This window comes from Acrocarpospora phusangensis (genome assembly GCF_016862995.1).
In the GTDB taxonomy this organism is placed as follows: Bacteria; Actinomycetota; Actinomycetes; order Streptosporangiales; family Streptosporangiaceae; genus Acrocarpospora; species Acrocarpospora phusangensis.
The window spans coordinates 1-57671 of record NZ_BOOA01000042.1 but is presented as its reverse complement, the minus strand read 5'-3'; the positions used below and the strand labels follow the sequence as shown (position 1 = coordinate 57671).

The 57671-nt window shown below is 72.0% G+C and carries 45 protein-coding genes (1 of these 45 running past the window's edge); 21 read left to right on the top strand and 24 right to left on the bottom strand.

Annotated features, from left to right (window positions below; all coding sequences use genetic code 11):
- The 9 genes from Aph01nite_RS24275 to Aph01nite_RS24235 all read left to right on the top strand — a co-directional run.
- Positions 1 to 955, top strand: partial view of a uroporphyrinogen decarboxylase/cobalamine-independent methonine synthase family protein gene (locus tag Aph01nite_RS24275; protein WP_204043276.1) — the 3' portion only. Its footprint begins 131 nt before the window's first position; 955 of the gene's 1086 nt are visible here — the last part of the coding sequence; the start codon falls outside the window, past its left edge; it ends in the stop codon at positions 953 to 955.
- On the top strand, positions 952 to 2181 hold the full coding sequence (metK, locus tag Aph01nite_RS24270) for a methionine adenosyltransferase (RefSeq protein ID WP_204043275.1): 1230 nt from the start codon (positions 952 to 954) through the stop codon (positions 2179 to 2181). The genes Aph01nite_RS24275 and metK overlap by 4 nt, the downstream gene beginning before the upstream one ends.
- Before the next feature lie 17 nt (positions 2182 to 2198).
- Positions 2199 to 3110: a formyltetrahydrofolate deformylase gene (gene purU / locus Aph01nite_RS24265; RefSeq protein WP_275419280.1), complete on the top strand. Its 912-nt coding sequence runs from the start codon at positions 2199 to 2201 to the stop codon at positions 3108 to 3110.
- A gap of 26 nt (positions 3111 to 3136) precedes the next feature.
- Positions 3137 to 4141, top strand: a complete 1005-nt coding sequence (locus Aph01nite_RS24260) for a carbohydrate kinase family protein (protein ID WP_204043274.1) — start codon at positions 3137 to 3139, stop codon at positions 4139 to 4141.
- The gene (gene folD / locus Aph01nite_RS24255; RefSeq protein ID WP_204043273.1) at positions 4138 to 4971 is read left to right on the top strand and encodes a bifunctional methylenetetrahydrofolate dehydrogenase/methenyltetrahydrofolate cyclohydrolase FolD; all 834 of its coding nucleotides are present in this window, start codon (positions 4138 to 4140) and stop codon (positions 4969 to 4971) included. Before Aph01nite_RS24260 ends, folD begins: the two co-directional genes overlap by 4 nt.
- 91 nt (positions 4972 to 5062) lie before the next feature.
- Positions 5063 to 5635, top strand: a complete 573-nt coding sequence (locus Aph01nite_RS24250; RefSeq protein WP_204043272.1) for a carboxymuconolactone decarboxylase family protein — start codon at positions 5063 to 5065, stop codon at positions 5633 to 5635.
- A gap of 112 nt (positions 5636 to 5747) precedes the next feature.
- Positions 5748 to 6077, top strand: a complete 330-nt coding sequence (locus Aph01nite_RS24245) for a PadR family transcriptional regulator (protein ID WP_307836797.1) — start codon at positions 5748 to 5750, stop codon at positions 6075 to 6077.
- Positions 6074 to 7096 (top strand): permease prefix domain 1-containing protein, encoded by a 1023-nt coding sequence (locus Aph01nite_RS24240; RefSeq protein ID WP_204043270.1) that lies wholly within the window; start codon positions 6074 to 6076, stop codon positions 7094 to 7096. Before Aph01nite_RS24245 ends, Aph01nite_RS24240 begins: the two co-directional genes overlap by 4 nt.
- A gap of 83 nt (positions 7097 to 7179) precedes the next feature.
- On the top strand, positions 7180 to 7911 hold the full coding sequence (locus tag Aph01nite_RS24235) for an SDR family oxidoreductase (protein ID WP_204043269.1): 732 nt from the start codon (positions 7180 to 7182) through the stop codon (positions 7909 to 7911).
- 5 nt (positions 7912 to 7916) lie between these two features.
- Here the strand turns inward: Aph01nite_RS24235 and Aph01nite_RS24230 are convergent, their stop codons facing one another.
- Entirely contained in the window at positions 7917 to 8765 is an 849-nt protein-coding gene (locus Aph01nite_RS24230) for an LLM class flavin-dependent oxidoreductase (protein WP_373872318.1), read from the bottom strand.
- A 271-nt stretch (positions 8766 to 9036) separates the two neighbouring features.
- On the opposite strand from Aph01nite_RS24230, the gene Aph01nite_RS24225 reads away from it, so the two are divergent.
- Complete coding sequence (locus Aph01nite_RS24225; protein WP_204043267.1) at positions 9037 to 9420, top strand: hypothetical protein; 384 nt, start codon at positions 9037 to 9039, stop codon at positions 9418 to 9420.
- Between the two features lie 105 nt (positions 9421 to 9525).
- On the opposite strand, the gene Aph01nite_RS24220 is transcribed toward Aph01nite_RS24225, so the two are convergent.
- The gene (locus Aph01nite_RS24220) at positions 9526 to 13806 is read right to left on the bottom strand and encodes a glycosyl hydrolase family 95 catalytic domain-containing protein (protein ID WP_204043266.1); all 4281 of its coding nucleotides are present in this window, start codon (positions 13804 to 13806) and stop codon (positions 9526 to 9528) included.
- 626 nt (positions 13807 to 14432) lie between these two features.
- Between Aph01nite_RS24220 and Aph01nite_RS24215 the strand changes: the two genes are divergently transcribed.
- The 4 genes from Aph01nite_RS24215 (at position 14433) to Aph01nite_RS24200 (ending at position 18005) form a co-directional block, all read left to right on the top strand.
- The gene (locus Aph01nite_RS24215; protein WP_204043265.1) at positions 14433 to 15230 is read left to right on the top strand and encodes an alpha/beta fold hydrolase; all 798 of its coding nucleotides are present in this window, start codon (positions 14433 to 14435) and stop codon (positions 15228 to 15230) included.
- A 49-nt stretch (positions 15231 to 15279) separates the two neighbouring features.
- The gene (locus tag Aph01nite_RS24210; RefSeq protein ID WP_204043264.1) at positions 15280 to 15768 is read left to right on the top strand and encodes a low molecular weight protein-tyrosine-phosphatase; all 489 of its coding nucleotides are present in this window, start codon (positions 15280 to 15282) and stop codon (positions 15766 to 15768) included.
- A gap of 7 nt (positions 15769 to 15775) precedes the next feature.
- The gene (locus Aph01nite_RS24205; RefSeq protein WP_204043263.1) at positions 15776 to 16714 is read left to right on the top strand and encodes a hypothetical protein; all 939 of its coding nucleotides are present in this window, start codon (positions 15776 to 15778) and stop codon (positions 16712 to 16714) included.
- Positions 16715 to 17147: 433 nt separating this feature from the next.
- Complete coding sequence (locus tag Aph01nite_RS24200; protein ID WP_239161921.1) at positions 17148 to 18005, top strand: hypothetical protein; 858 nt, start codon at positions 17148 to 17150, stop codon at positions 18003 to 18005.
- Between the two features lie 52 nt (positions 18006 to 18057).
- On the opposite strand, the gene Aph01nite_RS24195 is transcribed toward Aph01nite_RS24200, so the two are convergent.
- The 7 genes from Aph01nite_RS24195 to Aph01nite_RS24165 are packed head-to-tail and all read right to left on the bottom strand — an operon-like array spanning position 18058 to position 33824.
- The gene (locus Aph01nite_RS24195; RefSeq protein ID WP_204043261.1) at positions 18058 to 19716 is read right to left on the bottom strand and encodes a hypothetical protein; all 1659 of its coding nucleotides are present in this window, start codon (positions 19714 to 19716) and stop codon (positions 18058 to 18060) included.
- Positions 19709 to 22111 (bottom strand): hypothetical protein, encoded by a 2403-nt coding sequence (locus tag Aph01nite_RS24190; protein WP_204043260.1) that lies wholly within the window; start codon positions 22109 to 22111, stop codon positions 19709 to 19711. The genes Aph01nite_RS24195 and Aph01nite_RS24190 overlap by 8 nt, the downstream gene beginning before the upstream one ends.
- 43 nt (positions 22112 to 22154) lie before the next feature.
- On the bottom strand, positions 22155 to 25259 hold the full coding sequence (locus Aph01nite_RS24185; protein ID WP_204043259.1) for a hypothetical protein: 3105 nt from the start codon (positions 25257 to 25259) through the stop codon (positions 22155 to 22157).
- On the bottom strand, positions 25259 to 26326 hold the full coding sequence (locus Aph01nite_RS24180; RefSeq protein ID WP_204043258.1) for a coiled-coil domain-containing protein: 1068 nt from the start codon (positions 26324 to 26326) through the stop codon (positions 25259 to 25261). The genes Aph01nite_RS24185 and Aph01nite_RS24180 overlap by 1 nt, the downstream gene beginning before the upstream one ends.
- 16 nt (positions 26327 to 26342) lie before the next feature.
- Complete coding sequence (locus tag Aph01nite_RS24175) at positions 26343 to 28619, bottom strand: hypothetical protein (protein ID WP_204043257.1); 2277 nt, start codon at positions 28617 to 28619, stop codon at positions 26343 to 26345.
- On the bottom strand, positions 28616 to 31921 hold the full coding sequence (locus Aph01nite_RS24170) for a DUF6603 domain-containing protein (protein WP_204043256.1): 3306 nt from the start codon (positions 31919 to 31921) through the stop codon (positions 28616 to 28618). The genes Aph01nite_RS24175 and Aph01nite_RS24170 overlap by 4 nt, the downstream gene beginning before the upstream one ends.
- A 1-nt stretch (position 31922) precedes the next feature.
- Positions 31923 to 33824, bottom strand: coding sequence for a hypothetical protein (locus Aph01nite_RS24165; protein WP_204043255.1), 1902 nt, complete (start codon positions 33822 to 33824; stop codon positions 31923 to 31925).
- 155 nt (positions 33825 to 33979) lie between these two features.
- Here Aph01nite_RS24165 and Aph01nite_RS24160 point away from each other — a divergent pair, with 155 nt between their 5' ends.
- The 3 genes from Aph01nite_RS24160 to Aph01nite_RS24150 all read left to right on the top strand — a co-directional run bounded on the left by Aph01nite_RS24160 (position 33980) and on the right by Aph01nite_RS24150 (position 37346).
- Positions 33980 to 35530 carry a gamma-glutamyltransferase family protein gene (locus tag Aph01nite_RS24160; protein ID WP_204043254.1) on the top strand — a complete coding sequence of 517 codons (1551 nt, stop codon included), beginning with the start codon at positions 33980 to 33982 and terminating at the stop codon, positions 35528 to 35530.
- Between the two features lie 63 nt (positions 35531 to 35593).
- Entirely contained in the window at positions 35594 to 36109 is a 516-nt protein-coding gene (locus Aph01nite_RS24155) for a hypothetical protein (protein ID WP_204043253.1), read from the top strand.
- Entirely contained in the window at positions 36102 to 37346 is a 1245-nt protein-coding gene (locus Aph01nite_RS24150; protein ID WP_204043252.1) for an MAB_1171c family putative transporter, read from the top strand. The genes Aph01nite_RS24155 and Aph01nite_RS24150 overlap by 8 nt, the downstream gene beginning before the upstream one ends.
- Here Aph01nite_RS24150 and Aph01nite_RS24145 read toward each other — a convergent pair.
- The 4 genes from Aph01nite_RS24145 to Aph01nite_RS24130 all read right to left on the bottom strand — a co-directional run bounded on the left by Aph01nite_RS24145 (position 37285) and on the right by Aph01nite_RS24130 (position 41005).
- The gene (locus Aph01nite_RS24145; protein ID WP_204043251.1) at positions 37285 to 37713 is read right to left on the bottom strand and encodes a helix-turn-helix domain-containing protein; all 429 of its coding nucleotides are present in this window, start codon (positions 37711 to 37713) and stop codon (positions 37285 to 37287) included. The two genes, Aph01nite_RS24150 and Aph01nite_RS24145, sit on opposite strands and share 62 nt — an antisense overlap.
- Before the next feature lie 70 nt (positions 37714 to 37783).
- Positions 37784 to 39667 (bottom strand): FtsX-like permease family protein, encoded by a 1884-nt coding sequence (locus tag Aph01nite_RS24140; protein WP_204043250.1) that lies wholly within the window; start codon positions 39665 to 39667, stop codon positions 37784 to 37786.
- A gap of 4 nt (positions 39668 to 39671) precedes the next feature.
- Positions 39672 to 40424 (bottom strand): ABC transporter ATP-binding protein, encoded by a 753-nt coding sequence (locus tag Aph01nite_RS24135; RefSeq protein ID WP_204043249.1) that lies wholly within the window; start codon positions 40422 to 40424, stop codon positions 39672 to 39674.
- Positions 40424 to 41005: a PadR family transcriptional regulator gene (locus tag Aph01nite_RS24130; RefSeq protein ID WP_239161920.1), complete on the bottom strand. Its 582-nt coding sequence runs from the start codon at positions 41003 to 41005 to the stop codon at positions 40424 to 40426. The genes Aph01nite_RS24135 and Aph01nite_RS24130 overlap by 1 nt, the downstream gene beginning before the upstream one ends.
- Before the next feature lie 218 nt (positions 41006 to 41223).
- Between Aph01nite_RS24130 and Aph01nite_RS24125 the strand changes: the two genes are divergently transcribed.
- Positions 41224 to 42729, top strand: coding sequence for a M28 family metallopeptidase (locus tag Aph01nite_RS24125; protein WP_204043248.1), 1506 nt, complete (start codon positions 41224 to 41226; stop codon positions 42727 to 42729).
- Positions 42730 to 42778: 49 nt separating this feature from the next.
- Here the strand turns inward: Aph01nite_RS24125 and Aph01nite_RS42245 are convergent, their stop codons facing one another.
- The 5 genes from Aph01nite_RS42245 to Aph01nite_RS24105 all read right to left on the bottom strand — a co-directional run bounded on the left by Aph01nite_RS42245 (position 42779) and on the right by Aph01nite_RS24105 (position 48363).
- Positions 42779 to 42910: a hypothetical protein gene (locus Aph01nite_RS42245; RefSeq protein ID WP_275419279.1), complete on the bottom strand. Its 132-nt coding sequence runs from the start codon at positions 42908 to 42910 to the stop codon at positions 42779 to 42781.
- 133 nt (positions 42911 to 43043) lie between these two features.
- Positions 43044 to 44456, bottom strand: a complete 1413-nt coding sequence (locus Aph01nite_RS24120; protein WP_204043247.1) for an aldehyde dehydrogenase family protein — start codon at positions 44454 to 44456, stop codon at positions 43044 to 43046.
- On the bottom strand, positions 44440 to 45378 hold the full coding sequence (locus Aph01nite_RS24115) for an N-acetylglucosamine kinase (protein WP_204043246.1): 939 nt from the start codon (positions 45376 to 45378) through the stop codon (positions 44440 to 44442). The genes Aph01nite_RS24120 and Aph01nite_RS24115 overlap by 17 nt, the downstream gene beginning before the upstream one ends.
- On the bottom strand, positions 45375 to 46403 hold the full coding sequence (locus Aph01nite_RS24110) for an SIS domain-containing protein (RefSeq protein ID WP_204043245.1): 1029 nt from the start codon (positions 46401 to 46403) through the stop codon (positions 45375 to 45377). The genes Aph01nite_RS24115 and Aph01nite_RS24110 overlap by 4 nt, the downstream gene beginning before the upstream one ends.
- Positions 46404 to 46422: 19 nt before the next feature.
- Positions 46423 to 48363 (bottom strand): primary-amine oxidase, encoded by a 1941-nt coding sequence (locus Aph01nite_RS24105; RefSeq protein WP_239161919.1) that lies wholly within the window; start codon positions 48361 to 48363, stop codon positions 46423 to 46425.
- Between the two features lie 226 nt (positions 48364 to 48589).
- On the opposite strand from Aph01nite_RS24105, the gene Aph01nite_RS24100 reads away from it, so the two are divergent.
- On the top strand, positions 48590 to 49384 hold the full coding sequence (locus tag Aph01nite_RS24100; RefSeq protein ID WP_204043243.1) for a GntR family transcriptional regulator: 795 nt from the start codon (positions 48590 to 48592) through the stop codon (positions 49382 to 49384).
- Positions 49385 to 49394: 10 nt separating this feature from the next.
- On the opposite strand, the gene Aph01nite_RS24095 is transcribed toward Aph01nite_RS24100, so the two are convergent.
- Genes Aph01nite_RS24095 through Aph01nite_RS24085 form a run of 3 tightly spaced genes read right to left on the bottom strand, consistent with a single transcriptional unit; the run spans position 49395 to position 52564 of the window.
- Positions 49395 to 50285 (bottom strand): carbohydrate ABC transporter permease, encoded by an 891-nt coding sequence (locus Aph01nite_RS24095; RefSeq protein ID WP_204043242.1) that lies wholly within the window; start codon positions 50283 to 50285, stop codon positions 49395 to 49397.
- Positions 50286 to 50293: 8 nt separating this feature from the next.
- Positions 50294 to 51211: a carbohydrate ABC transporter permease gene (locus Aph01nite_RS24090; RefSeq protein WP_204043241.1), complete on the bottom strand. Its 918-nt coding sequence runs from the start codon at positions 51209 to 51211 to the stop codon at positions 50294 to 50296.
- Between the two features lie 42 nt (positions 51212 to 51253).
- Positions 51254 to 52564, bottom strand: coding sequence for an ABC transporter substrate-binding protein (locus Aph01nite_RS24085; protein WP_204043240.1), 1311 nt, complete (start codon positions 52562 to 52564; stop codon positions 51254 to 51256).
- A gap of 177 nt (positions 52565 to 52741) precedes the next feature.
- Here Aph01nite_RS24085 and Aph01nite_RS24080 point away from each other — a divergent pair, with 177 nt between their 5' ends.
- Complete coding sequence (locus Aph01nite_RS24080; protein WP_204043239.1) at positions 52742 to 53779, top strand: Gfo/Idh/MocA family protein; 1038 nt, start codon at positions 52742 to 52744, stop codon at positions 53777 to 53779.
- Here the strand turns inward: Aph01nite_RS24080 and Aph01nite_RS24075 are convergent.
- The 3 genes from Aph01nite_RS24075 to Aph01nite_RS42240 all read right to left on the bottom strand — a co-directional run bounded on the left by Aph01nite_RS24075 (position 53774) and on the right by Aph01nite_RS42240 (position 56387).
- On the bottom strand, positions 53774 to 54979 hold the full coding sequence (locus tag Aph01nite_RS24075; RefSeq protein ID WP_204043238.1) for a lipase/acyltransferase domain-containing protein: 1206 nt from the start codon (positions 54977 to 54979) through the stop codon (positions 53774 to 53776). The genes Aph01nite_RS24080 and Aph01nite_RS24075 overlap by 6 nt on opposite strands.
- An 86-nt stretch (positions 54980 to 55065) precedes the next feature.
- Entirely contained in the window at positions 55066 to 56169 is a 1104-nt protein-coding gene (locus Aph01nite_RS24070; protein ID WP_204043237.1) for a DUF5685 family protein, read from the bottom strand.
- 47 nt (positions 56170 to 56216) lie between these two features.
- Positions 56217 to 56387 carry an ATP-binding protein gene (locus Aph01nite_RS42240; RefSeq protein WP_275419281.1) on the bottom strand — a complete coding sequence of 57 codons (171 nt, stop codon included), beginning with the start codon at positions 56385 to 56387 and terminating at the stop codon, positions 56217 to 56219.
- Between the two features lie 53 nt (positions 56388 to 56440).
- Here Aph01nite_RS42240 and Aph01nite_RS24060 point away from each other — a divergent pair, with 53 nt between their 5' ends.
- Positions 56441 to 57358: a fumarylacetoacetate hydrolase family protein gene (locus tag Aph01nite_RS24060; RefSeq protein WP_204043236.1), complete on the top strand. Its 918-nt coding sequence runs from the start codon at positions 56441 to 56443 to the stop codon at positions 57356 to 57358.
- Positions 57359 to 57671: the final 313 nt, after the last annotated feature.

Genomic DNA, 57671 nt, shown 5'->3' with positions numbered 1-57671 from the left:
CTACAGCCAGCTCCAGGACGTGCACGACATGGCCATCAAGGCCGCGCTGCGCGACCAGGACCTGGCGGGCATCGACATCGTCTCCGACGGCGAGCTGCGCCGGGACAACGACATCGACTACACGCTGGCCCGCATGCCCGGCATCGAGATCCCGGACCCGGTCAAGGACTTCTACTTCGACTACCACGAGGCGAGGGTCGCCGCCCTGCCCGCGCCGACGGGTCCCTCGCCGCTCGGCCTGGCCGCCGACTACGCGTTCACCTCCGGCCAGACCGCCGCGCCGATCAAGTTCTCCTTCACCGGCCCGTTCTCGCTCGCCTGCCGGGTACACGAACGCGGCCCGGTGAGCCGGCGGGACCTGGTCATGGCGATGGCCGCCGTACTCAACGCCGAGGCCCGCGCGCTGGCCGAGCAGGGCGCGGAGCTGCTCCAGATCGACGAGCCGTTCCTGGCCGGCCACACCGGCCAGATCGGGCTGGCCGTCGACGCCGTCAACGTGGTCACCGCCGGCGTGGACGTCACCTGGGCGCTGCACGTCTGCTACGGCAACCGGTACGCCCGCCCGTCCTGGGAGGGCCACTACGACTTCCTGTTCCCCGAGGTCCTGGACGCCGACATCGACCAGCTGGTCCTGGAGTTCGCCCGCAAGGGCGACGACGACCTCACCATCATCGAGAAGTTCGGCTGGCGCGGCGACCTGGGGCTCGGCGTCGTGGACGTCAAGACCTCCGGCGTCGAGCCGCCCGAGCTCATCGCGACCCGCATCCGCCGCGCCCTGCGGCACGTCCCGGCCGAACGGCTGATGATCAACCCCGACTGCGGGCTGCGCAACGTCACCGGCGCGACCGCCCGGGCGAAGCTGGCCGCCATGGTCCGCGGCACCCGCATCGTCCGGGACGAACTGACCGCTTCCACGGAAACCACCGAGGCGATCCTCGAAGGAGTAACGTCATGAAGAAGAACGACTTCCTGTTCACGTCCGAGTCGGTCACCGAAGGCCACCCGGACAAGATCGCCGACGCGATCTCCGACGCCGTCCTGGACGCCGCGCTGACCGCCGACCCGTACTCCCGGGTGGCCTGCGAGACCATGATCACGACTGGCATGGTGGTGCTCGCCGGTGAGATCACCACGCCCGAGCAGCTGGACTACACGCGCATCGTCCGCGACACGGTCACCCGCATCGGCTACGACGACGGCGCGTACGGCTTCGACGGCCACCACTGCGCCGTCCTGGTCGCGCTGGACAAGCAGTCCCCCGACATCGCCCAGGGCGTCGACCGGGCCCACGAGCACCGTGAGGGCCTGTCCGACGACGCGTTCGACCGGGTCGGCGCGGGCGACCAGGGCATGATGTTCGGCTACGCCTGCGACGACACGCCCGAGCTGATGCCGATGCCGATCACGCTCGCCCACCGCCTGTCCCGCCGGCTGGCGTTCGTGCGCACCAGCGGCGCGGCCGGCTACCTGCGGCCGGACGGCAAGACGCAGGTCACCATCCGCTACCGCGACGGCGTCCCGGCCGGCATCGAACGCGTGCTCCTCTCCACCCAGCACGCCGAGGAGGCGACCGCCGCCCAGATCCGCGAGGACATGTGGCGCACCGTCGTCGCCCCCGTCCTCCCCGAGGGCCTGTACGACCCCGACGAGCTGCACCGCGGCCTCCTCGTCAACCCGACGGGGCGTTTCGTCATCGGCGGCCCCGTGGGCGACGCCGGCCTCACCGGCCGCAAGATCATCATCGACACGTACGGCGGGTTCGCCCGGCACGGCGGGGGCGCGTTCTCCGGCAAGGACCCGTCCAAGGTCGACCGCTCGGCCGCGTACGCCGCCCGCCACGTCGCCAAGAACGTCGTCGCCGCCGGTCTCGCGCGCCGGGCCGAGGTGCAGGTCGCGTACGCGATCGGGGTGGCCAGGCCGGTCTCCCTGCTGATCGACACGTTCGGGACCGAGCGCGTGGACCCCGCGCTGATCGAAAAGCTCGTCACGGACTGCTTCGACCTGCGTCCCGCCGCGTTCCGCAGCTACCTCGACCTGCACCGGCCCATCTACGGGGCGACCTCCGCGTACGGACACTTCGGCCGTACCGACGTGGACCTGCCCTGGGAGCGTACCGACCGGGCCGGCGAGCTGCGGGCGGCCGCCGGGCTGAGCGCCGACGCCACGCCCTCGATGGTCTGAACCGGAGGGAAGACATCGTGTCGATCGCCCTCACCGCGCAACCCGTCGCGGCCTCCCCCGCCGAACCGGCCGCTCCGGACGAGATCGGGCGCCTGGTCGTCTCGTGCCCGGACGGGCCCGGCATCGTGGCCCTCATCAGCTCCTTCCTCTACCGGCAGGGCGCCAACATCCTCCAGTCGGACCAGTTCTCCACCGGCTCCCGCGGCGGCCGGTTCATGCTGCGCACCGAGTTCCAGCTGGGCCGGGTGCGGGAACGCCTGCCCGAGCTGGAGCGGCAGTTCGAGTTCGAGGTGGCGCGCCGCCTGCGGGCCACCTTCCGGGTACGGGCGGCGGCGACGCCCGCCCGCGTCGCGATCTTCGTGTCCCGGCACGACCACTGCCTGCTCGACCTGCTGTGGCGGCAGCGGCGCGGCGAACTGCCGATCGAGGTCGTCACGGTCATCTCCAACCACGCCGACCTGGAGCGGGACGTCGCCGGATTCGGCACGCCCTTCCTGCACATCCCGGTCAACCCGGCGATGAAGGCGGAGGCCGAGCTGGCCCAGCTGGACGCCGTCGCGGGCAAGGTCGATCTGGTGGTGCTGGCCCGGTACATGCAGATCCTGTCCGCGGACTTCCTGGACGACGTGGGCGTACCGGTGATCAACATTCACCATTCGTTCCTGCCGGCGTTCGCGGGGGCCGGCCCGTACGAGCGGGCGAAGGCGCGCGGGGTCAAGCTCATCGGCGCGACCGCGCACTACGCCACCGAGGACCTCGACGAGGGGCCGATCATCGAGCAGGACGTCGTACGCGTGTCCCACAAGACCGGCATCCGCGACCTGATCCGCAGGGGCGCGGACATCGAGCGGTCCGTGCTCGCCCGCGCGGTCGACTGGCACTGCGCCGACCGCGTGTTCGTCGACGGCTCCACCACCGTCGTCTTCTGACCGCTGTACGCCCAGGAGGCACAGACATGGCCATCGGCCCCATCGCGGTCACCGGTTCGATCGCGACCGACCATCTCACCCACTTCCCCGGCCGGTTCAGCGAGCACCTGATCGCCGAGCGGCTCGACCGGGTCTCGCTCAGCTTCCTCGTGGACGACCTGGAGATCCGGCGTGGCGGCGTCGCCGCCAACATCGCCTTCTCGCTGGGCGTCCTCGGCAAGAACCCCGTGCTCGCGGGGGCCGTGGGCGCCGACTTCGCCGACTACCGCTCCTGGCTGGAACGGCACGGCGTGGACTGCGGCGGCGTGCTGACCGTCGCCGGCGCGCACACCCCGCGCTTCAGCTGCATGACCGACGACGACCAGTGCCAGATCGCCTCGTTCTACCCGGGCGCGATGGCCGCCTCGCGTTCCATCGACCTGGCGCCGGTCATCGAGTCCCGGGGCGTCGCCCTGGTGCTCGTCGGGGCCAGCGACCCGGAGGCCATGCTGGCCCACACCGCCCAGGCCCGCCGGCTGGGCGTGGCGGTCGCCGCCGACCCGTCGCAGCAGCTGCCCCGGCTGGACCGCGACGACTGCCGGGCCCTGGTGGACGGGGCGAGGTACCTGTTCACCAACGAGTACGAGTGGGAGCTGCTCGTCCGCCGTACCGGGTGGTCCGAGCGCGAGGTCACCGAACGGGTGGGGCTGCGGATCACCACGCTCGGCGACAAGGGCGCGCTGCTCGCCGGGCGGGACGGCGCCGAGATCCGGGTGGACGCCGTGCCGGCGCGGGAGATCCTCGACCCGACCGGCGTGGGCGACGCCTTCCGGGCCGGATTCCTCGCCGGGATCGACGACGGGCTCCCCGTCGAGCAGGCGGCCCAGCTGGCCTCGCTGATCGCCACCGCCGTACTGGAGAGCGTCGGCAGCCAGGAGTGGACGCTCACCGCCCTCGACGCCGCCGAGCGACTCTCCGACGCGTACGGCCCCGCGGCCGCCGCGGCGATCGCGCCCTCGCTGCGTGCGGTCTTCGGCGAGGTGCCCGCATGACGGCGGCGATCCTGGACGGCCGGCTCCTCGCCGAGAAGGTCGTGGCGCGCGCGACGGGCGACATCGCCGCCCTCGGCCGCGCGCCGGGCCTCGCCACCGTGCTCGTCGGCGACGACCCCGCCTCCGCCCTCTACGTACGCAACAAGCGGCGGCAGTGCGTCGCGGTGGGCATCCGCGACCTGCACCGCAGGTTCGACGCGGACGTCACCCAGGACGAGCTCGCCGAGGCGATCCGCGCGCTCGGCGACGATCCCGGCGTCACCGGCATCCTGCTCCAGTTACCGCTGCCACCGCATCTGGACGCCGACGCGCTGCTGGCGCTCATCCCGCCGGACAAGGACGTGGACGGCCTGACCGAGACCAGCGCCGGACGGCTCGCCCTCGGCCGTCCGGGGCTGCGTCCCTGCACCCCGCTCGGCGTCCTCGAACTCCTGGACGCCCACGGGGCCACGCTGTCCGGCGCCGAGGCCGTCGTCGTCGGCCGCTCCTCCCTGGTCGGCAAACCGATGGCGCAGCTGCTGCTGGGCCGCGACGCCACGGTGACCGTCTGCCACTCGCGTACGCGCGACCTCGCGGCGGTCTGCCGGCGCGCGGACGTCCTCGTCGTCGCGGCCGGCATCCGCGGGCTGGTCGCCGCCGACGCGGTGAAGCCCGGCGCGACCGTCATCGACGTCGGCATCCACCGCACCCCCGGCGGCCTGCGCGGCGACGTCGACTTCCCCGCCGTCAGCGCGGTCGCCGGCGCGATCACGCCCGTGCCCGGCGGCGTCGGCCCGATGACCATCGCCATGCTCCTCGCCAACACGGTCACCGCCGCCCGCACCCTCTAGTTCTTGCTCTGTACGGCCGGAATCGTTGACGCGGCACGGACGATCCCGAATCCTGCGTCCGGAGTGTTCGCGACCCGAGGGAGACAAGCCCATGCCGCACATCGCGCTGCTGTCCGACGAACCGGGAATCCGGGGACTTTTCACGTTCCGTCCGGAGACGGCCCGGCCGTTGAACGAGCTGGTCGAAGCCCTGTTGCGCGCGGACAACACCCTCACGCGCGGCGAGCGTGAGCTGATCGCGGCGTACGTGTCGGCGCTCAACGAATGCCGCTACTGCTACTCCTCCCACGCGGCGTACGCGGCGGCCCAGCTCGACGGCGGCATGGACCTCGTCGAACAGGTCCGCGACGACCTCGGCGCCGCCCCCATCTCCCCCAAACTGCGCGCCCTGCTGAACATCGCGGCAGCCGTCCAGCAGGGCGGCCTCCGCGTCACCGGCCAGCTCGTCTCGGCCGCCCGCGACACGGGCGCCACCGACGTCGAAATCCACGACACCGTCCTCATCGCGGCCGCGTTCTGCATGTACAACCGGTACGTCGACGGCCTCGGCACCTTCGCCCCGGACGACCCCGCCTCCTACGCCACCCGAGCCAAGCGCATCGTCTCCGACGGCTACCTCGCCCTCCTGTCCGAATCCCAGCGCAACGCCGGCACCCAGGCCTGAGCCACGCCGCCGGGCCCCCGCGACGCATGTCGCGGGGGCCCGGTCGCGTTTTCCCGAGGCGTACATCATTGTGCGTCTTGCAATAGTGTGTGACGCACACTAATGTGTGGTCATGCCGGAGCTGTACGCACTGCACCAACAGGAACTGCGGCGGGGGACCATCGTCCTGGCCTGCCTGCTCATCCTGAAGAAGCCCAACTACGGATACGCCCTGCTGGGCCAGCTCGACCGGTCCGGGTTCGCCGTCGACGCCGACACCCTCTACCCGCTGCTGCGCCGCCTGGAAAAGCAGGAACTGCTCACCAGCGACTGGAACACCGAGGAATCCCGGCCCCGCAAGTTCTACCGGACCAGCGATCAAGGCGCCGCGCTCGCCGACACCCTGAGCCGCGACTGGGAAGAGCTGAACGCCGCCTTTCACGCCTTGAAGGAGGAATCATGACCGCCACCACCCTCACCGATCGTTACGTCGACCTCACCCTGCGCCGCTTACCCGCCAGGCAGCGCCCGGACATCGAACGAGAGCTGCGCGCCTCGATCGCGGACGCCATCGACGACCGCACCGACGCCGGAAGCGACCCCGCCGAGGCGGAGCACGCGGTGCTCACCGAGCTCGGCGACCCGGCGCGGCTGGCCGCCGGCTACGCCGACCGCCCCCTGCACCTCATCGGCCCCGGCCTGTATCTCGACTACATCCGGCTTGTGGTGGCCATCCTGGTGATCGTCGTGCCCGCCACCGCGGGAGCCACCGGATTCCTCGGCATCCTGCGCGGTGAGAGCGCCGGATCGGTGATCGCGGGGACGCTCGGCACGGCGGTCACCACGGCCGTCCACATCGTCTTCTGGACCACGCTGCTGTTCGCCGTCATCGAACGGACCGCCAGCCTGCGAACCGTACCGGCCCGGCAGTGGACGCCCGACGCGCTCCCGCAGCCGCCCAGCCGCCGCGCCCGCCACGGCACGGTGATCGCCGAGAGCGTGGTGGCGGTCCTGTTCACCACGTTCGTCCTGCTCTCCCCGGTCGTCAGCACCCAGACCGACGCCGCCGGCGACCCCGTCGGCATCCTCTCGCCCTGGCTGTGGGAGACCGGTGTGGTGTACGTGTTCCTCGGCCTCGCGCTCGCCGGCCTCGGCGTCACCGTCGCCAAGAGCTACCTCCGCTGGAGCGTCCCCGTCGCGGTCGCCGCCGTCCTGCTCAGCGTCGCCGGCACCACCCTCCTGATCTGGATCGCGGCCGGCGACCGGCTGCTCAACCCCGCCTTCACGGACGCGGCCGGATGGAACTCCGACGTGGCCTACTGGACCAACGCGGGCCTCATCATCGCCGCCGTGCTCACGGTCGTCCACGCCGTCGTCGAAACGGCCGCCGGCTTCGCGGCCCGGTCCTGGGTGACCCCCAGCTGGAAGTCAATGATCCACACCATCGTCGATGGGGTCTCGCTCCGAACTTCTCGCCGCTGACGTGCAAGCACCCCTCGCAGCCGGTCAAACCGATCCCTTTTCGCCGCATATCCCTTGTTGCGGCCCTTCCCCAAGGAGCGCTCATGAACACAGTCGCACTGATCACCGGAGCGGCCAGCGGTATCGGAGCCGCGGTAGCCCGGCGCCTGTCGGCGAACGGAGTCGCCTGCGTCCTGGTCGATCGCGACGGCGAAGGCGTCGAGCGGATCGCCCAGGAGGTGCGCGGCGTGCCGGTGGCGGGTGACGTCAGTTCACCGGAGACCTCGCTGCGGGCCGTCGCGCTCGCGCAGGAACGGTACGGCCGCCTCGACCTCGTCCATCTCAACGCCGGGACCAACGGCGGCCTCGACATGTCGGCCTTCGACGCCGAGCGGTACCGGACCGTGATGGGCGTCAACGTCGACGCCGTCGTCTACGGCGTGGCGGCCGCCCTCCCCCTGCTCAAGAACTCCGGTGGCGGCTCGATCGTGGTCACCTCCTCTCTGGCCGGCCTCGTCGGCTTCGGCATCGACCCGATCTACTCCATGAGCAAACACGCCACAGTCGGCCTGGTACGGGCCCTGGCCGAGCCGCTCTCCCGGGACGGAGTCAGGATCGGCGCCGTCTGCCCGGGCTTCACCGACACCCCGCTGGTCGCGCCCGTCAAGGACATGATGGTCCAGGCGGGCATCCCGATGCTGACAGCCGAGGACGTCGCGTCCGCCGTGGAAGCGGCCCTGTACGCCGACACCTCGGGCACGACCCTGGTCGTCCAGCCCGGAATGGCCCCGACGCCCTACCAGCACGCCGCCCTCCCCGCCCCCGCGGCCGGGTGACCCGCTCAAGGCGTTCGCCGTGCGCCCGCGATCTGTTCCAGAACTCGAAGGTCGGCGGCGAACCTCCCCTCCGGCAGAGGCCAATGCACCACGATGTCCGTGATGCCGAGCTCCTCGTAGCGACCGGCATAGTCGTCGAACGCCTGCACCGAGGCCAGCGGCCGTTCATCGGTCACCCCCGACAGCAGCAGCCGGTCAAGTCCCCCCGGATCGCGGCCGATCTCCGCACACGCCTCGCCGAGCAGGGCCGACTGACGCCGTACTGCAGCCTCCGCCGTCCCCGTACGGCGGTACCGATTGCCCAAAGTCACCCACGTCCGCGCATGACGGGCGGCCACCCGCATTCCCAGCGGGCCTCCGGCGGCGATCGCGAACGGCGGCCGCGGCCCGCCCACCAGGGTCCGCGTCGTCGACCAGGTGTGACCTTGCCGACTGACCGGCTCGTCAGCGAAGGCCAGATCGAGCAGGTCCACCCATTCGGCGAAACGCCGGGCGCGTTCACGTGAATCCGGCGGAGCCGCACCCAGCACCCCCAGGTCGTCCACGTCGCTACCCGCACCCAGACCCACCGTCAGCCGGCCACCGGATATGTCGTCGACCGTCTTGAGAGCATGCGCGGCCGGGACGGGATGCCGGAAGTTCGGCGTGGTCACCAACGGCCCCAAACCGACCCTCGAAGTGACCGCAGCGGCCGCGGCCAGCACCGCGTACGCGTCGAACCACGGCCGGACACCACGCCACTCGACATGGTCATACACCCACGCGTGCGAGAACCCCCACTCCTCCACACGACGCCACACCTCAACCCCCGCCGACCACACCTCGCCACCCCAGACCAACACGCCAACCCGCACACCCATCTCCTCATGAAACCCCACTCGACCCGGCGTGTGTAGCGGGAAGAAACTGATGGACGATGGACTTATCCAGAAACGCTGAAACCTGAAGCGGTTCAGGCCTTGATGGCTTGGCAGACCCTACACGCCTGGGGGATCCATGAGGACGACAATAGAGAACTCGCGTTATCGCGTAGTCATTGAACAGGATCGACTATCAGCCAGATTCGATTCGACTGACTCCCTCACTTCCGCTCAACCACGGGAGCCGCTTGATTCAATCACAACCGTGAGGGCTCTTGTGGAGCTGAAACGGTTCTTCGGCACGGGACCATACGCGCTGGTCGGCGGCGAGTTCATCCCTGATCGAGGTGGCTTCCTCAATGTCGAACTACATGTGTCCGCAGATATCGGAGCAGATTTGCAAGCCCCGGCGACAAGGGCCGGCCTGCCAATGGAATTCGCCAGGCCGCTCCTTTCTGGCCTACTGGAGCAACCGTCGGAATTCGATGTTCCAGCAGGTGTTCTCCGTATAGACCGCGGCGTCTATAGCGAAATCTCTTCTTCGCCGCGAATCTTCCAGACCACAGGCCGGCTGTTTCGCGCCGTACTCGGCGCCATGGCACGGGGCGCGGAGGTCGAATCGGTCGTCCACCAGAAGCTGAAGGAATAGACCGCCGGGACGGCGGGCGAGGGTTCGCCGGGGCGGACATGCGGCAGGCCCCCGCGACGTGAGTCGCGGGGGCCTGGGTTTGCTTGGGGCTTATGCCCCCTTATGTCAGCCCTCTGGGGTGTTTTCGGCGATCAGGGCCTGGGCGTCGCGGAGGAGCAGCGCCTTGACCTGGGCGTCGGAGACGATCTTCGGGTCGTTGACCGCCTCGATGAACCTGTTGAGCTTCTTGACGATCTTCTTCTTGTCGCGTTCGCGGCCCTTGTCCTCCGAGACCATGACCTTGGAGATGTCGTCCTGGAGCTTGAAGGCGCCGGTCGCGGAGAGCTTCCCGGCGGCCTCGAAGCGGGTGATCAGGGCGGAGATGTCGTCGGTCGAGGTCCAGACGGAGAACTTCACCGTCTGCACCGTCTGCTTGCCGGCGTTGTTGACGGCCGTGACGACGAGCGTGTGCTCGCCCAGGGCCAGCTGGTGGAGCGGCTGGACCGTGCCCTGCTGGAACGGCTGGCCGTCCAGGGTGCCGGTGACCGTCTTCACGCCGGAGCCCGCGTCGACGACGTCCCAGCCGATGGCCAGGTCGAGGCTGTCGCCGTACTCGGTGCCGTCGGCGACGCCGGTGACGAGGACGGTGGGCGCGCTGTCGTCGATCTTGACCGTGACGGCCTTGATCTCCTCGGCGTTGCCGGCCTTGTCGGTCGAGCGGTAGCGCAGCTCGTGCTCGCCCTCGCCGGTGATGCTCACCGTCGTGGTGTACGGCGTCCAGGCGGCGCCGTCCAGCGAGTACTCGGTGCCCGCCACACCGGACGTGGCGTCCGTCGCGGTGAGGACCACGGGCACGCTGCCGTTGTGCCAGCCGGTGTCCCCGGCCGGGGCGGCGTCCGCGGTGGTGACCGGCGCGGTCGCGTCCACCTTGACCGCGAGGGTCTTGGCGGTCTCGACGTTGCCGGCCTTGTCGGTGGAGCGGTAGGCCAGCGTGTGCGGGCCGTCGCCGGTGATGGCGACCGAGTCCGCGTACGCGGTCCAGGCGCCGCCGTCGAGCTGGAACTCGCTGCGGTCGTACCCGCTGCCCTGCGCCTCGTCGACGCCGGTCAGCGTGGCCAGCACCGGGCCGGTGAACCAGCCGCCGGCCGGCGGGGACGGGGTGGTCGTCGCGGCCGTGACCGGCGGGAACTTGTCGGCCGACACCTTCCAGGTGCGGATCTCGTCGGCGGACAGCTTCTTGGCGATGATGACGGCGCGGTCCACGGCGCCGGTCATGCGCTGGCCGCCGCCCTGGTCGGCGGCGAACCGGAGCGACCGGGAGGTGCAGCCGGTGATGCCGTCGGAGGTGACCTGCGCGGTGGCCCGCTGCACGCCGTCCCAGTAGGCGGTGACCAGGCCGGTGCGGTCCAGGGTGACGACCACGTCGACCCAGCGGCCGGTCGGCAGGGTGGTGTTCAGGGTGACGCCCGCGCCCGCGCCGATGAACCGCAGCTGGTTGCTGGGGGTCACGTCGATGAGGACGCCGTCGTTGCCGGGGTTGCCGGACGGCTGGGAGTCGAACAGACGGCGGTACCCGCTGCCGCCGATCTTCACCTCGGCCGCGAAGGTGGCCTCGGGCAGGTATCCGAGCAGGGTGTTGCCGGTGACCATGTAGGTGTTGCCGGTGAGCGTCAGCCCGCTGCCGGTCGGCGCGGTGGTGTCGTAGGCGGCGGCGCCGCCCGCGACGGTGGCGTTGCGGTTGTTGCCCGAGTAGTCGAGCACGGTGGAGCCCGAGGTCGGGTCCCACGCGACCACCACGGATCCGGGCGCGGGGCTCGCGCACGGGACCAGGGCGAGCACGGCCGTGGCCGAGCCCGTCCAGCCCTCACCGGTCACCTTGGCGGCGAGCTGCGCCTGGCGCGTCCCGTCGGCCGGTCCCGGCGTGACGGTGAACTTCACCGTACGGGGCGAACCGGGCGCGGCCTCCGGCACGTGCGCGGAAGCCGGGGCGACGGTCCAGCCCGCGGGCGCGGTCAGGGTCACGTCGGAGGCCGGCACCGTGCGGTCGCGCAGGGCGGTCACGGTGACCTCCGCCTCGAACGGCACAGAGGGCGAGGCCGAGGCCGGCGCCTTCATGGTGACGGCGGACTCGTTCTCGATCGTGTACGCCTTGCCCGCCTGCGCCGTCCACGTCAGGGTGTCGCCGTCGCGCTGCGCCGTGACGGTGTCGCCCTGCTCGTCGTACAGGCGGTAGTGGCCGAGGACGATGGACGACTTGACCTTGATCGGGCCGGTCTTGCCGGGCCGGATGGTGGCCGTGTCGGGGGCGCCGTTCTTCCAGGCGGCGTCCACGGTCACGTCACCGCGGGCGCGCAGGCCCGTCACCGAGCCGTCCTTCCAGGTGCTGGGCAGCGCGGGCAGGATGTGCACCACGTCGTGCTGGCTCTGCAGCAGCATCTCGGCGATGCCGGAGGTGGCGCCGAAGTTGCCGTCGATCTGGAACGGCGGGTGGGTGTCCCACAGGTTGTCCAGCGTGGAGGACTTGAGCTGCTCGGCGAGGAGCTTCTGGGCGCGGTCGCCGTCCAGCAGGCGAGCCCAGAAGTTGATCTTCCAGGCCTTGGACCAGCCGGTGCCGCCGTCGCCGCGCGCGTTCAGGGAGATCTTGGCGGCGTCGCCCGCCGGGGTGCCCGCGGTGATCTGGTTGCCCGGGTGCAGCCCGAACAGGTGGGAGACGTGCCGGTGGGTGTCGGACGGGGAGTCCCAGTCCGTCTTCCACTCCTGGAGCTGGCCCCAGGAGCCGATCCGGATGCCCGGGTCGAGCTTGCTCAGCGTCTCGGTCACCTCGGCCTGGAACTCGGGGTCCACATCCAGCTTCTTGGCCGAGGCCAGCGCGTTGGTGAGGACCTCGCGGACGATCTGCTGCGACATGGAGGCGCCGGCCGAGAACTGGCCGTTCTCCGGGGAGAAGCTGGGCGAGACGACCAGCTTGCCGTCGCGGGGGTCGGTGTGCAGGAAGTCCAGCCAGAACTCCGCCGCGCCCTTGACCACCGGGTAGACGGTGTCACGCAGGTAGTCGACGTCGCCGGTGAAGCGGTAGGTGTCGTACATGTGCTGGGTCGTCCAGGCCGCGGCCTCGGGGAACCAGAACGAGGCCGGGTAGTTGTGCAGGCCGGTGAAACCGTACGGGTTGGTCTCGTTGTTGACGACCCAGCCGCGGGCGCCGTACATGTCCTGCGCGGTCTTGGTCCCGGGGGCGACCATCGCGGAGATGTACTTGTCGTACGGCTTGGTGGTCTCGTGCAGGTTGGTCTGCTCGGCCAGCCAGTAGTTCATCTGCAGGTTGATGTTGACGTGGTAGTCGGCGTCCCACGGCGGGTTCGTGACGTTGTTCCACACGCCCTGCAGGTTGGCGGGCAGGATGTCGTTCTCGCGGGAGGACGAGATCAGCAGGTAGCGGCCGTACGCGAAGAACATCGCCTCGAGGGCGCGGTCCTGGGTGGAGGAGCCGCCCGTGTAGTTGGCGCGCAGCTGGTTGGTGGGAACCGTCGGCGTGGTGCCGCCGAGGTCCAGCTTGACCCGGTCGAACAGCTTCTTGTAGTCGGCGACGTGGGCCGCCTTCAGCTGGTCGTAGGTCTTGGCCGCGGCGCCGTCCACCGCGCCGGTGACGGCCGCGTGCGGGTCGGCGCCCCGGTAGGCCGGGTACGACCCGGCGTAGTCGGTCCCCGCCGAGAGCACGAACACCGCGCTGTCGGCGCCGTTCACCGTGATCCGGTCGCCGGCGTCGACCCGGGTGCCGCCCTGGGTGAGGACCTGGACCTGGGCCTCGAAGTTCATCTTGTTGCCGCTCAGCTGGCCCCGGATGGTGAGGCGGCCGTTGGCGGCGGTGACGGTCTTGTCGTTGCGCGGCGAGGTGTGCCGCAGCGTGAAGGAGACCTTGCCGGCCTGGTCGGCGGAGAGCCGGCCGACGATCACGTTGCCGGGGTTGCTGGCGAAGTATTCGCGGGAGTACGTCACACCGTCGGCGGTGTAGCCGACCTTGGCCACGGCGTCGCGCAGGCTCAGCTCACGGCGGTAGCCGGTGGAGCTCTGCGGCGCGTTGGGGATGTCCAGGAACAGGTCGCCAAAAGTCTGGTACGAGCCGAATCCGGTCTTGCCCTGCCCCAGCTTGGCGGCCACGGCGTCCGGCGTCATCCTGCCGTCACGGTCGAGCTGCGCCTGGACTTCGGCGATGGCGCCGGGACGCGGCGTCCGCCAGTTGCCGAAGTCGTACCCGGACGTGCCGGGGCCACCGGTCCACAGGGTCTTCTCGTTGAACTGGATCTGCTCGCTGGCCAGTCCACCGAAGATCTTGGCCCCCAGTGGCCCGTTGCCGATCGGCAGCGCCTGGGTCTCCCAGTTGGTCGCGGGGGTGTCGTACCACAAGGTCAAGTCATCGGGTGTCTGCACTGCGTTGGCTGCCACAGCGGGGTCTGCCTGCGCCTGGACCGGCACAGTTAACCCGACAGCCAGGGTTAACGCGGCGACAAGGGAGATCCCTAGTCTTCGTCGCGGAGAGATGATCACAGATTCCTCCGATCACATGGGGGGTCCGAAATAAGGAAATAGCACCGAAACCTGCCCGCAACAAGACTCATGGTCCGATGTTCTCCCACTCGTGATCAGATCCCAGCGATCTCCTCCCGGCCCTCGTCTCGACCCGCGAGATCCGCCCGCCGCAGCTCACCATCCCTTTGCGAGACCATCCGAGCGGGCGCCAGCCCTCCACGACCTCGGCGGCTCAGAACTTTGCTCTGCACGTATGTGATCAGACCGAGGACAAACATCCGATGTGTCCGGAGTGGGTCGGGATGGCCAGGCCCCCTCCAGCGATCTGTGACATACACCCAAAATCCTACGTTTTAATCCTGTTTGACTTATTTGCGTAGTTTTCCGAGGCATGATGGGCGCATGCGATATGGCTTGATCATCTAATGGGCCGTCATCGGAGGGGGAAACCCATGAAGGCTTCACATTCCCGACGAAGACGGCAGGTCATCACACCACTGGCCCTTTCGATGATCGCCACGGCAGGGACGGCGAGCGCCCACGCGGCCACCGCCGCAAGCAGCCCGTTCCCCTGCCAGCCAACGGGCGCCGACAAGCCCACGATCATCCTGGTCCACGGCGCGTGGACCGGCACGTCAAGCTGGAACGAGGAGGTGAACACGCTTCAGGAGGCCGGGTACGTGGCCCGGGCCGTACCGAATCCGCTGCGGAACCTGACGACCGACTCCGCGGCCGTGGCGGGCTATCTGAAGACCATCTCGGGCCCGATCGTGCTCGTCGGGCACTCCTACGGCGGCTCGGTGATCACGAACGCGGCCTCGGACAACCCCAACGTCAAGGCCCTGGTGTACGTGGACGCCGCCGCGCCCGACGTCGGGGAGACGACCGGGCAGCTCAACGGCTCCGGATCCGTGCTCAACAGGAACCCCGCCACTCTGTACTACGACGTCACCTATCCGGGCGCCCCGCAGGGAGTGAAGGACCTCTACCTCAAACAGGACGTCTTCGAGCGTTCGTTCGCCTCCGACCAGCCGCCCAACGTCGCGAGGCGGCTGTGGGCGTCCCAGCGCCCGGTCTCGAACAGCGCGTTCACGTCGCCGTCCAGAACGGCCGCGTGGAAGAAGATCCCGTCCTGGTTCTTCATCAGCAGCGAGGACCAGATCATCACGCCGGCGTCGAAGCTGGCGATGGCGCAACGGGCCCACGCGAAGATCACACAGTTCGACGGGGGGTCCCATCTGACGTTGATCTCGCATCCCGAAGCGGTGACCGAGGTGATCGGTTCCGCGGTCTGCGCCGTCCGGTAGGGGGACCGGCCGTCCCGGGCGGCCGTGGGCGTGCAGCACACTGGATCACATGGTCTATCGGGTCACCTTCGTCTGCACGGGCAACATCTGCCGCTCTCCCATGGCCGAGCACATCGTCCGGCGGCGGTTCGCGGACGCGGGGCTGGACGCCGAGGTGGACAGCTCCGGCACGGGCGGCTGGCACGAGGGCGACCCGGCCGACAGCCGTACGGTGGCGGTCCTGCGCCGGGCCGGCTACACCTCGGCGCACCGGGCCCGCCAGTTCCTCCCGGCCTGGTTCGACCGGTACGACCTGGTCGTCGCCCTCGACCGGGGACACCACCGCGCCCTGCGCGCGATGGCGGCGACCGAGCGGGACCGGGCGAAGGTGCGCCTGCTGCGCGAGTTCGACCCTGACGCGGACTCGCTGGACGTGCCCGACCCCTACTACGGCGGCAACGCCGGTTTCGATCTCGTACGGGCCCAGATCGAGGCGGCCGTACCCGGCCTGATCGCGGAGATCCGCGCCCACCGCGCCAGCGACCCGCTGCCCGGCTGACACGATCGTGGAGACCGCGGACGCGGAGGAGCTGGCCTCGGCGGACCGGGCCGACGGCGGCTGGGTCCGGCGGCATCTGACCGCGCTGGTCGCCGTCGGCATCGTCGGCGTGATCCTGGCGGCCGGGTGGATCCCCCGGCTCGGCGGGTCCGAGCCCGTGCCCACGCCGGCTCCGGCCCCGGAGGTGGACCTGGCGGACGGGATCGCGGGCGAGGTTCCGGGCATGTCTCCCCTGCCGGAGGACTGGCCGGTTCAGGACCGTTTCGCCGTCCAGATGTGCACGAAGAGCACGCTCACCGTCCCGGCCTGCGGCGGCAGGGAATCGGTGCTCGAGGACGCCGACGCGATCCTGGCCCAGGCGAGGAAGCTGCGGGTCTCCCGGCTCGGCTATGTCGACGGGAAGGTCCTGAGCCGGCGGCGGCTGGAGGCGGTGGGGGCCGACAGCCTGCCCGTGACGGAGCCCGTCCCGGAGGGGGACGAGAAGTACTTCACGGGCTCGGTCCCCCGCGCCTCGGCCCTGGATGCCGTGATCAGGAAATTTTCCGGCATGTCCGGCGTGGCCAGGGTGATTCGCGTCCCCGTGGACTTCTGGGAGGAGCACGCCGACATCCGCGTCGAACTCTGCGGCAGGCAGGGCTGCCCCGGGCGCGGACCGGCCACGGAGGAGGAGCGGAGCGCCATCCTCGCCCGCGTCGAAACGCTGCTGTCCGCGGAGGCCGTCTACGTCGAGGACACGGCCCACCTCAGGAAGACCTTCGCGGCCATGTACGCGGGCGACGCCGAGCGGCGGTTCGCCGCCAGGGAGCCCTACGGCGACTCCGTCTACGTGAAACTGTCGAACTTCAGCCCAGGGGACGCAATCCGGCTATTGGGCAAACCAGAAGGCATGCGAGGCGCCGCGACCGTTCGCCCGCATTTCCCTGACTGGCGGAACGAATTCCGGTAACTCGAATTATCGATCGCCCGGTCCGATCAAAATCTATGTTTTCGCCTACAGGCCCATGACCATAAATGCGGCCACCGGACCGAGCGCCAGTCGAGCGCATTTAATATGACTTCAGGGTGGATGTCAACGAACGGCACGAACCACCGCCCGCCTGACCGGATCCCCGCTGCATGCTGGTGTGACATCGCCCCTTGACGCCGGGAAACTTTCATCGACAAGCGGCTTGCTCCAATTTTCAACGATCTCACAGCGCGTTTATGCCTATTGTTAAATCACCAATCCCAACGGTCCGAATTTCGAGCGTGAAAAAAGTTTCGAGCGATATTGCAAAACCACCCGCCGCGGCACACACTCGGCGGAAAAGGACGTCCGCCTAGATTTTGGAGCCGCAATGAACCGAGCCGTAACCGGAATTCATGGGCGTAGAAAATCAGTGATCCGGCGCCTCGCATCCTCCGCCGTCGCGGTGCTCGCGGTGGCGTTCCTCTGCGTGCCGCCCGCGAGCGCCCTCGCGCTGCCGACGCCGAAGGATCTGACCGCGTTCCTCGACCTGGAATGCTTCAGGACCACCCCGTACCAGCCGCCGGCCACCACGCTCACGCTGCGGCACATCAACCCGGTGCTCGCCAACCTGCCGATCGAGACCGTCACTCTCGGCCCGCGTGAGCAGCTGTGCGTCCCGGTCGCCAAGAACAACCAGCTCCCGCCGTCGCCGGCGCTGGACTTCATCAGGTTCATCGACCTGGCCTGCTACCGGATCTCCGGCACGACGGTGAACACCGGGCTCGTGCTCAGCCACCTGAACCCGCTGTTCCAGACCCTGCCGCGTACGCAGATCTCCATGAACACCCCGCAGCAGCTGTGCGTGCCGGTCATCAAGAACAACCTGGTCCCGCCGGCCGAGGTGCTGTCGGTCGTCCGGCACATCGACCTGAAGTGCTACGGCATCACCCCCAACCAACCGCTGAACCAGCAGGTGGCCCTGCGCCAGCTGAACCCGGTCCTGACCCAGGCGATCCCCACGCATCCCGCGCAGGTCCTCTACGCCCGCCAGCTGTGCGTGCCGGTGCAGAAGGCCGGCGACAACATCCCCGCCGCGACGTTCAACCTGGTCCGGTGGATCGACCTGGAGAAGTTCGACATCGTCACTCCGGCCCTGCCCACGGTCACCCTGACCCTGCGGCACATCAACCCCGTGCTCGCCGGCCTCCCGGCCGAGCAGGCCGTCCTCGCCGGCGCCCCCCAGCTCGCCCTGCCGGTCGCCAAGAACGGCCTCTTCCCGCCCGGCTGATCCCCTGAACCGGAGCCCTTCCACCAGCGCCGGTGGAAGGGCTCCGCCGCTCTCATGGCCCGGTCAGGAGGACGTCGAAGCGGAGGCCGGAGGAGCCTTCGCCTGAGCCGGCGAGTTTGGCGCGGGCCCGCCAGAGGATCACGTCGGCGCCGCCGGTGGTCAGCCGGTCTTCGAGAATGAGGCGGACGCCCTCGCGGGGCACCTCCTCGTCGGCGATGACGGTGTCGGAGTCGTGGGGGACGAGGTGTCCCTGGACGCCCGCGTCGGAGACGCCGGCCGCGCCGTCGGGGAGCCCGGCCAGGGCGAGGAGCGGGCGGCCGTCGGCGCCGGTCGTGGCGACGAGCGGATACCAGTAGTCCGGGACGGGCGTGCCCAGCCGGTACGCGGGCGCGCCGGTGGCCGCCTGCGCCGGATGGAAGGACGGGTCCTGCGGCGGGCGCAGCGTCAGGTGGCGGCGGTAGCGGTCGACCGGTTCGCCGTCGCGGTCGCGGGTGGTGCGTTCGACCAGCCAGGCGAGGTTGGCCAGTTCGTCGCGGAGGAGCAGGACGTCCTCGATCGGCTCGCCGTGCAGGCGTTTCGGGGTCGGCGGGACGAACATGCGCAGGCCCGCGCCCGGTTCGGGGTCGTCGTCCTGGCTGGAGAGTTCCCACAGCCGGAACGGGCCGCTCCCCCGGTCCACCGCGGCGACCGCCGAAACCGGGGTCGCGCCGCCGAAGTTGTCGGTGACCACGAGGGTCTCGATCGTGCAGGCACCGGGCGGCACCGTGAGCGGGATGACGAACCAGTCGTTGGCGTACCGGTGGGCGAAGGTGACCAGGACGGCGTGGGCGGGGTCGGTGGCGGTGAGGGTGTCGAGGTTCACGGCGCCGTCCTCGAACTCCCAGAAGCGGGCGCGAGGCATTCCGGGATAGGTGACCGGGGTGGGCCGTACCAGCGTGGGGAGTGGTGTCGTGCCGGTGCCCGTGGCCGGGTCGAAGGCCGCCCGGTCGAAGGTGTGCCATTCGACGCCGGTGCCGTCGTACTCGTCGGCTCGCAGGTCGACGGAGGCGGCGGGCAGTCGCGCGGAAAGGCCGAACCGGTACTCCAGGCGTTGGGGGTCCCAGGCCGCGGGCTGGGTCGCCGCCGGTCCCGTGACGGGTGCGACCTGGCCGGCGATCCAGGCGAGCCAGGAGCGGCACGCCTTCTCGACGCCGGGGGTCAACTCCGCCGCCAGCCCTTGGATCGGGGGCAGCGAGCCCTGGCCGTCTCCGTGTTCGCCGAGTTCCGGCAGCAGGGCCGCCCGTAGGGTGCGCGGGTCGGGGACGCGGGCGGCGAACGGGCGGATGCGCTCCCCCGGCGTGTCCGGGGTGAACGGGAAGGCGGTCGTCAGCGCTTCGCGGGCCGCCACCACGCCCTCGTCGCGCAGGCGGCGGACCAGTTCTGTGGCCAGGGCGGCCAGGCGCCGGGCGTCGAGATCGTCCAGCGCCGGCGGTGGCTCGGCCTCGATCCAGGCTTCCAGCGGGACGGGGGCCAGGCCGTCCGGGCCGGTCAGGGGCGCGGTCGCGGCGGCGAGCGCGACCGCGACCGGGGAGCCGGCGTCGTCGGCGGTGAAGCCGCCGGTCTGCCACTGCCGGGCGAGCAGCCACATCGGGTCGCGCACGGGAGCGGCGACCGCGTCCCTGCGGTCGATCGCGGACGTCGCCGTGGACGCCGGGCGCAGCACCTCAGCCATCGAGCACCTCCACGCCGCGCAGCCGAGCGTTTTCGGCCGGGGTCGCCCGGTCCTTGGCCAGTTCGAGAGTCGAGGTGACGACCTCCAGCAGCGTGTCCAGGTCCCAGGTTCCAGAGGACGGATCGGGATGCACCGCGACGAGCACGGCCTGCGGCGGTCCGGCGTCCGGCTGGTCGTAGTGGAACGCCACGCCGGTGTCGTGTTCGAGCGCGGGAACCGCCTGCGTCCAGGTGTCCAGGACCAGGCCGCTGACGGATTCCGGCACCTCTCCCTCGTACGCGGCGAGGACCACGAGGGAGACCGTCCCCGCGGCCGGGCGGGGAACGCCGCCGGCCCAGGCGTCGGGGTCCGTCGCGGGCAGCTGGGTCACGCGAGGTCGGAGCACAGCGCCGGCACCGAGCACCTCGGCGACGTCGAACGCCGCCAGCACCGCCTCGACCGGCGGCCGAACCCGGGCATGCCGGAACAACCAGTCCCGCACCGCGGCGGGCTCGCTCCCCGCCAGCCGCTCCCCCACCGGCCCGAGATCGCGTACGGCTTCCGCCCACCGAGGACCCGGCACGTCCAGCGGCATCGGAACCCGCGAACCGGCCAGCTCCTCCGCTCTACGCCGGGCCCGCGTCAGGGACAGCTCGGGATCGCCGGGATCGACCGCGAACGGCGTACCGGTCCGGCGGGGCCGCAGACGGGCGGCGGCCGAGCGGGCCAGACTCGCCAGCAGCGCGGCATCCTGCGGGATCGTGGCCGACCCGGGATCGAGGGGTGGGACGGCTTCGGCGACTCCGGCGGTCGCGGCTTCGAGCAGTAGCGTGGTGAGTTGTTCGGGGTCGGCGGTGTCCGCTGCCGCGTCGAGGGCGTCCGTCAGGTTGTCGATCCACGTCTCGACGTCGCGTACCCGCGCGGCGACGGCCTCCACGGCGGCCGTGGCGGGCGGGGGCATGTCGGAGGCGGCGGGATGGGCGAGGTCGGTCGCGTCCAGCGCTCGGGCTGATCCGAGCAGTCGGCCGGCGGCACGTGCGGCCGCCACCAGGTCGGCCAGGGTGGCGCCGTCACTGACCGGCTCGATCGCGTCCCAAGCAGCGCCCACCACACCGTCCGAACGATGCACCAGGGAGGGAGCGCCGTCACCGACCGGCCCGGCCGCGTCCCAAGCAGCGCCCACCACACCGTCCAAACGACGCACCAGGGAGGGAGCGCCGTCACCGACCGGCCCGGTTACGTCCCAAGCAGCGCCCACCACACCGTCCGAACGATGCACCAGGGAGGGGGTGCCGTCACCGACCGGCCCGGTTACGGCCCCAGCGATGCCGGTGGTTCCGGCCGTGCCCGGCGACGCCGACGGCTGGGTCCCGATCAGCGACCTGGCCGCGGCGGCCGCGGTCCAGGCGATGCGGAACGCCAGTTCCGCGGGGTCGGCGGCCACACGGATCCAGCCGAGCGGGTCGAGCCCGAGCGAGGACAGGCGCAGGTCCACCGCGTCCTGGGTGCCGTCGGCGTGCGCGAACCGGACCCGGACTCCGACATCGGCCGGGTCGGGCAGCAGGTCCGCGGCCCAGCGGGCGGTCGCCGGGTCCAGCCGGGCCGCGGGGCCGGGCCGGGGCGCGGTCCACGCCGGAGGGCCGGCCGCGTCGGTGAGCGCGATCACCCGGTGTGTCACGTCGTAGCCCGGTCTGGGGGTTGTCACGACGTCGAACTCGTCCGGGACCTGGCCCTGGCCGGTGACTGCGAGCGAGCCGCCCGCGCGGACCGGGTTGCCCTGGACGAGCTGGTGCAGGCTCTCGGCGACGAGGAGGTCGGCGACGGCGTCCACCTGCTCGTCGAGGCCGCCGAGGACGGTGAGCAGCCGCGCGTACTCGCCGTCGGGGCCGTCCACGACCGGCAGCGCCAGTTCGGGGTCGATGACGTCCTCGGGGCGGGCCGGGAAGGGAATCGTGGTGTGGTCCCAGGTGGGCGGGGTGGTCGCGGTGGCCGTACGGTAGCGGTCGCGGAGCGCGAGGCCGTCGACGGTGGCGGTCAGGGAGGCCGACACGGACGCTTCGCGGAGCAGTTCGGCGAGTGCCCGGCTGAGGGCGAGCGTCGCCTGGTCGAGCGCCGTCTCGGCGTCCACGACCTCGACGGCCTCGTAGCGGCGGGCGGCCGTGTCGGCGGCGTCGAAGGCCTCTCTGGCCTGCTCGGCGGCGGCCCGGGCGGCGTCCCTGGCCGCGCGGGCGGCCTCGCGGTCGTGTCGCCACACGAGCACGTCCAGGGCGTTCAGCAGGCCGTTCAGCCGTATCGCCTCCCGCCGTGCCGCGCCCAGCGCGTCGGACGCGTCGGCGACGCGCCTGCTCCACGCCGCCACCGCCTCGGTGGCGGCGGGGTCGACTATCGAGCCGCGTCCGTCCTGCCGCAACGCCATGGGCTGGCCTCCGTCACGTCGAAATCGGGGTCCGGAATCAGGGTCAGGGCAGGGTCACGCGGAACTGGGTGCGGCTTCCGGCCGGCCGGGCGGCTTCGGCTTGGGCCAGTTCCTGGGCGCGCTGCTGGATGGTGGCGTTCGCGGCGGCGATCCGCTGTTCGAGGTCGGCGGCGGGGGCGTACCGCAGGTCGGCGGCGTCCAGGCGGGCCTGCGCGGCTCGCAGTGCCTGTTCGGCGGCGTCGAGCCGCGCGCGGGCCTGTTCGGCCGTCTGCCGCAACTCGGCGAGGCGAGTCTTTGAGGCGGCCAGTACGGCCCTGCGCCGGTCGCGTTCGAGTTCCAGCGCCTCCAGTGCCGTACCGGTGCGGAAGCGGGTGAGTTTGCGGAACGGCGCGAGGTGGTGGAGCAGGCCGGCGTCGGCGAGGGCGCGTTCGAAGCCGTGCCCGAGGACCGCGGCGAGCGGCTGCCCGGAGCGTACGGCCGCGAGCACCCGCAACGCGCCGCGCAGCCGCCGCGACGACAGGTCCACGGCCAGCGGCAGCCGCCGCTCCGACTCCGGGCCGAGCGGCGCGAGCCGCCGCGCGCCGTCCTCCGCCACCCGCAGGTACGCCTCCGCGCCGCGGAGCAGGATGAGGACGCTGTGCCGCTCCGCGGGCGGGAGCATCGGCGAGCCTAAGTGGGCGCGCAACGCGGCGACCTCGGCGGCGGCGACCTCGACCCGAGCCGCCCAGGCCTTGCGGCGCTCGCCGAGGAAGGCCGACCGCAGGACGGCGGCGGTCGCCGCGTGCCCGACGGAGGGGGCGTGCAGGTGGCCGAGCGAACGCGGCTGGGTGCGCGGCGCGACGCCGGTGAGCCAGCCGACGGCGCCGACGACGGTCTCGCCGGGATGCGCCGCCCGCTGGGCGGTCAGCCGTTCGGCGGCGGCAGCCGTCACCCAGGCGTCGAACCGGTGCGACGCCGCGTCGAGCAGTTCGCAGAGCGTGCGGGCCAGTCGCTCGCGACCGGTGCTGGCGAGGGTCCGCAGTGCGGTGTCGACCGCGGTATCGACGGCGGCTTCGGCCGGTGCGGCCCGTTTGGCGGCGACCGCGATCCGGGCGAGCAGCGAGCCGGCTCGGACCTGTTCGGGCAGTGCGGGCAGGTCGGCCGCAGGGGTGTCCGCCAGCGTGATGAGCGCCTCGGCCGGGGCGGCCACGCCGTCCGCGGGACCGACGAGCGCGTCCAGGCCGTCGTAACCGCGCCCGTCCGCCGCTTCCGGGAGCCAGCGCAGCGAGGAGGCCGACTCGATCAGCAAGTCGTCCAGGTCCTCGGACTCGGTACGGGCCGGGCCGCCGCCGACGGGCCGGGGCGGCGCGCCCGGGTCGGTCGCGATCGCCGGGCCGGTCGCGGCGCCCCACTCGCGCAGCCACGGTTCGAGCGCGGCCGTGGTCTCTCCGGCGTCAGCGGCCCAGCGTCCGGGAGCTGTCACCGGCAGCACGCCGTAGGGCTGCCGGCCTACCCGGAAAGCGGGGAAAGGGCCGTCCGGGCGGACGAGTGGCCAGGCGTCGTCCGCGCCGAGCGAGCGGCGCAGCGCGCCCTGGGTCCCCAGCCCGACGAGCAGGCGAACCGCGTCAGGCACGCTGTCTCGGCCGGCGTCCGCCCCGGCGAGCCCGGCGAACGCGCGAACGGGAACACCGAGGGCCCCTGAGAGCCGTGCGGCCGCGGTCCTGGCCGCGCCTGCGGACGAGCCGAGCACGGCGTCGCCGGGCGCCGGCCCTTCTCCACGCGAGCCGGGTGCGTCATCGACGGTGACCGGTTCTCCCCCGGACGGTTCGCCTAGCGCGCGGCCGTCAGGCGTAACCGGTTCTTCCCCGGACGGTTCGCCTAGCGCGCGGCCGTCAGGCATGACCGGTTCTTCCCCGGACGGTTCGCCTAGCGCGCGGCCGTCAGGCATGACCGGTTCTTCCCCGGATGGCTCGAGTACCGCGCGGCCGTCAGCCGTGACCCGTTCTTCCCCGGACGGCTCGGATGCCGCCTCCTGGAGCGCGTGGACGTCAGTCGTGATCGGCTCCCCGAGGGGTGAGTCCAGGATGGCGTCGCGGACCGCGCGGGCGGCTCGTTCCTGGGCTTGGGGGCTGTGGGCGGAGCGCAGGGCCTCCGCGTTGTTCGTGGGGGTGTCGTCGGCGAGGAGTTCCGCTCCGGCCGATACCGCGTGCGCGGCCACCAGCGCCGTGAGCACGTCCGCCGCGGGAGCGTCCGGCCGTACGCCGCGGAGGCCGACCGCGACCAGCGTGTCGATCGGCCCGCGGCCGGGGGGCGGGTTCAGCCGTACCGCCATGCCGTTGGCGTGGGCCGCCGTGAGGTCGTTCCACCAAGCCGCTCCCGGGGCGTCGTCGACGGCGAGTTCCAGGTCGGGCGGGACCTGCGAGGACCAGGTGACATAGCGGGCGGGCGCTCCGGCCGGTGCCATGTCCAGGGGTGTTCCGCCGGCGAAGGCGACCACGGCGAACCTGTCCGGCAGCAGCCGGGCCAGGGCCGGACGTGGCAGCGGCCCGGGACGCGGCGTTCCGCCGTCGCCGTCCGGCCGGGCGACGTCGACCAGCCAGGCGGCCCGGGTTGGGCCGAACCGGCGGACGAGTTGCCGCCAGGTCTCCTCGGGGTCCGCCTCGACCGCGCCGGAACGCACCTGCCAGTAGTGCCCGGCCCAGCGGGACTCCTCGGCGGTGAGCGTCGGGTCGTGGGTGTCGACACTCAGTTCGTCAGGATAAATCCGCACATGCAGGCCGTCGTCGAGCCAGCGGGTCTGGAGCCGCAGGGGCAGCAGGACGAGCGGCGTCTCCGCCGCCGGGCCGCCGAGCAGCCGGGTGGTGGCCAGTTCGCGTGCGGCGGTGTAGTCGGCGAGCAGCCCCGAGATCTCATCGAGTTCGGCGGCCAATACGGCGAGCCGGGTGTCGTTCGCGGCGAGCGCGTCCCGGTCCCGGGCCAGCGGTTGGAGCAGCCGGCCAAGCCGGTCGGCGATGCCCTCCAGCGTGGCGAGGGACCGTTCGGCCGCCACCACCGCCGTGTCGGCGGCGTCCACGGCGGCCACCAGCTGGGTCTGGCGCTCCTCCCACTCTTCCAGCGCGTCCAGGTAGACACCGGGATCCTCGGCCGGGTCGTAGTCGCGTGGCCGCATCAGATCCTCCTGCGCTGATGGGTGGCGAGGGCCTGGACGGCGCGGGCCCGCGCGGTGACGGCCGCGTCGCGTGCGGCCCGTGCCGCGGCGACGCCCGCCAGGATGTCCGCGAGCCGGGCCGTCAGCTCGGCGTGCGGGCCTGTGAGGTCGTCCCGGCGATCAGCGGCCGGCTGGGGGCGCTGTGCGGCGTTCGCGCGTACGAGAGCGTCGATCGCCACGACGAGTGAGGGCACGGACGGCCGGGCGTCCGCGCCGAGCGCCGCCAGCACGTCAACGGTTTCGTCCACCGACCGGTACGACTCCGTCCTCGCGGCGACGGCCTCGGCCCGCTGGGCCAGGGTGGCGTGCCTGCGCGTGAGGGTATCGAGCAGGTCGGCCAGTTCGGCGTCCGCGGCACGCTCCAGGTCAGGCCGGTCGAGAGGTTCGGCGACGAGCCTCGCGGCCCGGTCGTCGAGCGCGTCGACTCGGGCGGAGGCGGCTTCCACCGCCGCCTTGGCCGACGGGATCCCGGCCTCGGCCGTCTGGAGGGCGGCGCGGGCGGCGATGAGCGCCAGCTGGGCGGCGTTCTCCTGCTGCCGGGCCTGCTCCGCCACGGCCAGCGCCGCCCCGACACCCGCCGCCGCGGTCCGCACGTCCGCCGCCGCGGCGGACACGGCGGCGTCCGCGCTCGCCACGGCGGCCGTGGCGTCGTTGACGGCCTTGACGAGCCTGGTCCGCTGCCGGTTCCACGCCACCCTGATCGGATCAGGACGGCCGATGACGGGCCCGTCGACCGGCTCGTCGGCAAGATGCTCGGCCAGCCTGCGCTGAGCCTCGGCGAGGGCCGTACGCGCCCCGGCCGCCTCGGCGTCGCGCGTGTCGAGGACCGCCTGGGCCGCCTGTCTCCGCTGTTCCGCGGCGGAGACCTCGCCGTCGGCGACGGAGACCTGCGCCCGGCGCCGGGCCAGGTCCCCCTGCCGGGCCTCGACCACCCCCACCGCGGCGTCCCTGGCGGCGACCGCCGCCTCGACCGCGGCCCTGGCACGGCCGACCGCCCGCAGCAGCACTTCGCGCACGTGCTCGAACATCACGGCTCCCCTGCGATCACGACGGCTGCTCCGGTTCTGGTGGCGGCGTCAGCCACAACGCCAGCGGGATACGCACCCGGAACGCCGGCTGCTGGACCGCGACCGCCGTCTGCGCGGCGTCGAGCGCCCATGTCGCGGTCGCCGCGGAACCCCGGGCGGCGGGCAGGGTGACACCGGCGAGCGGCCCGGCCATGGGGACGTGCGTACGGTCGGCGAGGTGGGGGTGCGACCAGTCGAGGTCCTGCCAGGACTGCGGGGGTTCCGCTGACACCTGGTCGTCCGCGGGGTTCGGAACGGGTGGATTCACCGGATCGGCGGGTGGGTCCGCGGGGGCCGGGATGGGCTGATCGACTGGTTCGGTGGGTGGGTCGTCGAGGCCGAAGCGGGTGTGGCTGACGGACTCCTGGATGATGACGGTCCAGGGGGTGGTTCCGGCTGGGGGTGGCTCCGTCGCGGCCGCGGTGGTGAGGGGGAAGCCGAGGAAGGTGGTGTCCGGGCCGATCCGGCCGGAGAAGGCGGGCAGGAGGAGTTCTTCGGTGCTGGCGGCCGTACGGGACAGGTAGATGGTGGCCGTGGGGAAGCGGCGCAGCAGGGCGCCGCGCAGGACCAGCACGATCTGGTCGCCGGGGCCGCTGTGTGAGCCGAGGGCGTCGTCGGCGTTCCAGCCGGCGAGGGCCGGGAGTCGATGCGCGGACGCTCCGCCCCAGAAGACGTCGAAGAAGGTGCCGTCCGCACGGACCGGGTAGCGCCGCCACTGGAGTTCCCTGGCCAGGGCGTGGTTGAGGCCGACGAGGAAGCTTTCGACGAATGCCTGGTTGGTCTCGGCGAGGGCGACCGTGTCGAGGGGCAGGTCGCCGACCGCGGGGAGGATCCATTCGGGGGCGATGCCGCGCAGCAGCGCGTAAGCCGGTCCCGGATAGTACGGCGCGAAACCTTCGGACGCGGGTGGTGTCGTGGTGACCGGGATTCCGTGCCGGTCGGCGAGCGAACCCGCGACCGCGGCGGCGAGTGCCGGGTCCGGCCCGGCGGTGGGTGCCGCCGGGCCGGACATCCGGCTGCTCATACTGCCCGTGATATGGCCAGTAGGAGAGTCGGTAATACGGTCGGGCGGAGGGCTGGTCGGGCGGGGGCGGGAGGTCGCTAGCTGGGACCAGGCCGTGTCGACGAGTTCTTCCTGGTTGACGGCCACCGCCCAGGCGGCCAGGCCGGCCGCGACACGCCGCCGGGGGTCGGTGTTGAGCGTGTCCAGCCAGCCCTGACCGCTGGGGGCCAGGGCGCTGCGGCCGTGCTGGTAGTCCTGGCCGTAGAGGGGAGGCCGCAGCTCGACCCCGGGCCCTGACCGGCTCACCGCCGTACGCAGTGACTCGGCGAGGACGTCGTCGGCCATCGGCGGTTCGTTCACGCCGACCGGCCGCAACGCGCCCTGCATGCCGGCTTCGGCGTCCGCCGACCCCGCCCGCGCTCCCCAGCCGGGCGCGCCGACCGCGAGTGGGCGCGAACCGGACGTGGACGGCAGCCGCCTGGGGCGCAGGCGCCGTACCAGCGACTCGAACGAGCCGCCGGGACCGGTCGTGAACGTCCACTGGACGTAGGCGGGCAGCGAGACGTCGCCGTCGCCGCCCCACGCGGGCGCGAGCGGGTCGGCGTCGGGCCCGGGGACGACCGCGTCCCGCCCGGCCGCGTACGCGGGCACGACGCAGGCGAGGTACCGGACCCCGCCCGCCAGCCGTCGCGGGCAGATCAGCCGGGCCACCGCGGCGCCGGCCGTCACGGGGTCGCCCACGTCGTGGGTCACCTGGACGTGCGCCCACGCCCACACCTCGCCGGGGTCGGGCAGTTCGGCGCCGGGGCAGCGCAGGACCGGCGTCCCCCCGGACTCCGCCACGGTCAGGGTGGCCCGCTCGGCGGGGACGACGACGAGCGCGAGCCAGGGGCGTACCCATTCGCGGGTCGCCTGTCCACCGGGCAGCGGAGCCGACCGTACGCCGTCGGGAGTGAACCGCCACGGCAGGTCGGGGCTGGCGAACTCCACGTACGGGAAGTAGGACGGCTCCGCGTCCGGGCACCCGTCGTACGGCTCCAGGCGGCCGACCTCGCGCGGGTCGATGCCGACGACGTCCCCGGGCCCGGCCAGCACCATCGGCACGGCCACCCGCCCGCGCCCGCCGTCGTCCCGCAGCCGCACCCCGGCCGGTACGGGGGCCCGCCCGGACCCGGCGGGCGGCGGGCCGGTCAGCGCCGCCGCGTACCCCGTCCGGTACCAGGGCAGGAAGCTGCGCCGGACGCCGGTCACGACGGCACCACCGCCAGGCCCGCGAGCCCGCCGGAGAGAGCGCTGAGCGCGTCCCGCTCGGCCCGCAGGAGGTCGGCCCCGCCGACGCCCGGAGGCGGCTCGGAGATTTCCGCCGAGAGATCGACGAGGTCCAGGGTCTCGAAGACCAGGTCGGTCGCGGCGACACGATCCACGGGCAGCGCGCGGGCGGCGTCCGGCCGGAACGCGACGCCCGCCGGCAGCAGCGCGAACGACGGCGCGGTGAGCTTCTCGTCCTCGCTCATCTCGGTGAACTGGGCCCGGGCGAACTGCTCGTGCAGCGGCACGGCGGTGAGCCCCGCGCCGCCCCCCAGGTCGAGGTCGAGGTCGTAGCTCCGCGGACCGGCGAGCGGCCGATGCACGCCGACCCGGGTGACGGTGGTGCCGAGCGGCGCGACCTTCTGCCGGACGGTCACCTCGGCCAGGGGATGCACGACCTCCTCCGAGGGCGTACCCGACGCGGCGAGCGTGACCCCGGGCGAGACATGCGCGGGCAGCGCGGCCGACCAGCTGGCGGGCCGGCTCAGTTCCTTCCACAGCAGGTCCAGCAGGTCGACCGCCGCCTGCGCGACCGGCTCCAGCGGATCGCCCACTGTGAAGTCCACGCCCGCCTCGACGGTGAACCACAGCACCGAGAACCGCACGGTCCCGACCACATGCCACGGCTGCGGCCCCGTGACCTCCAGCGCGAGCCGGGCCGAACAGAGCGTGCCCGCCGGAGTGAAGATCTTGATCCACGCTTCGAAGAGCACGTCGAGGCCGAACGGCGCCCACTGCACGAGCGCGTCGAAGGCCCCGCCGCCGTCCACGCCGAACCCGCCCGCCTCGGCGCGTACGCTGACTTTCGCGCCCAGCTGGATGGTGTTCGAGGTGATCGCCAGATAGGTCTCGAACCGGATCCGCGGGTTGTCGCCGCCGGAGAGGCTGAACGTCAGCCGCTCGAGGGCCCGCAGCCCGGCGGGCGGGGTGAAGCGCGGATGGAACCCGCCGACGGACATCAGGAACGTCGGGTCGCTGCCCCAGTTGAGCCGCAGCGCCAGGTCGCCCGTGAGCGTGAACTTCCACAGCCGAGAGTGATGCAGCGACGCGTCCAGGGCCAGTTCGCCCCGGCCGAGATCGAGGACCCCGATGGCGTCCACGTGCAGTTCGACGACCGGCTGATCCGGATCGGGCAGCGTCAGCGCCAGCGCGGCGAGCAGCACGGCACGCACCGGCTGGGGGATCTCCAGCAGCAGCGCGAGCCTGATCTTGACCACCGGCGGGCTGCCCCAGCCGATCTCGGCCAGCGGGCCGATGAGCAGCCGATCCGGCGCGAGCGGGAAGATCCGGTCCAGGGTCTGGATGATCCGCCCCGCGTTCGCCACCGGGTCCTTCGCGAACAGCACCGAGTCCAGGACGCCGCTGCTCAGCCCGGCCCGCACCGCCTCCACGTCGATGGTGCGGTTGAGCGCGATCAGGCCGCCGATCCCGGTGAGCACGAACCCCATGCCGAGCTGCACCGGGGTGAAGCCGTCGGCGGTGATGACGAGCAGGAGCGCGAAGCCGGGGCTGCCGTCGGGCAGCTTGGTGGTGACGAGCCCGATCACCTTGACCGAGACCGTCTCGACGATGGTCAGCTCGAAGACGCCCGCGTACCGGCCGGCTTCGGGGTCGAGCGCCAGGAATCCGCCACCCGACACGGCCGGGGTCTCGATGGCGAGTCCGATGCCGTTCGGCGGCCTGAACCCCACCTCCGCGTCGACGGGCCCGAGATTGCCGGCCGCCGCCTCCAGCATCCGCACCTGTACGCCCATGCCGTCCACGACCGCCGTGAACGGGCCGAGCCGCAGCGACACCGCCGCCCCCGCGTCAGCGACGAGCCCGTCCGTCCGCGCGGCGACCCGGACGGTGACCCTCTCGACGGCGACCGGCCCGAGTTCGAGCCCGAGCGGAACCGTCACCTCCAGCCCCGCCCCGCCGACGAAGTACGCCCCACGCCGGCTGGAGAACCCGAACCCGGCATCCACCACGAGCCGCAGATCCGGTACGGCACTGCGCAGGAACCCGTCCGACTCCCCCACCGCCACCCGCAGGACGGCCTGCTTCACCGCGAACTCGACCCGCAACTCCGGCGGCGCCCCGGCCTCGAACTCCGCGGACGCGGCGACCCCCACCGCCGTCACGAAGACCCCGGCCCCGTCACCGAACCGCAGCAGGGCCAGCTCGTCGGCGCTCTCCACCCGCCCGAACGCCACCCGGATCCGCCCGGCGGCCGACGCCCCGGTCCCGTCCAGATCGGCGAGCGCCTCGATGCCCCGCCCGGGCCGCGCCACCAGCCCGATCCCGCCGGAGGCGTCCAGACTGGCCGCGAACGACACCACCCAATCCCCCGACTCCCCGAGGGGCACCTCGACCCCCGCGCTACCCGCCGCGTACGGCACCAGCGCGAGCCCCTCCTGGACCGCGGGATCCCCCGGATCCGCGGGCAGGTGCGTCAGCGCGACCCCGATCTCCAGCCCGTCGTCCCCGTCCCGGAGATCCACCAGCGGCAGCCGGAGCGCGAGCGGCGGATCGACCTCGTCCAAATCGGGCACGGCCGACGCGAACCGCTCCAGCCGCCCCAGATCCTCCCCCGCCAGCTCGACCGGCAGCCCCAGGGACACGCCGAGGTCGAAGAGCCGCCGCAGCAGCACCTCCAGCCGGGGCTCCTCCCCGCCCCACCCGTACGCCTCCCGCCACCACCGCTCCGGATCGGTGACCAGCGTCACCAGCACCCGCGGATGGATCGCCCGGCGGATGTGCTCGGTGGTGAACGACGGCGGATCGGGCGGAACCGGCTCGACCTCCACCACGCCGAGCACCCGCAGCGCGTCCACGACCGCCGGAACCCGCTCCTCCAGCTGTTCGACGACGAGCCAGTCGAGCAGCCGCCGCGGCAGCGTCTCGGCCAGCCGCGTCGCGTCGGCGAAACCGGGATCCTGGCCTTCGGCCGCCTGCCGCGCCGCGGTGACGACGTTCCCGATCGCGACGGCCACGACGGCGACGAGGGCGCCCGCGCTCAGCAGCACCCGCGACGGGTCGGGCTCGTCCTCGTCCAGCGCCTCGGCGAGCGCGTCCAGCGCGGACGACACCGCCCCGATCACGCCCGGATCGAGACCGAGCCCGGCGAAGGCGAGCGGCGCGTCGATCCCCAGCTCATCCCGGGCGAACCGGTCGAGCGCCTCCTGGTCGGCGAGAACCGGCGCCAGCGACTCCACGGCGGCCCCGACCTCACCGGCCAGCCGGGCGACCGTCGGCTCGCTCACCTCACAACTCCCGGGGGCGCAGCACGGGCACCAGGTCGCGGTTCTCGGGCTTCGGGTCGAAGAACCACGTCCAGCCGGCGATGGTCGCCGGTTTCACGATCAGCGGCTCGGTGGCGGCGATGAGACCGTTCTTCCGTACGGGCCGCTTCTTGTTCAGGGCCGGCACCCACAAGGGGAACCACCCGCGGGTGCTGGTGCCGGACACGGTGGGATCCTCCTCGTACTCGACGAGCTGGTGCACGCGGACGAAGTCGCGCCGCGCGGGGTCGAGCCGGATCGCCTTCTCCTCCTCGTCCCCGGCCCAGGTCAGGTACCAGTCGGCGCGGCGGTGCCGGGGCGCGTAGGCGGAGGCGGCCGGCGGCGTCCTGCGCCGCAGCGTCACCCAGCCTTCGACGTCGATGCTCGTCACGCCCCCGGCCGTCGCGCGCGGCCGGCGCAGCACCAGGCCGGGAGTGGCCGCGACGTCCGCGCCGTCGTACGTGACGAGCCGCCCGGCGTGGTCGATCGCGGTGATCCGGCGGTCGGCGGCGAGGACGACGTCGGTGCGGCGGTCGGCGATCTCGACCCGCATCCCCACCCGCAGCCGGGCCACGGAGTCGACCTCGACCCGGTTGGGCCGGTCGCCGCGGACCACCGCCAGCCCGTCGACGTCGGCCCGCCGGCGCGTGAGCTCACGGTTGAACAGACCGATCATCGTCCGCCACATGCCGGGCTTGTCGTAGACGCGGGAGCCGTGCCCCTGCATGCGCAGCGACGGGTGCGACTGCACCACGATGGCGTTCTCCAGCCGCCAGACCCCGGCCACGGTCGCATGCTGGTAGGCGGGATGGTTGTAGACGATCACATGGTCGCCGGGCTGGAGGTCGGCCTCGCGTACCGGGCTGGACTCGAAGTACGCCGGTTCCTTCACGCCGCCGAGGAAACGCCCGTCCACGAAAGGCGCGTACAGCCGGATCCACCCGGCGGGCTTGCCGGCGCGGTCGGCGCCCAGCCAGCCCGGGGCGACGCCGCGTTTGCGGCGCGAGAAGACGAGCGCCTCCAGGTGCAGGGCGTGGATGACGTGGTCGCAGAAGATCAGGTTGCGCTGGAGGTAGTCGGCCGAGGGCGTGAACAGCGCCTCGATGGCCGTCTCCACGTCGGGCAGGTGGCCGTCGGTGTAGTACAGGTTGTACGAGCTGCCCGCCGCCCGCCACGCGGCCCTGGTGCCGATGTTGGTCCGGATGGGGCCGTGGAGGTGCTCTGACCCGCGCATGTACCACTCGTTCATGGGCGCGGCGCACCGGCCGGTGGTCGCGTCGGGGTGGCAGGCGGCCAGGAAGAGCGACTGCGGGACGCGCGGGTACTCGAAGATGCGCTCCAGGCCGTCCGGCCAGGGCCCGCCCGGCTGCGTGCGCGCCTGCGCGGTGAACCTGCGGTGGTCGGCGCGGCCGACGTCGTAGAGCATGCGCTCGGTGGTCCGCAGCCGCCGGTCGGTCAGCCGGTGTAGTCGTTCGATGTTCGCCGGGTCGGCGAGGGTGACGTCCTGGGCGGCGGCGGCGTACACGATCGTGGCCACCAGCCTGCGCCGCATGAGCCGGGGGTCGTTGGCGGGCGGCCGGGTGGAGACGCGTTCGCGGATGGTCGCCATGGCGAGGCTGAGGTGTTCGGGGTCGGTGCGGGCCCGCCGCCAGATCTCGTCGCGGGCGGCCCGTACGCGGGGGAGTTCGGCGGCGATCAGGCCGGCCGCGGTGACCGTGCCCGCGTCCGAGAGATCGCTCTTGCGGCGTGGGTCGGCCAGGGCCGGGTTCAGCTCGATCAGGCGGCGGGCACGCCGTACGACGAAATACCGCGTGTATCCGAGTTCGGGCTGTTTCAAGGTCTTCGCGACGATGGAGCGGTTTCGCAGCAGTGCGGCGATGGTCACCGCTGCCACCCCCTTGACGGAAACGCCCCTTCGCGGGGGAAGCGCCTGACCGGAGATCACCCGATTATCGCCGTCGTCCCGTTGGGCGTCCAGACGGACGAGACCGGCGCGGCACCCTGTTCCTCAGCGCGATCGGGAAAGCCTAATGTCCTGATATGACTAACACCCGCTACGCCGCGAACGGCATGGTTTGTACGGTTGACCACCTCGCCTCCTCCGCGGGGATCGCCACCCTTGACCGGGGCGGGAACGCCGCCGACGCGGCGGTGGCGGCCAACGCCGTGCTCGCGGTGACGGCGCCGCACATGTGCGGTCTGGGCGGAGACCTGTTCGCGCTGGTGCACGACGGCGACGGGGTGAGCGCGCTGAACGCCTCGGGACGCGCCGGCAGCGGCGCCGACCCGGGACGGCTGCGCGACGAGGGCCACGACCGCATGCCCCACCTGTACGACATCCGCTCCGTGCCCGTCCCCGGCTGCGTGGACGGCTGGCTGGCCCTGCACGGACGCTTCGGACGGCTCCCGCTCGACGTCGTCCTGGCTCCCGCCATCCGCCTGGCCACCGGCGGTTTCCCCGCGTCGCCGCTGCTCGTGCCCGGCGCGCCGTTCATCGGCTCGCTCCCGGGAGCGAGCGACTTCGCCGGGGTGCGGTCGGTGGGCGACGCCGTACGACGCCCGGGCGTGGCGCGGGCGCTGAACGCGATCGCGGCGAGCGGGCGCGCGGGCTTCTACCAGGGCGAGTTCGGCCAGGGCCTGCTCGCGCTCGGAGCCGGTGAGTACACCGAGGACGACCTGGCCAGGGTCAACGCCGACTGGGTGACCCCGCTGCGCGTCACCGCGTTCGGGCACGACGTGTGGACGATCCCGCCGAACTCGCAGGGCTACCTGCTGCTGCTCGCGCTCGGCGTCCTGGCGGGCTTCGACCTGCCCGGGGACCCGGCCGACCCGCGCTGGGCGCACCTGCTCGTGGAGGCCGCCCGCGCCGCCGGCCACGACCGCCTCGACGTACTGCACGAGGACGGCTGCGCCCCGCTCGACTCGGCTGCCGGCCGCCGCTCCCTCATCGACCCCGACCGCCGTACGGCCGGACTCGGCGGCGCGACCACCCGCGGCGACACCACCTACCTCTGCGCGGTGGACGGCGACGGCATGGGCGTCTCCCTCATCCAGTCCAACGCCGCCGGCTTCGGCAGCCTGCTCTTCGAGCCCGGCACCGGGATCAACGTCCACAACCGCGGCATCGGCTTCTCCCTCACCCCCGGCCACCCCGCCGAGTACGGCCCCGGCCGCCGCCCCCCGCACACCCTCTCCCCCGCGTTGATCACCCGCCCGGACGGCTCCCTGCGCACCGTCATCGGCACCATGGGCGGCGACGCCCAGCCCCAGATCCTGCTCCAGCTCGTCACCCGCCTGCTGGCCCACGGCCAGACCCCCGGCGAGGCGATCGGCGCACCCCGCTGGGTGCTCGGCGTCGACCAGAGCACCGGCTTCGACACCTGGCACGGCGGCGAACTCGTCGTCGAGGTCGAGGACGGTTCCGCCTGGGCCCCCGGCCTGGCCGAGCGCGGCCACCTGGTCCGCCACGAGCCGTACGGCGACAACTTCGGCCACGCGCACCTCATCGACGTGCTGCCCTCCGGCATGCTCGCCGGAGCGGCCGACCCGCGCGCCCGCATCGGCGCCGCCCTCGGCTCCGCGCCCGCCTGAGCGGATCCAGATCGGTGGCGCGGCCGAGCGCACAGGGGAGGCAAAGCTGCCAGGATGGTCGGCATGAGTCTCAAGCGGCTGCGCCGCCGCATCGAGGCCAGGGTCGGGGGGCTGCCGCTACCGGTGCCGTTCGACGTCAGGATGCTGTCCGAGCGGGTCGCCGAGCAGCGGGGGCGTCCCATCCGGCTGCTGCCGATGACGGGACACTGGGGCCTGTGGGGGTTGTGGGTCTCCGTCGACACCGCCGACATGATCTTCTATGAGGAGGCGACGACTCCTCCGCACCAGGATCACATCATCCTGCACGAGCTCTGCCACATCCTGTGCGACCACTACCCCACCCCGCTGGCCCCGGCCGAGCACGCCCGCCTCCTGCTGCCCGACCTCGACCCCGAGATGGTGCGCCGGGTGCTGGGCCGCACGGCGTACTCGGTGGTGGAGGAGCAGGAGGCCGAGCTGATGGCCTCGCTGATCTGGCAGCGCGCCCGGCATCCCGCGGCGCCGACGGCGACGGGCGTGCTGGTCGAGCGGCTGCACGCGGCGCTGGACTGGCCTGGCGCCGGGGGCGACCGTGGCTGACCTGCTCCGGCAGTACGGCCCGCCCGCCCTGGCCTGGGCTTTCGTGGTCTGGCGCGGACTGCTCGCGCGCAGGCATCCGAAGGATCCGGCGCGGCGCGACCTGTGGCTGGTGCTGGTCGCGCTGGCCCTGTCGCTCACCCTGCTCACCCCCGCCGTGTACGCCTTCGCCGGCGATGTCACCGGCATCCCCAACCTGGCCAGGCTGCTCGGCCACATCAGCATGCTGGTCGTGGCCTGGTCGGCCCAGGAGTTCCTGCGCCGCATGAGTGACGCCGCCGCGCGGCCGCGGACCTGGTCGGCGCGGCACGCCGGGATCCTGCTGGCCGTGATCGCGGCCATGGTCGCCCTGTTCGCGCTGGCCGCCACCCCGGTGGACGATTTCTCCTGGGCGAGCCGGTACGCGGCGCATCCGTGGATCCTGGAGTACTGGTTGGTCTACCTCGGCTACCTCGCGCCCGCCTTCGCGCACATGGCCCTGCTGGGCTGGCGCTACGCCCGGGTGACCACCGACGCCGTGCTGAGCCTGGGGCTGCGGCTGGTGGCCGTGGGCGCGCTGGGCGGGCTGGCGTACCACGTTCACCGGGCCCTGTCCATCGCGGGGCAGCGGCTGGGGTTCGGCTACCTGCCGCCGGGCGAGTTCGCCGTGGACGCGCTGCTGCCGCTGGCGGCGAACACGCTCGTCCTGGTGGGCGCGACCATGCCGGCCTGGGGCCGGTGGGCGGGCGTCGCCGACGCGCTCGACTGGCTCCGGCGTCACCGCGCCTACGGGCGGCTGCGCCCGCTGTGGCTGGCGCTCTACACGGCCGTGCCGCAGATCGCGCTCGCGCCGCCCGCGCCCGCCCTGCTGGACCTGCTGCCCCGGCGCGACCTGCGGTTACGGCTCTACCGGCGGGTGGTGGAGATCCGGGACGGCCGGCTGGCGCTGCAGCCGTACCTGGACCCGGCCGTCACCGCCGCCGCCCGCGACCGGGCGCTGCTGGAGGGGGTGCGGGAGGCGGACGTGCCCGCGGTCGCGGAGGCGGTGACCCTGGCCACGGCCGTACGGGCGAGCAGGGACAGGGAACCCGTGGCACCGACGGCCGCGCTGCCGGTGCCAGGGGGTGCCGACCTCGACAGCGACATCGACTTCCTGGTCCGGGTCGCGCGGGCCTACCGCCACGCGGACCCGGCGGGACTCACCCGTCGCCGTCGTCCGAGAGACCTTCCAGCTCGCGCACCCGCTCCACCATCTCGGTGATGGCGTTGAGGCTCTTCGGGGAGAGCCCGGCGGCGCGCAGCGCGATCTGCCGGACGGAGGCGTCGCGCATCGCGTTGAGCAGCGCCAGTTCGGCGTCGATGCGCTCGGTCGCGGTCTCGTCGAAAAAATAGGCGGGCGGCACGCCGAAGAACTTCGCCAGCGCCTCCAGGTGGCGTTTGGTGGGGTTGTCGCGGATGCCTTTGCGCAGCTGCCAGACGTACGTGGCGGAGATGGTCGGGCCGTCCTCCGCCCGGAGCGCGGCCGCGACCTCCTCGAACGTGTACTCCCCCCGGTCCGGGGGGTGCACGGAGCGGAACAGCCGGTCCAGTTTGTCCGCCAAGGAACGGCCCTGCGAGCTTTCAGGCATACTCCACCCTATCAACTCATGTGGGCGACCTCCTATGCGCTGACGTACACCAGTTGACGGACCAGGTGAATCACGCGGGCTCGGTCCGCAGCGCCTCACCCGCCGGACGCCTTGCGTTCAGCCGCGCCGGTACGGCCGTCAGCCCCGCGATCACCACCACGCATCCGAGCACCACGGCCAGCAACTGCCAGAGCGGCGGCACCGCCACCGGATCGTCGTCGAGGATCTCGGCCAGCCCGATCCCCCCGGCGATCCCGAGGAGGGCGCCGCCGAGCGCGGGCAGCACCTGCGCCGCCGACAGCCCCGCGCTGATCTGACCCGGGGTCGCGCCGAGTGCCCGCGCCAGCGCCGAGGAACGCCGGGCCTCCAGCGTGGCCGCCCAGATCACGCAGACCGCGTTGACCACCGCCTGGGCGACCAGCATGACCACGACCAGCGACAACACCTGCCCCAACGCGGTACGGGGATCGTCCCCCGGGGCCTTCTCCGCGTAACGGCGGGCGTCGGTGGCCAGCGCGGCGACGATCCCGGTGACGGTGACCGCGATGGCGGCCACCCCCAGCACGGCCCGGCGGGGCCTGCGGGCCGCCCAGCGCAATCCGAGCAGCAACGGGACCGGCAGCCGCGCCGAGACCGCGATCAGCCACCCGGCCCGGCGCGGCGGGCGCGGCAGGTCGGCGAGCGCGCGGACCGTGCTGGTACGCGCCGCGCGGACGGCCGGCAGGAACGTCGCCACCCCCGCGACCCCGAGCGCCAGCGCCGTCACCAGCCCGGCCACCGGCAGGGTCAGCGGTCCCGGGTCCGCGCGGCCGATGAGCCCGATTCCGGGCTCGGCGAGCAGCGGAGCCACCAGCCGCCCGGCCAGCAGCCCGGCCGCCGCCGCCACCAGCGCGACCGCCAGATGCTGGGCGAGGAGCACGGCCGCCACCAGGCCGGGGGTGCCGCCGACCGCTTTCAGCAGCCCAACCCGGCGCAGCTGGTCGGCCATCCGGCCGCCGACGAGCACGGCGATGCTGGCCAGCGCGAGCAGCCCGAGCATCCAGCTGCCGCCCAGCAGCGCGGTCTGCTTCCACTCCGCGACCCGGGCGTGGCCGTACAGGATGTCCTGCCACGCCACGGGGAACAGCATCGACTCCGCCTCCGGCATGTGCGCGCGGACGAACGCCGGAGCCGCGGCCGGATCGGTGAGCTTCAGGTTCATCACGTACGCGAGCGATCCCGGCCGGGTGGCCAGGCCGCGGGCGTCGGCCTCGGTGACCCAGACCAGGCCGCCCTGCCCGATCCAGAACGACGGCTCCTCCGGTGGACCGGACGGCGGCCCGCGCTCCGGCCGCGGCCGGGTGCGCGGAGGGCCGTTCTCGGCGCGGCTCTCCGCGCCCACCCCGAACCAGCAGGGAGCCAGGCACACCTTCGGATACGGGTCGGCGGCGGCGGTGACCGCCACCCCGGCCACCCGGAACGACCGGCCGCCGAGCGTGATCGCGTCGCCGGCGTCCACGCCGATCGCCTGCGCGAAGCTGGCCTCTAACACCGCGCCGCCGTCCGCCACCCAGCCGCCCTCGACCAGCGCGGGCTGATCGACGGCGGCGGCTTCGGCGCCGCGCCCTTGCGTCCACGCCCGCACGGTGACGCCGTTCGCCTCCACGACCGCCTGCGTGTACGGATAGGGACCGCTGTGGGCGGCCACGCCGGGAGCGCTCGCCAGCGCCTCAAGCCCGGCGAGGTCGGCCGGGTCCTCGGACTGCCCCGGCCAGGCGAGGCTGGCGACGACGTCGGGCCCGGCCGTGGCCGCCCGGGTGCTCTGGAACGGCTGCCCGGTCACGCCGTTCAGCGCGAGCGCGATCGTCAGCGTGGCCGTGGCGGCCGTGGTCGCGAGCAGCAGCAGCGCGGCCTCGCCCGGCCTGCGGCGCAGGTCCCGCAGCGCGAGGCGGCAGATGAGCAGGATGCGGCCCATTCGCTCAGCCCTCCAGCCCGGCGAGCTCGCTCAGCCGTCCCCCGCCGCGGGTCAGCCTGGTCTCCTCGACGAAGGAGCCGTCCCGCATCGAGATCAGCCGGTCGGCGATGGCCGCGACCCTGGCGTCGTGGGTGACGATCACGAGTGTCTGCCCGGTCTCGCGCAGGCTGTCCAGCAGTCGCAGCACGTCCGCGGTGGCGGCGCTGTCGAGGTTGCCGGTCGGCTCGTCGGCGAGGACCACGAGCGGCTCGTTGCTGAGCGCGCGGGCGACCGCGACCCGCTGCCGTTCGCCGCCCGACAGCGCGGACGGCAGATGCCCGGCCCGGCCGGCGAGCCCGACCCGGTCCAGCAGCTCCCCGGCCCGGCGGCGGGCCGCGCGCGGCGACATCCCCGCCAGCAGCGCGGGCAGCTCGACGTTCTCCTCGGCGGTGAGCTCGTCCATCAGATGGAAGGCCTGGAAGACGAACCCGACGGCCTGCCGCCGCAGCCTAGCCAGCGCTTTCTCGCCGAGCCCGTCGATGCGGCGCCCGGCCAGCCACACCTCCCCCTCGGACGGGCGCTCCAAGCCGCCCAGCAGGTGCAGCAGGGTCGACTTCCCGCTGCCGCTGGGACCCATCACGGCCAGCGTCTCCCCTCTGGCCACCTCCAGCTCGACGCCGTCGAGGGCGTTGACGAGCCCGGTTCCCTGGCCGTACCGCATGCGCAGCCCGTGCGTGCGCAGGGCCGGACCCAAGCTGGACAGCGACTCGCTGGGCATCAGTGTTCCTTCCTGGAAGTCCAGTAGCGGGCGCAGGCGTCGAGCCAGTGCAGGTCCGCCTGCAGCCGGAGCACCACGCCTTCGAGCAGGAGGGCGGCGGCCGAACCGGCCGGCTCGCCGAGCGCGGCCCGCTGGGCGGAGGCCAGCCCGGCGAGCACCACGTGCCGCTGGGTGTCCACGAGCCGTTCGGGGTCGCTCAGGCCGGCCGCCGCCGCGGCGACCAGCTTCAGATGGAACTCGGCCGGGGCCGGCTTGGGCCAGCTGGTGTCGTCCAGCCATTCGACGACGCGCTCGCGGCCCGGGTCGGTCAGCTCGTAGACCTTGCGGTCGGGGCGGTCGGTCTGGCCGACCCGTTTCGACGTCACCAGGCCGGCCCGTTCCAGCCGGTTGAGTGTCACGTACACGTGGCCCGCGTTCAGGGCCTCCGCCAGCGGGCCGAGGGCGAGTTGCAGTCGCGCCCGCAGCTGGTAGCCGTGCGACGCCTCCTTCGCGAGGAGCGCCAGCACCACCTCCTGCACGACACGCAACTGATAGCCGCTCGACGGCTCTTCGTCGGGCACGCCGACTGTCCTGACATCCACGACTCCTATCTAACCGTTAACTACATAAGCTAACCGTTAACCAGGAAAACGCGCCGACTTAAGGGGCAGGCCGTCACGAAGCTCCGTCCTGTCCAATATCCGTCCCTCTTCGGCCACCAACGCCTTCGCCTATAGGCGGCTCGAAACTCCAGGGTTACCTTCCAGAAACACCGTCATATAGGGGATTCGCCGTCCCGAGGCCCCTGGGAAGGAGCCCCATGCCCGTTTCCCTCCGCAGAGCCGCCATCGTGGTCGCGGCGCTCATCCTGCCGCTGTCCCTGGCCGCCCCGGCCAGCGCCGGACCCCTCGACGACATCGCCGCCAAGCTTCTGGTCAAACAGGTCAAGGGCACGAACGTCAAGAAACACCTGACCGCCTTCCAGGCGATAGCCACCGCCAACGGAGGCAACCGCGCCGCCGGCACCCCCGGCTACACGGCCTCCCGCGACTATGTCGCCAACCTGCTCCGCAAGGCGGGCTACAAGGTCACCCTGGACCCGATCAACTTCGTCCAGAGCTGGACGGAGAACACCCCGCCCACGCTGAACCTGACCGCGCCCACCGCCAAGACGTACGTCCCCAACGACGACTTCTTCACCTTCCAGCCCTCCCCCGCGGGCGACGTGACCGCGCAGGTCCAGGGCGTTGACCTGACCCTGCCCCCGACGCCGACGCCCACCTCGACCAGCGGCTGCGAGATGGCGGACTTCGCCGGGTTCGTCGCCGGGCGGATCGCGCTCATCCAGCGCGGCACCTGCGCCTTCGCCCTCAAGATCCGCAACGCGGGCCGCGCGGGCGCGTCCGGGATCATCGTGTTCAACGAGGGCCAGCCCGGGCGGACCGACGCCTTCCCGCTGGACATCGGCGAGTGGCGCGCGGGCATCCCGATGGTCTTCGCGGACTTCGCGGTCGGCAACGAACTGGCGGCCACGCCCGGGGCGACCGTACGGCTGAAGGTGGACGCCACGCTCGTGCTGGGCACCAACCACAACGTGATCGCCGAGACCCTGTTCGGCGACCCGAACAACGTGGTCATGGTCGGCGCCCACCTCGACAGCGTCCCGGCCGGGCCCGGCATCAACGACAACGGCTCCGGCACCGCCGCGATCCTGGAGATCGCGCTCCAGATGAAGCTCGTCCCGACGAAGAACAAGGTGCGCTTCGCGTTCTGGGCCGCCGAGGAGATCGGCCTGCTCGGCTCCGACCAGTACGTCGACGAGCTCACCCAGGCGCAGCGCGACCGCATCCGCCTCTACCTCAACTTCGACATGATCGCCTCACCCAACTACGCCTACAAGCTGTACGACGGCGACAACTCCGACGGCGTCGGCTCCCCGGAAGGCCCGCCCGGATCCGCCCAGATCGAGCAGCAGCTGAAGGCCTTCTTCACCAGCCGCGGCCTGGCCACCGTGGGCACCGACTTCGACGGACGCTCCGACTACGGCCCGTTCATCGCGGTCGGCATCCCCTCCGGCGGCATCTTCACCGGCGCCGAGCAGCCCAAGACCCCCGAGGAGGCGGCCCTGTTCGGCGGCACCGCGGGCGTCGCCTACGACATCTGCTACCACCAGGCCTGCGACACCATCACCAACCCCAACATGACCGCGCTGGACGTCAACGCCGACGCCATCGCCGACTCCGTCGCCCGGTACGCCTACAACACCCGCAACATCCCCGACCGTGAGGCCGCGCTCACCACCCGCGCGCTGGTCGCCACCAGCTGACCTCACCCCTGAGGGCGACCCCGGCCCCGGGGTCGCCCTCAGCCGTCCCTCAGGCCACGGCGATGAGCGCGGCGATCAGCCCGTACTCGATGGCCGTGGCGGCGGACGCGGCGGTCTGGGTGGCGACCACGGCCACCAGCGCGACGGCGACCGTGACGAGGAACCTGACGGACGTACGCATGGCATCACCTTCAGAGGTCGGCGAACGGTTCCCCTGATATACGACGCCGGACCCCCGCCGGATTGCCCTGGCGCGGAGTCCGGATCGCTAAGCCTCCCGCCAGCCGCGTGACCAACCTAACGGGACAGAACAGCTAGTACGGGTAGTGAACCGGGAGGTCGGTCGTGGTCAGCCAGCGGCGGTAGGTGAACTCCTCCAGGTTGGAGTCGCCGCCCGACCGGCCGCCCAGCCCGGACTGGCCGATGCCGCCGAACGGGGCGAGCGCCTCGTCCTGCGGGGTCGCGTCGTTGACGTGGACCATGCCGCCCCGCAGCCGCCGCGCCAGCGCCAGACCGCGCCGCAGGTCGGCGGTGACGACCGAGTTGACCAGCCCGTACTCGGTGTCGTTGACCACCCGTACGGCCTCCTCGTCGCTGTCGACGACGAGCACCGGGGCGACCGGCGCGAAGATCTCCTCCCGCCACAGCCGGCTGTCCTCGCCGACCGAGGTGACGACCGTCGGCCGGAAGAACGGCGCCTCCGCGGGCCCGCCGGTGACGAGGGTCGCGCCGCCGGCCACGGCCTCCCGCAGCATCGCCTCCGCGCGGGACCACTGCCGCTCGTTGATCATCGGGCCGAGCCCGACCGGCTGGGTGTGCGGGTCGCCGACCTGGATGGCGGCGGCCCGGCGGCCGAGCTCCGCCACGTACGCGTCGGCGATGTCGGCGTGCACGACGTGCCGGCCGGCGGTGATGCAGGTCTGGCCCTGGTAGTGGAAGCTGGACCAGGCCCCGATCATCGCGGCCTGCTCCAGGTCGGCGTCGTCGAGGACGACGAGCGCGTTGTTCCCGCCCAGTTCCAGCGAGACCTTCTTGAGCAGGCCGCCCGCCGTGGCGGCGATGGCGCGGCCGACGGTGGTGGAGCCGGTGAAGTGCACCATCGCGGTGGCCGGGTGCACGACCAGCCGCTCGCCGACCTCGGGGCCGCCCTGCACCACCTGGAACACGTCGGCGGGCAGGCCGGCGTCCGCGAACAGCTCGGCGAGAGCCGCGCCGCCGGACAGGGGAGTCTCCGGCGACGGCTTCAGGACGACGGTGTTGCCGAGGGCGAGCGCGGGCGCGATGACGCGCATGCCCAGGATGAGCGGGAAGTTCCACGGTGTGATGGCCGCGACGACGCCCAGCGGCAGCCGTTCGGCGAGGCTGACCCGGCCGGCGTGGTTGGACGGCAGCAGCTCGCCGACGGGCCGCGCGGCGAGCGCGGCGGCCTCGAACAGCTCGCCCGCGGCGGCGCCGATCTCGTAGTCGGCCTTGCCGGGGATGGACCCGGTCTCGCGGACGATCAGGTCCCGCAGCGTGGCGGCGCGGGCGCCGAGCAGGTCGGCGGCGCGGCGCAGCACCGCCGCCCGCTCGGTGTAGGTCAGCGCGGCCCAGCCGGGCTGCGCGGCGGCGGCCCGCTCCACCGCCTGGCCGACCTCGGCGACGGTGGCCTCGGGCACCGTGCCCAGGTGCTCGCCGGTGGCCTTGTCCCTGGCCACCAGGGTGGCGGTGTCATAGTTCACGGACATGATTGCTCCTCAGGTGGGGGGCTCCATGGAGACGTCGGGCGAGGGCGACCGCCCCCGCCACCGGGGGTTCCCGCAGCAGGTGCACGGCCAGCTGGGGATGGTCGCGGGTGAGGGCGTCGCGGAAGGCCGCGAACAGGTCGGGCTGGCTCGTCATGACGCCGCCGGCCGCGACCACGTCGGTGCTGCCGGCCCCGCGCGCGACGAGCACGCCGACCAGGTACGCGAGGCTCTCCGCGCCGGCGGTGATGACCCGGCGCGCGTCGGCGGACCCCCGCTGGGCCGCCGCGAACACGGCGGGAGCCTTGGGCGCCCAGTGCTCCGCGGCAGGCGTGTCGTTGACCGTACGGGCCAGGCCGACGGCGCTGTCCACCCCGAACGCGTCGAGCAGCGCGGGAAGCAGCACGTCGTCGTCGCCACCGGCGTCGTGCCTGGTCAGGGCGGCGCGGGCGGCCTCGCGGACGAGGGCGGGAGCGCTGCCCTCGTCCCCGATGACCCAGCCCCACCCGCCGGCGAAGACGAGCGTGCCGTCGGGCCGTACGGCGACGGCGATGGAACCGGTGCCGGCGATCACGCCGATGGCCGACTCCAGGCCGGCGGCCGGGGCGAGGAGCGCGGCGTCGTTGGTGACGACGCCCGGGACCCCGGCGACGGCCGTCAGGGCGTGGCCGAGTTCGGCGCAGTGCTCCTCGGTGTCGCAGCCCTGCGCGCCCGCCGCGATCGCCGCGACGGTGCCTCCCTCGGGGCGGTGGCGTTCGACGGCGGCGGCGATCCACCGCGCCGCCTCCTCGACGGGGGTGGCGGACCAGGTCTCGCTGGGTTCCACGACGTCGGCCAGGACGCGGCCGTCGAGGCTCTCCACCCGCACATGGGTCTTCGTCCCGCCGATGTCCAGCCCGGCCAGGACCGTGCCGACCGCTGTCACCGCGACGCCTCGGCGGGCACCTTGGTGTCGGCGTTGTCGAAGACGAACTCCTCGATGTCGATGCCGGCCTGCGCGGCGGTGCTGGCCACCAGCGTCTGCAGCACCACGGCCTCCAGCACGGCGCGCTGGCTGGGCGGCACCGCGGGCAGGCCGACCACCTGCAGATCGGGCCCCGGCTCGACCTGTTCGGTCGTCACCAGGACGACCGGGTGGCGGGCGCCCGCCAGGGTGTGCGCGAGCTCGATCTCCCGCTGGTCGCCGAAGAGCACGTGCACGGTGCCGCCGGCCGACTCCATCGCGCCGTGCAGGTACTGCCGGGTGCTCATCGCCGCGGCCGGCAGCCGTACGGTCTCGCGGAAGAGCAGCGCCCCGGCCTCGGCCGAGCCCGCCGACGGGCCGCCGCCCACGAAGTCGGCGGCGCGCACCCCGGCGAACGGCTCGGCGAGCGCGTCCGCGCGGGAGGCGAGAGCCTCCTCCAGGTCGTGCAGGTGCTCCGGCAGCCGCGCCCACGACGGGTCGACCGTCCCGTCGTCCCACGCCTCCGCGATCATCCCGAGGCCGGCGATCGTGGCGGTGTACCCGACGGTCGAGGCGTAGCTGTCGGCCAGGCCGCCCAGCGAGAGGTGCCGCTGCGCGACGGCCGCGATCGGCGACGGGTGCACGTTGGTCACCGAGTACCGCAGGTGCGGGTCCACCGACTCCAGCACGGCGAGCGTCTCGGCGCTGCGCCCGCTCTGCGACACGGCGACGAGCGGGTGGCCGCTCACCGGGAACGGCAGCGGATGGTCACCCGCGCCGAGCCGCCAGGCGTGGATTCCCCGCGCGCGCAGCGTCCACGTCGGCGCGCAGGCCGCGGCGTGGCTCGCCCCGATGGCGACGAAGATCGGCCCGTGGCCGCGGAACCACCCCTCGGACCGCCGGTCCGCGACGTCGCGGCCCAGCTGCTCGATCGCCCCCCGCAGCGCGGCGGGCTGCTGCGCTCTGGCGGCGGCGAAGGTGATGTGACCTTTCAGCGTTGACATCATTTCCCCAGGTATCGGCTGTTCACGAACTGCAGTGGTGTCCGCGGGACGCGGGAATGTCCAGCGTCGGATTGCGGCCGAAGAAACCGGACGGCTTGAGCGTGAAGCCCGTGGTGTCCACCGGCATGACCGGCCAGTCCTCCAGGCGCGGGAAGTGCGTCATCCCGAACGTGTGCCACACCACGATGGCGGCGCCGTCGATGTCGCGGTCGGCGGCGACCCAGGCCGGCATGCCCGCCCCGCCCGGGTGCTGGTTGACGAAGTCCCCGGCCGGGTAGAGCTGCGCGGGGTCGTACGCGGTGACCCACAGGTGGCCGGAGGCGAAGGTGGCCCGGCCGTACAGGTCGGACTCGGGGTCGGCGAGGAGCACCGGCGCGTCCTTCGGGTGGAGCACGTAGGCGACGTCGCGGCCGAGCCGGTTGCGGGAGCCCGGGTTGCCGATCCGCCACACGCGTCCGCGCCCGCCGTCGGCCAGCCGGGGCGCGTCACTCTCGCGGCGCAGCCGGGTCACCCGCTGGGTGATGCCGGTGCCGGTCGGGTTCCGCGGTCCGCGCGGCGCGGCCACCGCGTCGAGCTCCTCGACGTAGTTGGCGGGCCCGTCCACGGCCATCTCCAGGCGCGCGCTGAACAGGTGCTGGTGGTGCGGCGCGCCCAGCCCGGGCGCGATCTCGGTCGCGTACGGATACTCGCCGCCCGGGTTCGGGTAGCCGGAGGTGAACACCACGCCGGTGGCCTTGACCTCCAGCTCGATCGCCCCGTCGAGGTAGAAGTACCAGTAGAACCCGTAGTCGTAGTTGCCCACGGTGACGAAGAAGGAGACCACCAGCCGCCGGTTGCGGCGCACGTCGCTGGATCCGGTGAAGGTGCTGGTGTGCTTCCACAGCACGCCGTAGTCCTCTTCGTGGATGCAGATCGCCTGCGGGATCGTCCGGGGGTTGCCGGCGTTGTCGGCCACCACCGCGTCCAGGTACGTGATGTCGCCGACGCAGTCGCAGCCCAGCTCCAGGGAGTTGGCGAAGTTGCCCAGCAGGTACTCGCCGCCGTCGAAGAAGGTCTGGAACCACCGCTGCGGGCTCGGGTCGCCGTACGGGACGACCATCTCGGCGACGGAGGCGCGGTCCACGACGGGACGCCGCCGGTCGCCGTCGGCGATGGAGATGTCGCGCAGGACCAGGCCCTCGCGGGAGTCGAAGCAGACCTGGAGCCGCCAGCCGAGCCACTCCAGCACGTTGCCGTCGCCGATGGTGAAGCTCGGGCCGTGCGGCTGGGTGATCTCGATCGGCTTGAGGCCCTCCCGCTCGGGGCCGTTGAACGCGCTCAGGTGGAAGTTGCCGTCCTCCTGCGGCACGTCCAGCACCGCCGCGTCGAGGACCTCGACGACCTTGCGGTCGATCACGTCCACGTAGGCGACGACTCCGTCGACCGGGTGGGCCCACGGCAGGTCGTCCGGGCTCTTCTGCAGGAAGGTGAGGGTGCGCTGGAGGCGCCGGCCGCGTTCGCCGTCGGTCATGGCGGCCCCGGCCGACAGCGGCTGCACCCGCAGGACCGACAGGTCGGTCAGCCCCCGGCGGCGCATCGCCTCAAGCCAGCGCTCGTCCGCGTGCACGATCTCTTCGACCATGGCGAACTCGAGCATGATGACGGGCACCTGGCCGTCGCGGGCCGGTTCCAGCTCGGTGACCGACACCGGCTCGTCCCGCTCCGGGCTGACGACGACGTCGCGGGAGGCGCCGTCGGCCATGTCGACGAGCATCGCGCGCAGCTGCCGCGGCCCGGCGGGCTGCCGCTTGTCCGGCTCCCGCAGGCCCAGGTACGAGACATGGGTGGTGTCGGTCAGCAGGCCGGCGCGGACGAGGATCTCGCGCGCCGCCGAGATCTCCTCCGCGCGGAGCGAACCGAGATCCCGGCGGTCCCGGTTCACGGTCTGGGTCGCCTCACCGGAGGCACTCCCCTGTTCGATCACAATGACTCCTCTCAGGACCATAGTAATACCATAATGTTTACCACACCATACCAATCAAGGCAGCTCGGTACAGGGTGACGCGATTCTCGTTCTCATCAGGCGGCGACGGGCTACATGTTTATGCCCGTCTATGGACATATGTCGGGATGCCACCGGAAGCCAGGGCCTGACTCATCTGGTCTTCTGTGGTTTGCGTACGCGACGAGGCTTCGGCGATAATGCCAACGTGACTGAGGCCCCGACGCCCGCGTCGATCCGCGCCGACCACCCCGAGCCGCTGTGGATCCAGGCGGTGAATCTCATCAAGGATCAGCTCGGCACCGGCGCTCTGAAGCCCGGCAGCCGCCTGCCCCCCGAGCGCGAGCTGTGCGAGCGGCTGGGCATCAGCAGGGTCACCCTGCGCAAGGCGCTGAGCACGCTCGTCGAGGAGGGCATCCTCAGCGCGTCCCACGGCCGCGGCTGGTATGTGGCGCCCAGCGCCACCGCCCGCGAATGGCCCAACAGCCTGGAGTCCTTCACCGAGACCGCCCGCCGGATGGGCCTGGCCCCCAGCTCCACGGTCCTGCGCCAGGAGGTCGTGCCCGCCAACCTCGACGAGGCCGAGCAGCTGTCCATCGCCCCCGGCACCCCGCTGTTCGTCCTGGAACGTGTGCGCCTGCTCAACGGCGTGCCGACCGCGCTCGACCTCACCCAGATCCCCGCCGAGCTCGTGCCCGGCTTCGCCGACCTGGACTTCCGCGCCGGCTCCCTCTACGAGCACATCGCCGCCGCGGGCCTGGACCTGGCCAAGGCCAACGCCACCATCGAGGCCAGGGAGGCCGACGCCGACCTGGCCGCGCGGCTCCAGCTGGAGGAGGGCAAGCCCGTGCTGGTCATGCGGCAGCTCGTGCTCAGCAGCGTGGACCGGCCGCTGTTCTCCTCGATGGTCAGCTACCGCGGCGACCGCTACCGGCTGCGCACGTTCTTCCTGCGCATGGGCGGCATGGGCGGATCCGTCCCGCCGTCCCGGGGCCTGCGCTGAGGCCGTACGGTCACTTGCCAATGCCCTGGCTCAGACCCTGGATGAACTGGCGGGAGAAGACGACGAACAGCACCACCAGCGGCGTCGCGCCGAGCGTGAGCGCGCCGAGCAGGGCCGGATAGTCGTTGAGGAACTGCCCCACGAACTGCTGCACGCCCAGCGTCACCGTCTGGTTCTCCGCGCTGGGCGCCAGGATGAGCGGGAACCACAGGTCGTTCCAGATCGGCAGCATGGTCACCGACGCCACCGCGGCCAGGCCGGGACGCACCATCGGCAGCACGATGGTCATCGTGCGCAGCTCGCCCGCGCCGTCGATGCGGGCGGCCTCCTTCACCGCCGAGGGCACCGCCCGGAAGTAGGTCATGAGCAGCGCGATCGCCAGCGGCAGGCTCATCGCCGTGTAGACGAGCACCAGCGCGACCAGCGTGTCCATCAGGTTCCAGGAGATCATCGTCTCGATGATCGGCACCGTGCCCAGCCGGATCGGCAGCATGATGCCCAGCACGAAGAAGCCGCCCACGAGCGGCGCGAACCGCACCTTGTACTCGGTGAGGGCGAACGCCGCGAGCGTCGCCAGCACCAGGGTCAGCACGGTGCTGCCCACCGTCACGATCAGGCTGTTGCGGTAGTTGTCGACGAAGTGCCCGCGGGTGAACACCCGCTCGTAGCCGGCCACGCTGAAGCTGCCGGAGTCCGGCAGCGCGAACGGATGCTCGAAGATCGCCGGAGTCGTCTTGAACGAGTTCAGCACGATCACGAGGATCGGCGCGATCGCCACCAGCGCGAACACGATCAGCAGGCCGTGCACCACCAGCGTTCCGGCCCGGTCGGAGGCGCGCGTCTTGGCCATCTTGGTCGTCTGGGTCGTCGTCTGGGTCACGGCGTTGGTCGTTGCGGTCATGCCACCACTCACAGTTCGTAGGACTTCAGCCGGCGGTGCAGCAACCCGAAGTACGCGGCGGTGACGACGAGGATGATCAGGAAGATCACGCTGGCCACGGTCGCGCCCAGATCGAGGTCGGCCAGCTGCCCGCTCGACCCGAAGAAGGTCCGGTAGAACAGCGTGCCGAGGATGTCGGTGCTGTAGTTGGGCCCCGGCGCCGACCCGTTCAGGGCGAAGACCAGGTCGAAGCCGTTGAAGGTCCAGATGTAGGTGAGAATCGCGATCAGCCCGAACTGCGGCGCGATCAGCGGGAACTTGATCCGCCAGAACGTCGACCAGGAGCCGGCGCCCTCCACCCGGGCGGCCTCCAGGATGTCGCCGGGGATGGCCAGCAGGGCCGCGTACAGGAAGATCATCGGGATGCCGACGTACTGCCAGACCGACATGAGGGAGATGGTCGGCAGGGCCGTACGCTCGTCGCCGAGCAGGGGGAAGTCCACCAGGCCCCAGAGCGGGTTGATGATCAGCCGCCACACGAAGCCGACGATCACCACGGAGAGCGTGGTCGGGATGAACAGCAGCGTCCGGTAGATCCCGGTGGATCGGCGCAGCCGGCCCGAGGTGAGCAGCGCGGCCAGGAGCAGCCCGACCGGCACCTCCACCAGCAGGTGGATCGCGAAGAACTCGACGTTGTTGGTGAGCGCGTTCCAGAACCGCTCGCTCGTCGTGGGGTTGGTGAACAGGTAGACGTAGTTCTCCAGCCCGACGAACGTGGCCACGCCCGAGTCGGTGTCGAACAGGCTGTAGTAGATGGAGTTCACCAGCGGGAGGGCCGCGAACACCACGTAGACGACCAGCGCGGGCACGGTGAACGCGAGGAAGTAGCGGTAGTGAGCCCGGCTGGCTCGGGTGCGGAGCAACGTGTCCCTTTCGCCGTCGATCATGTCGAGCGGGGGGACGCGCCCGGCGCGTCCCCCCGTCTGCCGCTACTGCTGCGGCGCGTACCAGCTGGTCAGGCCCTTCTGCAGTTCCTCGGTGGCCTTCTGCGCGGAGAGGTCCTCGTTGTACATGAGCTGGAGCACCCGCCACACCTCGTCGTCGAACGGCGGGGTGCCGGCGCTCAGCCGGTCCAGGCCGAGGCGCGGGGTGAGCTTCGCCCCCTGCTTGAGGTTGGCGAAGTCCTGCGCGAGCGTGTTGGTGTACGTGACGGGCTGCTTGCCCATCGAGAAGAACCCGGGCAGCTTGTTGACGTACAGCTCCTGGAACTCGGGGCTCGCCGTCCAGGCGAGGAAGGTGTCGGCCTCCGCCTTGTGCTTGCTGGCGGCGTTGACGCCGATCGCCATGTCCGGCATCTCCTGCAGGTAGCGCTCGCCGCCCGCGGTGATCGCCGGCGGGCCGAACACGCCCACGTTCAGGCCGCCGACGGCGACCTGGTTGATGTCCCAGGACCCGTCGGGCAGGATCGCGGCCTTGCCGAGCGAGAACAGCTGCGTCATGTCAGGGTACTTGAGGCTCTCGAACCCCTTCGGCAGGTACGGCTTCCACTGCTCGAACGCCTCGAACGCGGCCACGAACTCCGGATCGGTCACCTTCTTGGTGCCCTTGATGAGCCCCTGCCGGCCCTCCTCGCCCTTCCAGTACGCCGGGCCGATGCTGTACAGCCCGTTGTAGGCGAGCTGCCACGACTCCGACGAGCCGAGGGCCAGCGGCGCGTACTTGCCGTTGTCCTTGACCGCCTTGAGCACGGCCAGGAACTCGGCCTGCGTGGTGGGCACCTGCAGGTTCAGCTCGGCGAAGATGTCCTTGTTGTAGAAGAAGCCGGCCAGCACCGCGGCGGTGGGCACGCAGTAGCGGCTGCCCGCGTCGTCCGACCACGGGTCGAGGGCCAGGGCGTCGAAGCTGTCGAGCACCGGCTTGCCGTCGAGCTTCTCGAAGTAGCCCTTCTTGATCCAGGCCCGGTTCACGTCGTACGGCCGGCAGGTGATCAGGTCGGGCCCGGTGCCGCCGTCCACCTGCGACTGGATCGCCGCGTTGTACTCGTTGGTGTTGATCGGGCTGAACTTGACGTCGATCGCCGGGTGCGTCTTCTCGAAGGCGGGCAGGATCTCGTCCTCCCACATGGCGAGGTCCTCGGTGCGCCAGCTGCCCAGGGTCAGCACGACCTTCTCGGCCGAGCCGCCGGCCGCGCCGCTCGCGTGCTCACCGGCCGGCGCCCGATGCGCGGACGGCGCGCAGGCCGAGGTCAGGACAGCAGCCGCCGCCGCGACCAACGCAACGGATGCCCGTATTGCTTGCATGGGGTTGCCTCTCGTCATCGTTGTGCTCGCGTGGCTCCCCCTAGGGCCATCGCCTGATGCGGCAGCGTACACAGACATCCTGGGTGGTAACAAGAGGTATTGCTTTGGTTTACAGTGATGCTACTTTTCAACCAGGGCGTGCCCCACGCCGCCGCATCACCGCGTTCGGAGGATCAGATGATCGGAGTCGGCCTGCTCGGCGCAGGGTTCATTGGCGAGACCTATGCCGAGGCGCTCGACGACGTACGGGACGCGCGATTGGTGGCGCACTACTCCCGCTCGCCGGAAAGGGCCGCCGCGTTCGCCGCCCGACCCGGACGCAACACGAGACCACACGAGACCATGGCCGCGCTCTGCACCGATCCGGACGTGGACCTGATCGTCATCGCCCTCCCCAACGAGGTCCACCTCGAGGCCGTACGGCTGGCCGCCGCCGCGGGCAAGGGCGTCATCTGCACCAAGCCCCTGGCCCGTACCGGACCCGAGGCCGCCGAGATTCTGCGCGTCGTCACCGAGGCCGGTGTCTGGCACGGCTACGCCGAAAGCGCCGTCTTCTCCCCCAACCTGGCCAAGGCCCACGAGATCGTCGCCGCCGGCGGCATCGGCGACGTGCTCTGGATGCGCGCCCGCGAAGGACACTCCGGCCCCCACGCGCCGCACTTCTGGGACGCCGAGACGGCCGGCGGCGGCGCGCTGCTCGACATGGGCTGCCACACCGTCGAGTCCGCCCGCCACTTCTTCGGCAAGGACAACCCGATCGTCGAGGTCTTCGCCTGGGGCGCCACCCTCGCCCACGCCGACAAGACCACCGGCGAGGACACCTCCATCGCCCTGCTCAAGTTCGCCGGCGGCCAGGTCGCCTCGATCGAGTCGTCCTGGGTGGAGAAGGGCGGCATGCAGCTGCGCCACGAGATCGTCGGCAGCGGCGGCCGCCTGGTCACCGACACCGCCTCCACCCCCGTGTGGGGCTTCATCACCAAGCCGGTCGGCTACCTGGTGGAGAAGTCCGACGCCGACACCGGCTGGGTCTACCCGGTCCCCGAGGAGACCCGCGCGTACGGCTTCTCGCAGCAGATGCGCCACTTCGTCGAGCGGTTCGCCGCCGGCGAGGAACCGCTGGAGACCTTCCACGACGGCCTGGCCGTCAACACCGTCATCGACGCCTGCTACCGGTCGATGGCCTCCGGCAAGTGGGAGACGGTAGCCACGTCATGAGGGGGCCCGCTCCAGGTTGAGGACCAGGCGGTTGAGCAGGGCACGGTCGTTGGGCAGCTGACCGTGGTCGACCCTGGGATTGTCGGTCAGGCTGAAACGGTGGCGGCGCATCGCCCGCCAGACCAGGACGGCGTCGTTGGTGATGTCCTCCTGGTTGCCGTCACCGTCCCGCCGCAGGAACCCGGCCGGGTCGGCGATCTGCCCGGTGGTCAGGTCCTTCAGCCGGGCGCCGACGACCGTGGGCAGGCCCGAGCCCTTCTCCGCGTAGACGTCCACGCCCGGGAACGACTCCGGGTCGCGGAACCGGACGAAGCCGATGTAGTGCTCGGCGATCTTCCCGGCCGTGCGCAGCCCCGCGTCGGCGAACAGGCGACGGTAGTCGCGCGGGGTGTAGGAGCGGCCCGTCGAGCCGTCCCGGATGACCACCTCCCGGCTGCCGAAGACCGCCGGATCGGCGGCGCTCATGTACGTGGACGGGGCGCTCTGGTACATGCGCGCGCTGCTCCGCGCGTTCTCCCCGGTCGTGGGGTACCCGAAGTCCTGGATGTTCTGCCCCGTGAACACCAGCTGGTACATCAGGCCCTGCCCCGGCATGTTGCCCGCGATCGGGGTGAACCCGTGGATGTACCGGTCCCGCCACGCCCTGCTGCTGTGCGTGAGCAGGTACTGCGCGTAGAGCGGCCCGTTGGAGTGGCCGACCAGGTGCACCGGCCGCCCGCCGTTGTCCAGGTACGCGTCCTCGATCAGGCGGCGGGTACGCCGCAGGAACCCGCCCATGTCGGGCGTGAGCCGCGCGTCGTACCCGGCCACCCGGATGTCCTCGTCGCGTTCGTAGCCGGCCACCTCAAGCCTGCGGTACAGCGCCTCGTAGTACGGCGCGCTCCTGGTGCTGCCGTAGTCGAGCAGCCGCACGGTGACGCCCGGCTGCTCGGCGAAACGCGCCCGCATCGGCACCGAAGGATCGTCGCGGTAGCGCAGGGTGAGCAACCGGTCCCGGCAGACCTGACTGAACGCGCTCGGCCGGTCGTTGCGGAACCAGTCCTGGAAGACCCCCGACCCGGGGCAGCCGGGCGCCGTCGTCTGATCCCGTACGGTCACCTCCAGCCTGGTGAAATGGAACGCCGGGAACAGCACCACCGGCGGCCGTTCGTACGGCTCCGCCGCCGCCGGCGGTCCCGCCGCCACTCCCAGCGAGACCACCAACGCACCATGAACCCAGCGACCCATCACGCTTCCCCCAACCGGCCGGCATCCGAACCCTCACGTTCCGCGATACCCGCAGGTCATCAGCACGAACAGTCGCAGTTGCAGCATTCGCAGCACCCGGAACAGCAGTCCGAGCAACTCGAGCACGCGTTCCCGCAGCAATCGCAGCCGCTGGCGTCGCAACGATCCCAGCACGACTGATACCGCTGCTCGTCCCACGGCGGCCGGTACACCCCGCAGGTGCAGCACGTCGCCGACACGCACAACAGCGACAGCAGACCACCCGGATCCGGCTGCACACGCGGATCACGCGGCGGCGCCTCGGGGCTCTCCGGCTCGGCCTCCGCGAAGACCCGCGCGGTCGCCCGGCCGGTCTCCCGTACCAGCAACGCGTTCACCAGATGACGGCGCTCCAGGTCCAACTCGGCCACCGCCAGACGCAGCCCGTGCACCGCGTCGTCGCAGTACCGCCGCGCGCCGGCCAGATCCGTGCCGGACGCGACAAGCGGGTTGTACGCCCCGGCCGCACGGTCCCGGGCCAGATCCTCGACGGCGTCCAGCAGATGGGCCAACCGGCCGAAATACCGCCCGGCCTCCGCCAGCGCCTCCCGGTTGCCCGGCTTGCCGGCCAGCACCGCGGTGTGCCCGAACGCGGCGGCCACCGCCGCCTCGGTGGGGGCGGTGAGCTGGAGCAGGCCCGCCGCCGGCAGGCGCTCCAGCCGGGCCTGCTCCTCGACCGCCACCAGCAGCGGAGCGGGGTCGAACCGGAGAGCGGCGGCCGTACCGGACCCGGCGGCCGACCAGCGATCGGCCATCCGTCCCGCGCCGGCCGCCACCAGCCGGCGCGCGTAGACGCCGTCGCCGTCCTCGATGTGGTCCCTGAGCTTGCCCGAGGCCAGGATCAGCGACACCGCGCCCGCCAGCCGTACTCCCTCCGCCGTGACGACGTCGGCGCCCTTGAACCCGCGTAAGGCGCACGCCGCCGCGCGCCGATACGGGGAGGACGCCGGCGCCTGTGCTTCCATCAGCACCGAGACCAGCAAACCGTCGTAATTAGTCACCAATCGAGCGGCGTGCCCGTGCTCATCCCTGAGCGCCAGGCAGAGCCCGCACAGGTGCGCCATCCATTCCTTGAACAACCCGCCGCACATCGTGTGCCGGCATGGGCGAACGATCCCGAACATGCGCCCCAGCCTGCCAGCGGCCACTTGTCGATCACTTGCAAAGAAGATCAGCCGCCGAAGTTCACGACGAGCGTCAGCCCTCCTCCAGGGTTGCGATCCGCCCACACCAGGCCCCCGTGCGCCTCGGCGATGGACGCGACGATCGACAGACCCAGCCCCGCACCCTGCTCCCGTGTGTCCGCGACTTGGTCACCCGATACGAAAGCAGCCGCTTTGATGCCATAGTGCGATATTCCGTATCAAGGCAGTGTGAGGACTTCAAGGAGCAGGCGTGCGAATCGTGCGTTTCATCAGCCCGGCGACCGGCCAGACTCTGATCGGCGTCGATGACGGCGAGGCCATCACCGAGTTCGGCGGCATCGCCACCGTGGGTGAGCTGCTCCGGCTGACCGCCGCCGAGATCCAGGACCACTGCGCGACCGCCGACGGCCCCCGCCACGAAACCGCCAAAGTCCAGCTCCTCCCCCCGGCCGACGGCCGCATGGACGTGTGGGCCGCCGGCGTCACCTACGAACGCTCCCGCACCGCCCGCATGGTCGAAAGCGAACGCGCCGCCGACGTGTACGACCTCGTCTACGAAGCCCCCCGCCCCGAACTCTTCTTCAAGTCCACCGCCTGGCGCGTCACCGGCCACGGCGAATCCGTCTCCGTACGCGCCGACTCCGGCATCGACGTCCCCGAACCCGAACTCGGCCTGATCATCAACCGCCACGCCGAGATCGTCGGATACACCGTCGTCAACGACATGAGCTCCCGCACCATCGAAGGCGAGAACCCCCTCTACCTCCCCCAGGCCAAGATCTACCTCGGCGGCTGCGCCGTCGGCCCCGCCATCCGCCCCGCCTGGGAGATCCCCGACCCGTACGCCCTCGACATCGCCCTCACCATCACCCGCGACGGCTCCGTCGCCTGGGACGGCCAGGCGAGCACCGGCCAGCTCCGCCGCAGACTGGACGAACTCGTCGGCTACCTCTTCCGCGAGGACGCCTTCCCCGAGGGCGCGATCCTCGCCACCGGCACCTGCCTGGTCCCCGACCTGCCCTTCACCCTCCGCGCCGGCGACGAGATCACCATCTCCATCTCCGGGATCGGCACCCTCACCAGCACGGTCGTCGCCGGAAAGGCGGCGATGAACTGGCTGGCCGAGACCGCCGACGAGCACGGCAGGCGAGCGCCGCTTCGCGGCTGATCGAGAACCGGCGGTTGCCAGACGGCCGGGCCCGATCTGCGGCTCAGCGCCCGGCCCGGGGGCATGACGCGATTCCGCGAGACCTGCCTCCCCAGCTGGGACGACCCGCTCCCCACGGTCCCCCGGGACGCCTGGGACCAGACCGGCCGCGCCACAGCTCACGCCATGGCCACCCTCGGAGGCACGGCCCACGTCCAACCATTCGCGCCCCGGCTCCTTATCTGGTCGTTGAGGGTGTCTGTTTTGTGAGCATTACGAACATCCAAAGCCGACGCCTTTACAAAGTAGAGTTCAGGCGCAGGTGTAGCCGGTC

Coding starts and splice junctions, on each gene's coding strand:
- Aph01nite_RS24180 (WP_204043258.1), bottom strand. CDS start 26,326: ATGTTCGAGCACGTGCGCGAAGTGCTGCTGCGGGCGGTCGGCCGTGCC.
- Aph01nite_RS24085 (WP_204043240.1), bottom strand. CDS start 52,564: ATGCAAGCAATACGGGCATCCGTTGCGTTGGTCGCGGCGGCGGCTGCT.
- Aph01nite_RS24120 (WP_204043247.1), bottom strand. CDS start 44,456: ATGTCCGTGAACTATGACACCGCCACCCTGGTGGCCAGGGACAAGGCC.
- Aph01nite_RS24095 (WP_204043242.1), bottom strand. CDS start 50,285: ATGACCGCAACGACCAACGCCGTGACCCAGACGACGACCCAGACGACC.
- Aph01nite_RS24155 (WP_204043253.1), top strand. CDS start 35,594: ATGAGTCTCAAGCGGCTGCGCCGCCGCATCGAGGCCAGGGTCGGGGGG.
- Aph01nite_RS24070 (WP_204043237.1), bottom strand. CDS start 56,169: ATGTTCGGGATCGTTCGCCCATGCCGGCACACGATGTGCGGCGGGTTG.
- Aph01nite_RS24125 (WP_204043248.1), top strand. CDS start 41,224: ATGCCCGTTTCCCTCCGCAGAGCCGCCATCGTGGTCGCGGCGCTCATC.
- Aph01nite_RS24080 (WP_204043239.1), top strand. CDS start 52,742: ATGATCGGAGTCGGCCTGCTCGGCGCAGGGTTCATTGGCGAGACCTAT.
- Aph01nite_RS24235 (WP_204043269.1), top strand. CDS start 7,180: ATGAACACAGTCGCACTGATCACCGGAGCGGCCAGCGGTATCGGAGCC.
- Aph01nite_RS24185 (WP_204043259.1), bottom strand. CDS start 25,259: ATGCGGCCACGCGACTACGACCCGGCCGAGGATCCCGGTGTCTACCTG.
- Aph01nite_RS24240 (WP_204043270.1), top strand. CDS start 6,074: ATGACCGCCACCACCCTCACCGATCGTTACGTCGACCTCACCCTGCGC.
- Aph01nite_RS24195 (WP_204043261.1), bottom strand. CDS start 19,716: ATGGCTGAGGTGCTGCGCCCGGCGTCCACGGCGACGTCCGCGATCGAC.
- Aph01nite_RS24110 (WP_204043245.1), bottom strand. CDS start 46,403: ATGATGTCAACGCTGAAAGGTCACATCACCTTCGCCGCCGCCAGAGCG.
- Aph01nite_RS24135 (WP_204043249.1), bottom strand. CDS start 40,424: ATGCCCAGCGAGTCGCTGTCCAGCTTGGGTCCGGCCCTGCGCACGCAC.
- Aph01nite_RS24090 (WP_204043241.1), bottom strand. CDS start 51,211: ATGATCGACGGCGAAAGGGACACGTTGCTCCGCACCCGAGCCAGCCGG.
- Aph01nite_RS24190 (WP_204043260.1), bottom strand. CDS start 22,111: ATGGCGTTGCGGCAGGACGGACGCGGCTCGATAGTCGACCCCGCCGCC.
- Aph01nite_RS24210 (WP_204043264.1), top strand. CDS start 15,280: ATGGTCTATCGGGTCACCTTCGTCTGCACGGGCAACATCTGCCGCTCT.
- metK (WP_204043275.1), top strand. CDS start 952: ATGAAGAAGAACGACTTCCTGTTCACGTCCGAGTCGGTCACCGAAGGC.
- Aph01nite_RS24160 (WP_204043254.1), top strand. CDS start 33,980: ATGACTAACACCCGCTACGCCGCGAACGGCATGGTTTGTACGGTTGAC.
- Aph01nite_RS24140 (WP_204043250.1), bottom strand. CDS start 39,667: ATGGGCCGCATCCTGCTCATCTGCCGCCTCGCGCTGCGGGACCTGCGC.
- Aph01nite_RS24215 (WP_204043265.1), top strand. CDS start 14,433: ATGATCGCCACGGCAGGGACGGCGAGCGCCCACGCGGCCACCGCCGCA.
- Aph01nite_RS24145 (WP_204043251.1), bottom strand. CDS start 37,713: ATGCCTGAAAGCTCGCAGGGCCGTTCCTTGGCGGACAAACTGGACCGG.
- Aph01nite_RS24250 (WP_204043272.1), top strand. CDS start 5,063: ATGCCGCACATCGCGCTGCTGTCCGACGAACCGGGAATCCGGGGACTT.
- Aph01nite_RS24245 (WP_307836797.1), top strand. CDS start 5,748: ATGCCGGAGCTGTACGCACTGCACCAACAGGAACTGCGGCGGGGGACC.
- Aph01nite_RS42245 (WP_275419279.1), bottom strand. CDS start 42,910: ATGCGTACGTCCGTCAGGTTCCTCGTCACGGTCGCCGTCGCGCTGGTG.
- folD (WP_204043273.1), top strand. CDS start 4,138: ATGACGGCGGCGATCCTGGACGGCCGGCTCCTCGCCGAGAAGGTCGTG.
- Aph01nite_RS24260 (WP_204043274.1), top strand. CDS start 3,137: ATGGCCATCGGCCCCATCGCGGTCACCGGTTCGATCGCGACCGACCAT.